Here is a 56,121-nt window from a genome sequence, read left to right as displayed (position 1 = left end):
GAGATAGCCGTCGGGATCGCGATGGTAGGTCGCGATGTTGTGCCCGGGGCCGTGGCGCACCGGTCCCCATAGCAGCGGGATCTTTCGCCGCCCGAGCAGGTCGCAGGCCTGCTGCATGTGGGAAGCATCGCGCAGTTCGAACGCCATGTGATGCAGCCGCGCGTCACTCCCGCGCGCGAAATTGATGGCGTGATGCTCGAAGCCGCAGCGCATAAAGACGAAGTTTTCCTCGATCCGGTCCGAATCGCGGAAACCCAAAACGTCGGCATAGAATTTTGCGGTGCGGTCCGGATCGGGCGCGTACAGCGCCATGTGGCCGAGTTTGCTGACGACGATGCCCCGCACCTGTTCGCTCGGCGGGGTGAATTGCCACTGCGTGAACAGCTCGATCTGCCGGCCGTCGACGTCTGAGAAAACCAGCGTGCGCGGTATTCCCGGCACCGAATCGGAGCGGAGTTCGGACTTGATGCCGAGATCTTTGAGCTGTTTGCCGACATCGGCGAGTTCGACATTGGGGGCGATCTCGAATGCCATGGCCTTGCAGGATGACGCCGTATCCTGCTCCAGAACCAGCGTGAGTTCGCCGGACTCCGAGGCGAACAGCGCGCGGCCGGCCTGCCTTTCGACAATGCCAAGACCGATGATCCCCTGATAATAGTCGATCTGCTGTTCGATATCGGCGGTCGCGAACGTCGCGTGCCTGATGCGTTTGACACCTATCATCGTAACTATCCCCGTCAGTCGCGCGTCATGATGATCTTGCCGAGTGCCTTGCCTGAATCCAGCAGCTCGTGCGCCTGCCGGACTTCGGACAGCTTGAAGCGGGCGAAGATCGCCGGCTTGATGCTGCCGTCAGCCAGATGGCCGATCATGCGCTTCATGATGGCTCGGCGGCCTTCGCGGTCGTGGTCGTAGATGTGAAACGAAAAACAGCGGATGGCCGGGCACACGTCGAGATGCTTGCGCATCTCCTCCATCATGTTCTGCGTCGGCAGGCCGTCGAACGCGTTGTAGGAGACCACCGTTCCCCACTTGGCCAGCGCGCGCAGATGGCTGAAGAAATCAGGACCGCCGACATGGTCGAGCACGAGATCGACGCCGCGCCCGCCGGTCAGTTCGCGCGTGCGCGCGACGACGTCTTCACCACGATAGTAGATGATGCCGTCGGCGCCCATGGCGCCGGCGAAGACCGCCTTCTCCTCCGAGCTGACGGTGCCGATCACGGTCATGCCCGCAAGTTTTGCCAGTTGCACCAGCGATGAGCCGACGCCGCCGGCCGCGCCGATGACGAGCACCGATTTCGGCGGGCGCGACGATCCGCATTCATTCAACAGCGCCCAGGCCACCTGGTAATTGGCAAGGCAAACCGCGGCCTCGAGATCGACCTGCTCGGGCAGCAGATGGACGGCATCCGCAGGTGCTGCGACCATCTCGGCGTAGCAGCCACCGCGCTGCGCCAGATCGCGGGCGCTCAGCAGCACCTTTTGTCCGACCTTGATGTCACGGACGGCGCTGCCGACGGCCTCGATCCGGCCCGCCACGTCGTTGCCGGGGTTGGCCGGCAGCGGCGGCATCCATTTGTAGACGCCGCTGCGGATCAGCTTGTCGGGCTGCCCGACCCCGAAGGTCTCGGCCCGGATCAGCACATCGGTTTCGCCGGGCACAGGCATCGGAACGTCCTGATATTCCAGGGCGTCCGGCCCTCCCGGGCGGTGTACCAAGACAGCCTTCATGCGCGCTCCCACCCGTCCTCAAACTGTATTTTCGAAAATACTACCGCTTACGAAAATTATTGCAACAGCATTCTCGCCTCGATAGACTCGAAAGGCGATCGGAGAGCGATTCCAACATGAACGTCACGGCCTTCAAGCGCCGAAAGGAATTCGGCAAGACGCTGGCGTCCGATATCGCTCACCGGATGCGCAACGAGATCGTGACCTGCCGGCTCAAGCCCGGCGAGGTGCTCAAATTCGATACGCTGCGGCTGGCCTATGGCGCGAGCTTCACGACGCTGCGCGAGGCGCTGACGTGTCTGGCCGCCGAGGGGCTGGTGGTCGCCGAGGAGCAGCGCGGCTTCAAGGTGGCGCCGATCAGCCTCGCGGACCTGATCGATCTCACCCGCGCCCGCATCCTGATCGACGTCGATTTGATCCGACGCTCGATCGAAAATGGCGATGATGACTGGGAAATCGCGGTTATTTCGTCGATTCACCGACTTGGAATCATCGAGGGGCGCGAGGTCGAGGACTACGCCGACAATCCGGAATGGAAGGTGGCGCACCGGGAGTTTCACGAATCCCTGGTGGCGGCATGCGGCTCGCCGACCCTGCTTGGCATCCGGCAATCACTGTTCGAACGCGCCGAGCGCTATCGCAATATTTCGGCAAGGTTCCGGCCACGTCCGCGCGACAAGGCCGGCGAGCACCGCGCGCTGATGAAGGCCGCCGTTGGGCGCGATGCCGACCGCGCCTGCGAGCTGATCGCAAAACACATCCAGAGCACCACCGACAACGTCATCAAATACGCTTCGGAATTGTTCAGCCAGAATTGAACCCGATCAGGCCTTGGCGACCGCGCGGAAATGCGTGCTCCCGAGCCGAAAATGAATTCCCCTTGTTTAATTTTCGAAAATAGTGTCTTTTACGGAAATCTTAAATCAGGTCCGAGGATCGCGTTCATGAAGCTCATCTCTTTCCTGCGGCAGCAGACCGAAAGCTGGGGCGCCGTGCGCGGCGACGAAGTCGTCGATCTCGGCAAGGTGCTCGGCGGCACGCTGGCGGATTTCATCGGCAGCGCAAAATTCGCCGAGCGGGAGCAGATCGCCGCCGCCTACAAGCCGGACGTAGAACTGAGCGAGATCAGTTTTCTGCCTGTGATCCCGCGGCCCGAAAAGATCGTCTGCGCCGTACGCAACTACCTCGATCACCACAACGAGGCTGTCGCATTCGGCATGAAGCGCGAGATCACCGAATTTCCGCCGATCTTCCTGCGGGTGTGGCGCTCGCAGGTCGCGCACAACGCGCCGGTGATCCGGCCAAAAGTTTCCGACAGCCTGGACTGGGAAGGCGAGCTCGCCGTCGTGATCGGCAAGGGCGGCCGTCACATCAGCCAGGCCGACGCCTGGAATCACGTCGCGGGCTATTCGATCTACAACGACGTCAGCGTCCGCGACTGGCAACGGCATGCGCAGCAGATCGCATCCGGCAAGAATTTCGTCGGCACCGGCCCGTTCGGTCCATGGCTGGTGACGCCTGACGAGATTGCCGATCCCACCAATCTGAAGTTAGAGACCCGCGTCAATGGCGAGACGGTGCAATCGAGCAATACGTCAATGCTGATCTTCTCGATCCCGCGGCTGATCGAATATTCCTCGACCATTTTCGACCTCGTGCCGGGCGACGTCATCGCGACAGGCACGCCGGCCGGCGTCGGCTTCACGCGCAAGCCGCCGATTTTCCTCAAGCCCGGCGACGTCGTCGAAGTCGAGATCGAACAGATCGGCGTGCTGCGCAATCCCGTCATCGACGAGTGAACCGATGCCATCGTCCGCAGCCTATGAAATTCGCAAGACGTCGCTGAGCGTCGAGACGATTTGGCACGAGCGTGGTCCCCGCCGCGAACAGCCGCTGCGCGTCGGCACGGCGATCGCGGTGATCCGCAATCCCTTTGCCGGCCGCTACGAACCGGACCTGATGCCGTTCCAGGCGTCACTCCGCGAACTCGGCCGCGAGCTTGCCACGGGACTGATCGCACAGCTCGGCGGCGCCGCCGGCATCGAAGCCTACGGCAAAGGCATCGTCGTCGGCGAGGACGGCGAGCTGGAGCATGGCGCAGTGTGGCACGAGGCCGGCGGCCAGGGCATGCGCGAGGTGCTCGGCCAACCCAAGGCCATCGTTCCCGCGGCGAAGACGATCGGCGGCCCGGGCACGCGCCTGATGGTTCCGCTCGGCCATATCAACGCCGCCTATGTGCGCAGCCACTTCGGCACCGCCGAGATGACGATGTGGGACGCGCCACGCCGCGACGAAATCGCGTTCGGCCTTGTGATGGCAACCGGCGGCCGGCCGCACGCCCGCATCGGCGGCCTGTCCGCCGACGCGATTTCAGTCCATGACGGGCAACGCTGACGTCGCGTACCGCCCGTCCGCCGCTGTCAACCGCCCTGCAGGCCCGTTTCCTTGATCAGCGGACCCCATTTGAGCCGCTCCCGCTTTTCGAACTGGGTCAGCTCGGCGGGCGTTCCGCCGCCGGGATCGAATCCGAGTTCCAGCAGGCGCTTCTTCGTTTCGGGTTCGGCAAGCGCCTTGGCCAGTTCCTTGTTCAGGAGATCGACGATCGGCTGCGGCGTGTCGCGCGGCGCGTAGAACGCGTTCCAGGCGGTCACTTCGAAGTCGGCTACACCCTGCTCGGCGATGGATTTCACACCCGGCATCAGCTCGGTCGATTTCAGCGAGGTGATCCCGAGCGCCTTCAGCTTGCCGCCGGCGACGTGGCCGCGCAGCGCCGTCACCGTGTCGATGATCAGCGGCACCTGGCCGCCGAGGACGTCCGTCGTCGCCGTCGCCGATCCCTTGTAGGGCACGGAAAACAACGACGCACCGCTCCGCCCTTTCAGGAATTCAAAGACGATGCGGGCCGTCGTGCTCGGCAGGGCAATATCGACCTTGTCCGGCGTCGCCTTGGCCGCGGCAATCAGATCGGCCAGCGAATTTCCTGAAAACGACGGATTGGCCGCGAGCACCATCGGCAGCTTGCCGACCAGGATGATCGGCACAAAATCCCTGGCCGGATCGAATCCCGGCGATGCGTACATGAACTCGTTCATGCTCTGGGTGGCATTGGTGCCCATCATCAGCGTATATCCGTCAGCGTCCGAACGCGCGGCCTGCTCGGCGCCGATATTGCCGCCGGCGCCCGGCTTGTTCTCGACATAGAAGCGCTGGCCCATCGTCCGCGACAATTGCTCGGCGAAGTATCTGGCCACCACGTCCGTACCCTGGCCTGCCTGATACGGCACGATGATCCGCACCGGCCTCGTCGGATAAGACTGCGCAACCGCCGCGCAGCTCCATAGCAAAGCCAGCAATCCTGCGGTCCATTTTGCAAAACTCAGCATAACGGTTTCCTCTCCAGATTTTATTTTTTGTTGTCGGTCTTCTTATCGTTTGACGCGACGATGCCGGTCTCGATCAAGCCATCGATATCAGCCTGATCGAAGCCGGCCTCGCCCAGGATTTCGCGGACATGTTCACCGAAGCGCGGTGGCCGCCGTCCGGCGCCGCCGGGCGTCTGCGCGAGTTTTATGGGAATGCCGGGTGCGCGGTGGCCTTCGCCCTCAATCAGCATGTCGCGGTGCGCCACATGCGGCTGCGCGAATGCCTGCGCCACATTGTTGACGGGTCCCGCCGGCACGCCCGCGCGCATCAAATCGCGGCAGAGATCGTCGGACTTGAAGCCGGCCAGCGTGCGCTCGAGTTCGGCGCGAAGGGCGGCGACGTGCTGGAGCCGGTCGGCATTGGTCCGAAAACGCGGATCGTCGAGCAGATCTTCGCGCGCCACCTTCTGGCAGAAACGGCGGAACTGGCCATCGTTGAGGATCCCAAGGAAAATCTCGCCGTCGCTGGCTGCGAATTTGTCGTAAGGCGCGATGTTGGGATGGGCGCTGCCGAGCCGGCCCGGCACGTTGCCCGAGCAGAGCCAGTTGGCTGCGTGCGGGACCAGCAAATTGAGTGCGGTGTCGAACAGCGTCACCTCGACGCGCTGCCCCATTCCGGTGCGCTCGCGCGCCGCCAGCGCCAGCAGCACGCCGGTGAGCGCATTGTATCCCGTGACGTAATCGACGATGGGAACCCCGACGCGGGTGGCGCCGGATTGCTGCGTGCCGTTGATGCTCATCAAGCCGCACATCGCCTGCAGCACCGCATCGTAACCGGGCAGCCCACCCAGCGGCCCGTCGGCGCCGAAGCCCGAAATGGCGCAGTAGATCAGCCGCGGAAAGCGCGTAGACAAAACATCAAAGCCGATGCCCCAGCGCTCCATCGTGCCGGGCAGGAAATTCTCCACCAGCACGTCCGCATCTTTGAGCAGGGCTTCGAGTACGGCGCGCCCCTCGCTGCGCGAAAGGTCGAGCGCCATCCCGCGCTTGCCGCGGTTGACGGCACTGAAATACGCCGCCTGCCCGGCCGCATCGAACGGCGGCCCGAGACCACGGGTCTCGTCGCCCGCCGGCGGCTCGATCTTGACGACGTCGGCGCCATGATCGGCCAGCATCTGCGTGCACAGCGGCCCGGCGAGCACGCGCGACAGATCGACGACCTTGAGGCCGGTCATCGCTCCGCGCGTGAGCTCGTTTGCGGGCATGGTCAATGGACCGTTCGGTTGTCAGGAACGAAGCTTCTTCAGGAACGGCTTGGCAATTCCACGATGCCGGTGCCGAGCACCGATACTTCATTGTCCTGGTTGTAGGCTTCCTGCTCGATCTCGACGAGATGACGTCCGCCCTCGACGAACTTGCGCTTCACCTTGCCCTTGATGAACAGCATGTCGCCCTCGGGATTGTGCCGGCGGATCTTGCAGGTCGCGCGGCGCAGGAAGCCGTCGTCGCCCATCCAGTTGGTGAGGTGGTGGGTCAGCCAGGAGCAGCGTTCCGGACCGTAATCGTAGGCGCCGGGCGCGCCGACTTCGAGCGCGAACTCCTCTTCCCAATGCACGCGCTCGGGACAATCAGGAATATTGAAGCGGTTCGGGATGCCGAGACCGCGATGGGCGTCCTGAAGCTTCCACGCGAGCTTGTTGGCGCGGATGTAGAGGCCGCCCCAACCTTGCGCATAGGCGATGAAGCCGGTGACCGTCATCGGCCCCTTGAACATCACGGGCAGCGCCTCACCCTCGGTGACGTCCTGCCAATAGCGCTTGCGCGAACCCTGAATCCGCTCCTCGGCATAGAGCTTGTAGGCCTCGGCCAGTTCCTGCTCGCTGTAACGGCGCGGCGCGCGGGCCTTGACCTCCTTGTATTTGGTGCCCTGCTCGCGCGCGTGGTCGCGCTCGGTGCGGAAGCACCAGCTATCCGCTTCGGCGACGAGGTCGCCCTGCTGGTTGAAGAAATCGACGTGATAGGTCTGCTGGATCGCCCGGCCGGCAAAACGCGTCTGATGCTCGACAAGATCCTTCAGCTTGGCCTCGGTCGAAATCACGTCGTTGCGACGGACCGCCTTGTGCCAGGTCCAGTCGGCGCCCGACCACATCGCGTGGACGCCGGGCAAACCGCCGACGTAACCCGACACGATGCGGCTGGTCGAGAACAGGAAGCTCGGCAGCGCGATGATGCCGCCATGGTTGGTCTTGGCGGCGTAATCAGGGTCGCACCACAGCGGATTGTCGTCGCCGATGCCGTGCGCGTAGTGGCGGATGTTGTCGCGCGTCGCCTCATAGCACCAGGGCTCGGCGGTGACGCCGATGGAGACGCCGATGCGCTTGCGCAGATCGTCGAGGCCGTCCTCGGTGATTTTCGGAAACCTGGTTTCGACGGTATCAAGCATTGACGTTCCTTCCTTTCAGGCTTTTGCCTCTATCTCGCTTCTGATTTCGTGATGGCCTGCTCGCGGTCGCGCAGCACCTTGCGGTTGACCTTGCCGGCCGGCGTCTTGGGCAGTTCGGTGACAAAACTGACGACGCGCGGATATTCGTGATGGCTGAGGCGCTGGCGCACGACGTCCTGGATCTCGTGCTGGAACGCCTCGTCGCCTGCCCGGTCGGTCACGACGAAGGCCTTTACGACTTGTCCGCGCAGCGGATCGGCGACGCCGATGGCGGCGGCCTCGCGGACCTGCGGATGCTTGAGGATCGCGTCCTCGATTTCGACGGCGCTCATGGTCCAGCCGGCGGAGATGATCACATCGTCAGCGCGGCCACCGTGATAGAAGTAGCCGTCCTCGTCGATGCGGCCGAGATCCTTGGTGGCGATCCACTGTCCGTGGCGCCAGACCTTCAGTTCGCCGGCGACGCCGGGCGGGCATGGCTGGCCTTCGGCATCATGGACCTCGACGCGCCCGCCGGGGATCGGCTTGCCCAATGAACCGGGCTTGACGACGAAATCGCCGGCGCCGGGATAGCTCACCAGGATCACGCCGATCTCGGTGGTGCCATACATGCTGCAGGCCGGCCGGCCAAAAATATGCTCGACGAACGAAGCGGTCTCGCTGTCGATCGGCTCGCCGGTGAAGGACAGTTTCTCGATGGCGTAGCGATAATTCGGCGCCTCGCCGGAATTCCGCATCATGCGGTAATGGGTGGCGGCCGCCGAGATGTTGGTGAACTGGTGCTGCTGCAGCGCCAACAGCAGCCGCTCCGGATTGAACTTGCCGGCATAGGCGCCAATGGTGATGCCGAGCGCCAGCGGCGCCAGCGTGCCGTGCCAGAGACCATGGCCCCACGCCGGCGACGACGGGCAGATGAAGCGATCGCCGGGGCGCAAACCAGTTCCGTAGAGCGCCGCCACCATCAGCGTTACGATCGCACGATGGGTGTGCTTGACCGCCTCGGGAAGCTCGCGCGTCGTCCCAGATGTATATTGGAACAGCGCCAGCGCGTCGGCCGCCGTGTTGGGCGTAAAGTGCGGCGAGAAGCGCTCAAGTCCGTTCAGGAACGCATCGTCGGCGACCACGATTTTCGCTTCGATGCCGTCCAGGCTCGGTGCCTTCTCGGCGTTGGTCACGATCAGCCGCGGCGTGCAATCGTTGACGCGCAGCTTGACGCCATCGGGTCCGAACAGCGTGAACAACGGCACGGCGATCGCGCCCGCCTTCATCGTGCCGAACACCGCTACATAAAAGGCCCGCGACGGCTCCAGCATGATCGCCACGCGATCGCCGGGCTTGACGCCCTCGCTCGCCAGGTAGTGGGCGAAGCGCGACGAGGCTTCCGATATCTCGCGAAAGCTCAACAGTTCATCCGGCCCGTCGGCGTGAACGACAATGACAGCCGGATTGGAACGCCCCGCATGCCGGTCGATGCATTCATGGGCGATGTTGAGACGTTCGCGGTTGCCCGCGAACAATTCCCAGAGTCTGGCGGAAGAGAACTCCGCCTGCGCATCCGCGTAGCTCGTGAAGTAGGTCAGCTTGGTCATGGCGGCAAAATACCGAAGACGAACCAATTGTCAAATAGCGTTTATAATTGTATATGTACAATTAGCTCGCTGCGTTGTTGCGGCGCAATCAATGTTGTACAGAGACAATCATGCCGAATCCCAAAGCCCCACGGGTCCGCGCGGTACCTGCCGTCACCCGCGCCATCGCCATTCTGCGGCTGCTCAGCCGCAGCCGTTCGCCGCAAAGCCTCAAGGCGATTGCGGAGAGTCTTGACCTCGTGCCCAGCACCGCGCTTCACATCGCGCGCGCGCTCGTTGCCGAAGACCTGCTGCAGGTCGATCCCCTGACCAAGCGCTACAGGCTCGGTGTCGGCATGCTGCCGCTGGCGCGCGCCGTGCTCGAGAACAGCGACTTTCCGAACCTGGTGCGGCCGAAGCTGGATGATCTCTCACACCGCTACGGCGTCATGGCGATCGGCGTCGAAGTGCCCGACCTCGACAACATGATCGTCATCGCCCTGGCCCGCAGCCAGGCGCCGGTCCGCCTGCATGTCGATGTCGGGAGCCGGTTTCCCGCGTTGATCAGCGCCACGGGGCGATGCGTCGCCGCGTTTTGCGGGCAGCCGCAGAAGGAGATCGAGAAGCGTTTTCGCCTGCTGCGCTGGCACAACGCGCCGAGCTACGATTCCTGGCGCAAGGAAGTCGAACTGGTACGCCGTCAGGGTTTCAGCATCGATCGCGGCAATTACATTGACGGCGTCACCATCGTGGCGGTGCCGGTTCTGAACAGCCAGGGCACGATCTCGCACACGATCGCGGCCGTCGGCCTCGGCAGCCAGCTCGATCGTGCACGCTCGCTGGCGCTCGCAAACGACATGGGCATCGCCGCGCGCGAGGTCGCCGCGCAGCTGCCGCCGCAGTTCTGACGTTCGATCGTTACTGTTCAGCCTCATTCAGAACCATGGGCCGAGAACGCACCTCCACGCCGGCCCATCGCTCGAATGGACGCACCATGCTGGTGAAATCGGATTCGGGACCGAACATCGCCTGCGTGATGCCGAGAACATGCCGGATCGCGCTGCCGACCGGTGTCGGGACGCCGAGCGCTTCCGCTTCATCGAGGCAGAGCTTCACATCCTTGAACGCCAAGGCCGTCGAGAAGCCGAAATCGAACGTGCCCGGCAATACCGACCGAGGAAACTTGTCCAAGGTTGCGGTATTTCTGCCGCTGCTCGCGTTGAACACCTCGCACATGATCTTTGGATCCAGGCCGCCCTTGACGCCGAATACGAAAGCTTCCGACGAAATCGCGATCGCGCAGGCGGCGAGCAAGTTGTTTGCAAGCTTCATGGTTTGCGCGGCGCCCGGAATTTCGCTGACGAAGATCGGCTTGCCAAATACCCTCAGCAGATCCTGCACCTGTTCGTAAGCCATGGCCGGGCAGGATACCATCAGCGCCAGCGTGCCGTTGCGCGCGCCGGCCAGACCGCCGCTCACCGGGCAATCCACTGCCGTAATGCCCTTGCTGGCGAGGCCTTCGGCGACGATGCGGGCGATCCGGGGTCCTGTCGTCGATAGATCGACAAACAATTTTGTCGTGGCGCTCTCCACAATGCCACCGGGCCCGAGCGCAACCTCGCGCACGACGTCCGGCGTCGGCAGGCTGGCAAATACAACTTCCGACTGCGCGGCGAGATCAGCCAAGGCGTTGGCACGCATGGCGCCGGCCTTCACCAATGGCGCCACTGCACGGTCGTTCGCATCGAACACGATCAGAGGATGGCCTCCTTCGATCAAGCGCGCTGCCATCAACCCGCCCATCTTGCCGACGCCGGCAAAGCCCAATCTTGAAGTAGTCATTATCACTCCTGATCTGTGTCTTGCTCAAACAGCGACGTCGCCGATCACACAAGCCGTCAAATGTCCACGTAGACGGCGCCCTCCCTCACCGTGACCGGATACAGGACGAGCTTCTTGTTGCTGTGGCCGCACAGGGTGCGGCCGGTGTTCAGATCGAACTCCCAGCCGTGCCACGGACATTGCAGGATCCGGTCATCCATGCCGAACACGAAGGTACCGGGATCGCTAGGCAGCATCGTTCCCTTGAACGAACCTCTGCATACCGGTGCACCCTTGTGAGGGCAGACATTCCGCACCGCATGGACCCTGCCGTTTGACTTGATGAGGCCGATCGACCGTCCAGCCACGGTGAAGACCATGGGTGTCGCGTCCTTCAACTGATCCAGTTGCGCGACCAGATGTAAGCTCACCGTACCCTCCGTCGATAGCACTTTTGTTTGACGCGTTTTCTTCGCGCTAGCCGGTACCCACTTCGCTTGAAAACGCTATGGCCGCTCAAGCCAAATTGAAGAGGTCAGCGGCATTCTGAAAGAATATCCGCTGCCGCAGCGCTGTTGGAATTCCCGGTAACGTGAGACGGGGAAAGTCATTATCCCAGTGCGGATAGTCGGTGCTGAACACCAGCGTGCGATCGGCATGGATCATCTCAAGGATGCTGGTCAGGTATTCCGGCTTCTCCGGCTCCTCCATCGGCTGCGACGTGAACCGCACATGGTTGAGCACGGTCTCGCTCGGCTTCACCTTCACCCACGGCACTTCCTTGCGGAACTGATGCCAGTTCTGATCCATCCGCCACAGAAAATGGGGCAACCAACTGAAGCCAAACTCCGCTGCAAGCAACTTCAGCCCCGGAAATCGGTGGAACACGCCTTCGAAGATCATACTGTTGATGCTGGACATGCCGATCTCGGGAAAATTCGTATGGCGCTCGATATACGTGCTCGGCGTTCCCCCCGCGAAGGCGACCGCCGTTGGAAACCCTCCCTCTGTTCCCGTGGGGTGGATCAGGATCGGAAGCCGCAGGCTCTCGGCCGCCTCGTAGATCGGGTAGTAGTGGCGCTGCCCCATCAGGATGTTGAGCAGCGGCATATAGACCGCAACCACGTTCGGCAGATGGCCGATGCGGCGGATTTCGGCCGCTGCGGCCAGCGGATCATGCGCGGCGACGACCATGGCCAGCTTGTAGCGGTCGTCGACGGTAACGAACTCGCTCAGAAAATATTCGTTGAAGGCGGTCGCAAGCGCCACCGCCTCGTTCGCAGTGGGAATCGCCGCAAGCTTGCCAGCCTGTATCGATGACAGCACCGCGTGGCTGATATTGTGCTTGTCGAGATGTTCCTTCTTCATGAACACCGGATCGGAGCCGGGCTCGCCGCCCGACGGCGTGATGGCGTCGATACGGTTGGAAGATGCCCGCGCCAGCGGCGGCCGCAGCCAATGGTTCGGCAGCACGTAACGGCCGTCGAAATGCTCCCACCAGTCGCGTGACAGGTATTTCTTCAGACCCTTGATGTCGCCGTTGATCCAGGGATGCACGTCGGCATCGATGATCTTCTCGCGCACCTTGGCTTCGTCTCTTGTCAACGTTTCGGACATATCAAACCTCAGTCAGGCCGCGTTCGCGACCAACACATCGGGAGCGTGAGCCGCAGGTGAATCGGCCTAGTTCGCCTTGACGCCTGCCGCCTTCACCGTCTTTGCCCATTTCGCGATATCTTTTGCGAGCAGATTGCGAAATTGCTCCGGCGAACTGATCAGCGGCGTTCCTCCCTGCTTGGCGAGCACTTCGAGGACGTCAGGCGCCTTTAATATCTCGGCGAGATCGGCGTTGATCTTGCTGACGACCGACGGTGGAAGACCCGCCGGACCAAAGATCCCCCACCACGGACTGACATCGAAATCCTTGACGCCGCCTTCGGCAATCGTCGGCGTGTCCGGCGAAATAGCTGCACGTTTGCCGCTGCTGATGGCGAGCGCGCGCACCAATCCCTGCTGGACCGAAGCGATAACCGACGGCGCGCTGGCAAAGGCCGAATCGAGGTGACCGCCGATCACGTCCGAGATGGCTTGCGGGGCACCCTTGTACGGCACATGGGTAATACGAATACCAGCCTCGACCTGCAGCATTTCGCCAAGCAGATGATTGACCGAGCCGTTGCCGGCCGAGCCGTAGTTCATCTTGCCGGGATCGGTGCGCGCCAGGGCAAGAAATTCCTGGAATGTCTTCGCCTGCACCTTTTGGCCGACAATCAGGAGAAACGGCGTCGTTGCAATGGTGCCGATCGGCGTGAAGTCCTTGATGGAATCGAACGGCAGGTTCTCGTAAAGACTGGGGTTGATCGCCTGTGAGCCTTCGTAGGTCACCAGCAGCGTGTATCCGTCTGCGGGCGCCTTCGCGACCGACTCGGTGCCGATCACCCCTCCGGCGCCTGCGCGATTTTCGATCACGACCGGCTGCTTCCAGTGCTCGCTGAGCTTCTGTCCGATGGTGCGCGCAAATGTGTCGGTGGCACCGCCGGGGGATTGCGGCACGACGATGCGGACCAGCCTGGTCGGAAAGTCTTCCGCCATGAGGCATGACGGCCAGAGAGCCCATGCAGCGGCGACTCCTGCGATCAGCGAACGAACCACCTTCATGCGTTGCTCCCAATGGTAGCTATCGTCTTGAGTCTTCCGCATGAGCACGTAGGCTCGACGCTTTTTCTTGTTCAGGGTCCACCCACCAGTCACCCGCGACGGCGGCCGAACAGCCTGACTAGCGAAATCATAGACACCGGCCTATGATCAATCTATCGAGATTATCTGATCGATTATTCAGGTTTCTTGATTTAACGTTTCCGCACGGGAACAGCGAATGACAAACGTCAACTTCAAGCTGCTGCACATCTTCATCGCGATCGCCGACAACAAGAGCTTTCGGCAGGCCTCGGAAAAGCTGAACCGGTCGCAATCCGCGGTCAGCATGCAGGTCAAGCAGCTCGAGGAACAGGTCGGTGTGGCCTTGTTTCACCGGACAACCCGACGGGTCGAATTGACTGCTGAAGGGCTGAAGTTACTGACGTTCGCTCGGCGCGCATTGGGCGAATGGGAGAATGGCCTTCGAGAAGTTCGCGAAGCCGTGGACATCCAGCGGGGAACGCTGTCGTTCGCGTGCATCCCCACCATCGCAGCGACAATACTGCCGCACGCGCTGCACGCCTTCCAGGCGAGCTATCCCGGGATAAGTATCAGTCTCCGCGAACTTGCCGCTGCAGATTTGATCGAGTGCATTCGCCGCAGAGAAGTCGACTTCGGAATAGGGGTCGAGATGGAACGCTCGACTGAATTTCGGTTTGATAGCCTGTTCGAAGACCCTATTTATGCGATCGCGACAAAGAGCTTTCGGTTTCGACGGCGTACGTCGGTCGACCTGACCGAACTCTGTGCCTATCCGGTGTTGCTCAACTCCAGGTCGGCGGCCTTGCGCATCATGCTCGACCGGGCCTTGGCCGTTCGCGATCTGCACATGGAGATCAAATTCGAGGTGGCGCACACGCACACCCTGATCGCGCTTGCAGGCGCTGGAATGGGGGTCGGCATCCTGCCGAAAATCGCTTTGCCAAGCCCGCTTAGGAAAAACCTGCAGGCCGCTCCCATAGCGAACCCCGGGTTGACGCGCACCGTGTCTATCGTGACTTTGAGAGGCCAGTCTTTATCACCCGCCGCACGCGCGCTCACAGGCGAAATTCAGAAACTTCTCAAGAGGCAGACCTAGATTTCCGCAAGATCCCGCCGCAGTGAACAGAGGCTGCTCGAACCTTGTCATGCTGCCGGCGCCCAGATCTGCTGCCTGCGCTCAAGTCCGCGCAGGGCAAACGTGCCGACCAGCTGCAGCGGACGGGCGCAGCGTTCAGCGAACGTATCGGAGACCAGCACAGGGCAGCCTGCGTCGTCGCACAGTTCCTCGATACGGCTGGCTTCGTTCACCGCGCGGCCGATCACCGTGAAGTCGAGCCGACGGCTGGTTCCGACATTGCCGTAGACCACCTGACCGAAGTGCAGCGCCATGTGGACTTCCAATTGCGGCAGGCCAACTAAGCGACGTCGCTCGTTCAATGCACGATTGGATGCAAGCGCCCACTCCGCGGCATCGAGGGCAACGCCGCAGGTCGCGCATGGCTGATTTTCCGGATCCGACACCGGAAAGATCGCCAGGAAGCCGTCGCCCATGAATTTCAGGATTTCGCCTCCGCAGCGCGTGACCGGCTCGCCGATGGCATCGAAGTGCTCGTCCAGCCAACCGACCACCTTCACGGGATCGTCCTGGTCGGTGAGGGTCGTGAAGCCGCGGAAATCGGCCAGCAGGATCGCAGCGGCAACCGTCTTGCCTTCACCGCGGCGAATATTGCCTTCGAGGACCCGCGTGCTCGTCTCCAAGCCGAGATAGGTCGCGAGCGCTTCCTGCAATGTCCGCGACAGGCTGAGTTTGCAGATGGCAAGCCCCAGCGCAGGAAGCACTTCGTCCAGGACAGCCATGTCGTCGTCGCTGAAGCCGGACGGAGCGTCGGTCGCGAACGAAATGGCGACGCCTTTCAGCGCGGTTCCCGGCGCGAACCAGATCAGATGCAGGACATAATCGGTGCCGCCTTCCGCGCGCAGGTCGAGCAGTTCGGGAACAGCGCTTGCGGCATTCGGATCAGCTCCTAGACGCCATCGGGCGAAGCTCCGGCCATCGGCCAGCAATGCGTGGAGCGGACTGCGTTCGAAGGCACCAAAATCCTCGTCGTCATAGCTTGCGGAGGCCAGCGATGCGCCGCGGTCGCTGTGCCAGTCGAAGCTGAACCCGCGCACGGACGGATCGAGCGCGTTGGTCACCACGCTCATGCGCCAGAGCGGGAGCCCCTGATCGCGCAAGGCTTTGCAGAAACCATCGAGCAGAGCGACGCCGTCGTCCAGTACCGTCGCCTGCTCGGTGATCCAGCGAACGATCTGCCGGGTGCACGGCTTCTTGCGGCTATGACTTCCAACGATCATCTGAGGATCCGCGGAGCGCCGGGGCTGTTGGGCGAATGAGGGAAGCGCGCCGATACGATTTGGCATCATTGCAATTGCGCCACCAGCGCTTCGGCGCCCTTGTCGATCCCGGCCTCCGCCGCCGTCAGCCGTCCCACGCTGGCCTTGACGTCGTACGGGCTCGGATATTGCTTGGTGACGAAGGCGCTGAGCAGGCGGGACGTCCCCGCATCGAAGATCTCGACGGCGTAGACGACCGAGCCTGTCAGCGATCCCTCGCCGTCACGCGCGGTCTGCACGCCGTTATAGACCAGGCCGGCGACATCGAACCGCGAGAGCGTGCCGAGCACCGGCGTGTTGGCGACGGCCCCCGTCAGCGTCAACCGCACGCGCAACGTGTTTGGGCCGCGCTGACTTGTAAGCGTGAAGCGGCCGCCCAGCTCTTTGGTGAAGCGCGTCCGCATATAGTTCGCCAGCGTGGTCTTGTCGGTTCCGGACAGCTCGCCGAACTGCTGGTCCGGGCCCCGGTAGATCACGACCGGGTCGAGAATCACCTTGTTGTAGGGGCGCCAGTCCACGTCGGCCGAGTAGCGATACGGAATTCGCCCCGACGCATCGGATGGATTTGGCGCGAGATAGGACGACGAAGCCATTTCCGAATAAGGGATCGGTGTCACGCTGGCGCATCCGCTCAAGGCAGCAGCAAGGGTTAGGGCCGCCAGACGGCGGTCCGCTCGCGAGAGGGCAGACATTTCAAACTCCAGGATATGTTGGGAACGGTTGAGCGAAGCAGATCGAAACGGCGCGAATTGACTCGCCGGTTCTATTTCGCGGCTCTTGCCATTGTCGGTGGATTCGCCTGCGCCCACTCCCTGTCCGCCCTGGGTCCGGTGGGATCGCCGGTCATACCGACCAACTGGCCGGGCAAGGCATTCGTGGTCTGGGTCCAGATCTGGGTGGCGCACAGAATAGACAGCATGCAGCCGGTGACGTTGAGGTCGCTGGCGCCGCGCGATAGCGAGATTTCGTAGCTCTTGCCGTTCTCGGCATTGTAGATCTGACCGTTGAAACGTCCTTCCGCGACGGGCTTGAGACCCAGGATCAACTGGTGACCGAGAAGCGGCCGCGGCCGCTTCGCGGGGTCCGGATTGTTCTGATCCTTCAGCGGCTGGCCATTCGCGTCCACCGGCTCCTTCATCCAGACGATAAAGCCGCAAACCTGCTCCAGCCTGGCGCCGCAGCGCTCGATGCGAACGCGCGCGCGGCCGTCTTGCGTAAGCCAGGTGCCGCTCGGGTCGGCCGCGCCCGCGGCGTTGCCGGGCCCCGCGATCAGTATCTGAAAGAGTGCGAGCGCGGTGCGCAGTATCGTCCGGGAAATCAACGTCATCAGCTTCATTTCCAGTTCCTTTCGGGGACGCAGGCGCAGGCTTCCGTTCGCCCCGAAACGGCTGCCGCCGCCCGAAACGCCCCGCGTTAATCAAACGATATCGTACTATTATACACTTCCGTAGCCGGGCGCAAGCCGGTATGAGAAGGATCTGACGATGCGACCGCGCCGCCGGACAGGCCGCGCGGGCAAATGCCCCGGAGAGAACCAGCTAGATGAATGTCACCAAGGCCAAGCCGGCCAAGACCGTGCGACGACACAGCGGACGGCCGACCAAGGAACAGGCCGGACAGATCGCCGGGCAGCTTGTCGACGTGGCGACACGGCTGTTCCTGGAATCGAGTTTTGAGGCGGTCAGCATCGATCTCATCGCGGCGACGGCGCGGGTCTCGAAGCAGACCTTCTACGCCCGCTTCGCTTCCAAGGAAGAGTTGTTTGCGGCCGTCGTCCGCAAGGCGATGAATGATCTTCTGGTACCGGCCGTCTCCGAATCCAATCGGGACGAGCCGATCGAAGCGACCCTGATCCGGATCGGCGTCGAACTCTCGAAACGCGCGCTGGCACCGGCGGCGATCGCGATGGACCGGCTCATCACCTCAGAAGCGCATCAATTCCCGGAACTGGCCCTCACCTATCACGAGAACGCCATCTACGTGCGAGAGCTGATCGCCGACATTTTCTCCAATGCCATGCGCGACGGCCAGATCCGATCAACGACGGATGGGCGTTTCGCCGCAGAGCAATTCCTCTACGCGGTGGTCGATGGCCCCGCCCGCAGCGCGATCCTCAGCGGCAAGACCGTCAGGCCAGAAAAGGAGCTGCGTGAGCGCGTCACGGCCGCGGTCCAGTTGTTTCTGGATGGATGCCGCGACGGGACAACGCGGCGGTAACTCAGCGGCGCCAGATTTTATCCTCGCTCCAGCCAAGCTCTGCAAACTCCGCTGCGCGCAACGGCGCCTCTTCCGCGGCAAAGAACTCGTCGAGCTGCGGCGGCTTGACACCGGTCGCGCTCAACATCGCATGAGCCTGGCCGCGATGATGAATCTGATGCTGGAACAGATGCAGCAGCAGCCGGTCCATCCGCTCATGCTGGATGCGACTGCCGCGGTGGACGTTGACGATGCGATCGAGATCTTCAGCGCCGAGGCGCTCGACAAAGGCAATCAACCGGCGGTCCATCTCGCCTTGCGCGTCGCGGAGAATGCTGACGGTTTCGCACGGCTCCTCGTTGGCCCAGGCCGCCGGCCCCAATGTGCCGCCTTCCAGGGCGTCGATGTAAAAGCGGTCGATGATCAGGATGTGATTGAGCGTGGCGCGCAGGCTTGGAAAGAAGCCGGTGCGCGGCGCGGTGAAATCCGCTTGCGACAGCGTGGCACAGGCGGTCAGCAAACGATGATTGGCCCAGCCATTGTTATAGGCCATGGTACGGAAGGGAAGCACGGCATCCATCGTATCTGCTCCCGCCTGACGGCTCAGACCTTGACGAGGCGCACGCGCGTGCCCCAGGGGTCGGCGGCCTCGAAGCCACCGGCAACAGACGCGACCTGAACGCCGGCCTGACGCAGGCGCTCTTCCTTTGCCGCGAACAGATCCGCCTTCTCGATCTCCAGCGAAAACCAGGCGAGGCCGGTGGCCGCGTCGTCACGGCGGCCGGCACCGGCACTTTGCCAGACGTTGAGACCGAGATGGTGATGGTAGCGCCCCGAGGACAGGAACGCGGCGCCGCTGCGCGCCCGCGTCGGATCGAAGCCGAGCGTGCCGCGGTAGAAGCCGTCGGCCTTGGCGAGATCGCCGACGCGCAGATGCATATGCCCGATGCGCAAGCCGTCGGGCGCCTTGGCATAATCGCTGACGTTGGTATTGGTGAGCGAGACAAGATTGTCGATATCGAGCTGGTCGGTCCCCATCGTCACGGTGCCCTCGCTCCATTGCCAGAGCGAGGGATCGCGATCGGCATAGACCTCGATGCCATTACCTTCGGGGTCATCGAGATAGACGGATTCGCTGACGCGGTGATCGGCAAAGCCCGACAGCGGCACGCGGTGGATCGCGGCATTGACCAGCCAGCGCGCAAGATCCTTGCGCGTCGGCATCAGGAAAGCGGTGTGATAGAGCCCGGCGGCGCCGCGGGCTTCGTTCGCGGCGTCCGGGCGCGCCTCGAGCGCCAGCAGCTTGACCCCGCCGGCGCCGAGCGCGGCGCCGGTGGCCGAGCGTTCCATCACGGCAAGCCCGAGCAGGTCGCGGTAATAATCCGCCACCACATCGAGCTTGCGGACGCGGATCGTCACCATGCCGATCCGCATCGGCGTGCGGTTGGCGAAAGTCGGCCCGCCGCCGCTACCACCCTGCTCGGCGTGCGCCGCGGCCGCGGCGGCCGCCGCGAGTGAGGAGGCGCCGGCGAGATGCAGCAAGGTGCGACGGGTCATATCGAGGTTCATGGTGAGCGTGTTGCCTGTTTTCGGACGGGAATGACGGCGGTCTATCATATTTTCGACCGGCGAACTGCCCGCCATCGCGCCCGTTTCAATCACATCTACGTCGGCGGAATGGCAGTCACCCGGAGGTTACTAGGCCGCCCCGAGCGCGCGATATATCCCGCGCTCGAACTGCCGGTAGGCCAGCAGCGCCTGTTTGTCGACGAAGGGCAGGATCTGCATCATGATCACGCCCGCAATGCGCTTCTTCGGATCGATCCAGTAATAGGTATTGAACAGGCCGGCCCAGGTGAGGCTGCCCGCCGCGCGGCCTTCGCGGACCGGATCGACATTGATCATATGGCCGAGCCCCCAGCGCAGATGGACGCGCGGAAAAAAATCCACGTCGTTCGAAAGCGCCGGATTGGCGGTCTTGAGAATTCCTGCCTCGATATTGCCGATCTGGTTGGTCGACATCATTGCGACGGTATCCGGCCGCAACAGGCTTGTGCCGCGAAAACGTCCGCCGTTCAGCAACGCCTGCAGCAGGACCAGATAGTCCGGCGCGGTCGAATAGATGCCGCCGCCGCCGGAAAAGGCCGATGTCGGGGCCAGCTTCTCGAACGGTTTTGCGACGAGCTTTCCGCTGGCGTCGCGCACATGCAGGCTGGCCTGGCGGGCACGCTGCTGCTCGGTGATGACAAAGCCGGTGTCGTTCATGCCGAGCGGGCCGGTGATGTGTTCACTGAAATAGCGATCGATGGTTTGCCCGCTGGCGATCTCAACCAGCTGGCTGACATTGTCGATACTGCCGCCATAGGCCCATCGTGCGCCCGGCTCGAACATCAGCGGCCGGCGCGGCAGCGCCGGATCCGCCCGCGCCGCTTTCTGGTAGCGAACCACATTCGGATCCCACAGCGGGTAGCTGAAGCCGGATGTGTGCGTCAGCAGGTTTCGCAGCGTGATCGGCTTGTGCGCCGGTCGCAGCTGCGGCGCGCCTTTGGCATCGAAACCCGCAAGCACTTGAGGCGCGGCGAGCGTCGGATCGATGTTGGCGGCCGGCTCATCCAGTTTCAGTTTGCCGCGCTCGACCAGTTGCAAAGCGGCCACCGAGGTCAGCAGTTTGACCATCGAGGCGATGCGAAAAACCGTATCTGGTGACATTGGCATTGTGGCCGCGACGTTGCGGGTGCCGAACGTGCCCTGATACACGACCGAGGTTTCGTTCGCGGCCATCGCGACCACGCCGGGTATTTCCCTGGCCGCAACTTTCGCCTGCAGCGCGGCGTCGATCGCATCGCCGGAAACCGGCTTGCGGACAGGTGCGGCAAAGCCGGCCGTAGAAACCAGGCCTGCCGCCGCAAGCCCCGCGCTCCGCACCAACGCATCACGCCGACTGAGCAATCCTGTCATCGCGTTCCCGAATGCCGCGCCGAGATTCGGGCATTCTAGACGCTTCGAAACCGAAGACGCCAGTGGGCTAAACCGGCGCGGGCGATGCCGCGCCGGGCGCGTTCAGCTCTTGCTACTTCCACTTCGCCAGATAGAAGCGCGGCAGTTCGTCCGAGTACGGCGTGAAATCGAGCTGCTTGGAATAGCCGTAGGTCGTCACATAGGTGTGCAGCGGCGCGAAATAGGCCTGCTGGGTGACGCGCTGGATCACGGCCGAGTAGGCCTTGTTGCGGACTTCCGGGTCGATCGATGAACCGCCTTCGATCAGCCATTTCTGCACGTCCGGATCGCGCGCATAGTCGTCGGCGCCGCCGTCAAGGAAGTTCGGCATGAAAGCCGACACGTCGTTGATCGAATAGCTGCCCCAGCTTCCGATGTAGGTGCGCAGTTCGCCGGCCTTCGCCTTCTGGATCAGTGCCGCCGTCTGCAGCTGGTTGAGCTTGGCGCGAATACCGACGGCAATCAGGTAGTTCTGAACCGCCGAGCCCCACTGCGGCAGCACATAGCTCGCCACTTCGAGGTCGAAGCCATCAGGATAGCCGGCCTCGGCGAGAAGCTGTTTGGCCTTGGCGGGATTGTAGTCGTAGATCGTCGCGGCCTCGCCGTTGCAGCCGAACTGGGTCGGGAAGCAGGGCGCCGCCGGAACACGGCTGCCGCCGGTGACGAGCTTGTCGGCCATCGCCTGCCGGTCGATCGCGTGCCAGATCGCCTGGCGTACCTTGAGCTTGGTGATCGGATTATCAGCGCCGGTGCGGCCGGCCGCGTCGAGCGAGAGATAGCCGACCCGCATCGATTCCTTGCGCACGGCCGCAATGTGCGGAAGCTTGTTCACGTTTTCGAACTGGTCGGGATTCATGTTCCAGATCCAGTCCGCGCGGCTGGCCAGCAACTCCGTCATTTCCGTCGTCGCGTCTGGAACGAAGCGCACGCTCATCTTCTTGATCGCCGGCTTGCCCTTGGGGCTGCCGGCCCAATAATCCTCGAAACGCTCGAAGTCGATGGAGGCGCCCGCCTCAACCTTGGTGATCTTGTAGGGGCCGGTGCCGACCGGCGCCTTGGCGTAGCCTTCCGCGCCAACCTTCTCGCGATAGGCCTTCGGATAGATCGGCACGACCATGGCGAAATAATCCAGCGCCGCGGGCGTCGGCCGCTTCAGCTTGACGCGTACCGACAGGTCGCCGGTCTTCTCGGCCTTTTCAATCCAGTTGTAGTTCGCGGGCGTCGACACCTTGCTCGCGGGATCGGACACCAGATTGAGCGTGTAGACCACATCATCGGCGGTGAACGCGCTGCCGTCGTGGAATTTGACGCCGGGCCGGAGCGTGAATTCGATTGTGGTCGAATCCGGCAGCTTCCACTCGGTGGCGAGCAGCGGTTCGTTCTTGAACGTTTCAGGATTGCGGTAAACCAGCCCGTCCCAGGCCTGGTGGTGCATCACCACGCCGGTGCGCAGATTGTTATAGTAGGGATCGACGTTCGGCAGCGCGTCCCGCATCGTGATCCGCAACGTGTCGGCGGACTTCTGCGCCAGCGCCGGGGATGCGCCGGCACCGACCAGTGCCGCCGCGAGGATCGCCGCACCAAATCTCAATTGCACGCCCATGCCGTCCTCCTTTGGTTCCGATCGCAAGACCGATTTCAAGCACACTCTATGCCAGATGGCACTCTACCATTCCCTGGGGCGCGCGGACCATGGGCGTTGGTGCCACACGGCGGCAGCGTTCGACGGCGATGCCGCAGCGCGGGTTGAACCGGCAGCCCGGGGGAATATTGGCCGGATCCGGCATGGCATCGCCGAGGCCGATGTCGGGCACGCCACGGCCCGGCTCCGGCGTCAGCACGCTTTGCAGCAACGCCTGCGTGTAGGGATGACCGGGCGCACGAAACAGCGCGTCGGTTTCGTTGCGCTCGACGAAACGGCCGAGATACATCACCGCGACCTCGCTCGCGACATGCTCCACGACCGCCAGATTGTGGCTGATGAAAAGATAGGTCAGTCCGAGATCGCGGCGCAGATCGGCGAGCAAATTGAGGATTTGCGCCTGCACGGAAACGTCGAGCGCGCTGGTCGGCTCGTCGCAGATCACGATCCGCGGCTCGAGCACCAGCGCACGGGCAATCGCCGCCCGCTGACGCTGCCCGCCGGAGAGTTGCGAGGGCATGCGCTCGCCCATCGCCGCCGAAAGCCCGACGCGTTCGAGAATTTGAGCGACCCGGCGCTCGATTTCCGCGCGTGAGAAGGTGCCCTGGGCGGTCAATGGCAGCGCAACGATGTCCTTGATGCGGTGCCGCGGATTGAGCGAGGCGAACGGATCCTGGAACACCGGCTGGATCAGCCGCGCCCGCGCCTTGCGGTCGAGGTCGAACAGGCGCTTGCCGTCGACCAGCACGGTCCCCGCCGTCGGTTTCAGCAGCCCGAGGATCAGCCGCGCGAGGGTGGATTTTCCGCAGCCGGATTCGCCGACAATGCCGAGCACGCTGCCCGCCGGCACGCTGAAGGTAACGTCGTCGACCGCGATCACGCGTTTTTCCGCCGCGAACCAGCCGGCGTTGACCCGGAACTCGCACCGCAAATTCTGGACTTCGATCGCGACGCTCATGCGGGCTGCGGCTCCGAAAATTCCGGTGCGAGCCGGCACAGATAGTCGTGCGCGCTACCTGCCTGACGGCGCGGGATTTCGCGTTCGCAGCTGGCGTCGGCATGGGAACAGCGCGAGCGGAACGCGCAGCCTGCAAAGCCCGGTCCGATCGCCGGCACCACACCCGGGATCGAGCCGAGCGGCCGATCACGCTGCACCCGGCCCGGCACCGGCACGCAGGACAGCAATCCGCGCGTATAGGGGTGTTGTGGGCTGCGGAACAATTCCGCGGTCGGCGCGCGCTCCACCACCTCGCCCGCATACATCACCGACACCCGGTCGGCGACGCGGGCGACGATGCCGAGGTCATGGGTGATCAGCAGGATCGCAAGGCCGAGTTCGCGCTTCAAGGTCGCCAGCAGCCGCAAAATCTGCGCCTGCACGGTAACGTCGAGCGCGGTGGTCGGCTCGTCGGCGACCAGCAGTTCGGGATCGCACATCAGCGCCATCGCGATCATGACACGCTGACGCAAGCCGCCGGAAAGCTGGTGCGGGAACTGGCCGAGCCGCATCTCCGGCGCGGTGATACCGACGCGGCCCATCAATTCGACTGCCCGCTCGAGCGCGGCGGTGCGGGAGCCGCCCTTGTGGCGGGTCAGCACCTCAGCCATTTGCGAGCCGATCGTAAAGGCCGGGTTGAGGCTGGTCATCGGCTCCTGGAAGATCATCGAGATCCGATTGCCGCGCAGGCGCGCCATCTCGCGGTCGGACAGCGAAAGAAGGTCCGTGCCGGCGAAGCTCATGCGTTTGGCGGCGCGCCGGCCGCCGCGCGCGAGCAGGTTCATGATCGACAGCGCGGTCACCGATTTGCCGCAGCCGGATTCGCCGACCAGGCAATGGGTCTCGCCCTTCTCAACCTGCAACGAGGCGCCGCGTACCGCCGCGCTGCGGCCGCCGAACATCACTTCGAGATCCTCGATATCAAGCAATGCGCTCATCGCGACCGCTCCGAACCGAGCAGATTGCGCAATCCGTCGCCGACAAGATTGATGCCGAGCACCAGGATGAAGAGCGCGACGCCGGGCACCATGATCACCCAGGCCGAAAAGAACATGTAATCCTTGCCCTCGGCGATCATCAGCCCCCACGACGGCAGCGGCGGCGGCACGCCGAGGCCGAGGAACGACAGCGCCGCCTCGAGCAGGATCGCGAGCGCCATTTCCAACGTTGCCACCACGGCAAGATGGCTCGCGATGTTCGGCAGGATCTCCTTGATCAGCAGATGCGGGGTCGAGGCGCCGGCGCAGCGGGCGGCATTGACGTAATCGAGGCTGCGAATCTGCATCGTGGTCGCGCGCGCCACGACCGCAAAACGATCCCATAACAGAAGCCCGAGGGTTGCGACCACGAGGCCAAGGCCCGAGCCCATCAACCCCACGACCGCGAGCGCGACCAGCACCACCGGGATCGACAGCCGCGTGGTGATAGCGAACAGCACGGCGTCGTCGATGCGGCCGCCGAAGAAGCCGCCGAGCACGCCGAGCGTGATGCCGATCAACCCCGACGTGATAACCGTCATGATGCCGATCAGCAGCGAAATGCGCGCGCCGTACACCAGCCGCGCCAGATAATCGCGGCCGAGCTGATCGGTGCCGAACAGATGCCCGGCCTGGGTGCCCTCCATCCAGAATGGCGGCTTGAGGCGGTTGCCGAGGTCCTGGGTGAAGGGATCATGCGGCACCAGCTGATTGCCGATGATTGCGGCCACCGCGATGATCCCGACGATGACGATCCCGACCGTAAAGCCGGCCACGCCGACCCGCGACGTCAGCGGCGCATGGATTGCAATCGGTTCGCTCATCCGGTCCGGAGCCTCGGATCAAGCAGCGCGTTGAGGATGTCGGAAAGCAGCGTGAGGCCGATATAAATCGCGGCCAGCACCAGGACCACCGCCTGCACCACAGGGAAATCGTTCTTGGCGATGCTCTCCCAGCCAAGATAGCCGACGCCATGCAGCGCAAACACCGTTTCGATGACTATGGAGCCGCCCAGCATGAAGCCGAGCTGCACGGCGGCAATCGACACCACAGGAATCGCGGCATTGCGCAGCGCGTGCTTGAAGATGATGCGCGCGCGCGACAGGCCCTTGGCGCGCGCGGTGCGGATATAGTCGGACGCCATCGCCTCGATCATGCCGGAGCGAGTCAACCGCGTCAGTGCCGGGATTGCCGTAAAAGCGAGCACGATGCCCGGCATTACGAAGTGCTGCCAGGTTCCCGTGCCAGAGATCGGCAGGATGCCGAGATTGAGACCGAGCACGATCATCAGGATCAAGGCGAGCCAGAAGCTCGGGATCGCCTGCCCCACCATCGTGAACATGGTGACACCGCGGTCGAGCCAGGTGTTCTCGCGGACCGCCGCGAGGATGCCGAGCGGGATCGAGATGATCAGAGCCAGGCTCAGCCCCACCAGGCCGAGCGTGAGCGTGATGGGCAAGCGCTTCGCGATCAGGTTGGAGACGCTGTCCTTGAAGAAGTAGCTCTGGCCGAAATCGCCGACCATGGCGCGGCCGACCCAGCTAAAGAACTGGACGTAGAGCGGACGATCGAGGCCGTAGGCCTTGCGGATGATTTCGACGTCGGCCTGCGTCGCGGAAGGCCCGGCGATTGAAATGGCAAGGTCGCCCGACAGCCGCGTCAGCATGAATGCAAGCGTCATCACCGTGAGCGCGACCAGCAGGCCGAGACCGAGACGCCGGGCAATCAGAAGCAGCATCGAGAAGTCCAATACCGAAACGCAACGAGAGTGTTCAGGTCGGTGTCCCCTACCCGAAGCGACCGCACGGTGTCATCAAACAGACCCTCCATGCAAGAGCACGACTTGCCACATGCAAGAGCCGCGCCGCGGCCACGAGCAAGAGCCGCGCCGCGCCGCGCGCCGGTTTCAAGATGCAGGCCGTACCCGAGAGAGCTTCGAGCGTTGCGTACGGCACGTGAGACTTCGGCTTGAGACCTTCAGGCGACCTCCGGGCTCATCAACGTCTCCAGCTTCGCCTTGAAAGCCGCGCCGTCGGCGCACTGGCGCAGCGGTGGACGCACCCGCAGCCAGCCGGCGTCGCCGCTCTGCGCGGCGAGAATTGCCTTCAACGTCGCGGGGAACGACGGCCCGCTGGCCACGACGTCAATGGCGGCCTGCATGCGCGCTTCCGCGCCGGTCCCGTTGATCATGGCCTGAACCAGGCCGGGCACGACGTTGCCCATTCCACAAATCGTGCCGGCGCCGCCGGCTGCGATGGCGCGGGCGATATCGGCCTCGTTGCCGACCGTAATCGCAAGCTCGGGCGCGGCGGCACGAAACGCCTGGAATTGCCTGAAGTCGCCGCTTGAGTCCTTGAGGCCTGCGACGACAGCGCCGTAGCGCTTGCGCAGATTGGCCGCCACCGCGACCGGCACGGCGACGCCGGACACCTGCGGGATATGATAGAGCGTGGCGCGAAGGCGGTCGTCAGCCACGGCATCGAAGATCGCGGCGAACGAATCCTCGATTCCCTCAGGCGTGACGGCACGGTCGAAATAGGGCGGCAGGATCAGCACATGGTTCAATCCGAGGCTCAGCGCCGAACGCGCCAGCGCAATGCTGTCGGTAATGGCGGGAAAGCCGCCGCCAAGCCCGATGCGCGACGACGCCACGCCGGCCTTGAGCAACGCCTCGACGGTCGCGATCCGCTCGGCCATACCGAATGAGGTGCCCTCGCCGGTGGTGCCGAACAGCACGACTCCGTCGACACCCTTTTTGAAGAGGTTGAGGGCGTGTCCCGCGAGCTTCGCGTGATCCACGGTCCCACTGGCCGTCAGCGGTGTGGGCGCAGCCGCCCAAAACCCGCGAATTGCTGCTGTCATGACCTCTCCCATTGCATTTGGACGCCCCAAATGGGCTTCTTGACTTATCTTGTACCTTACATACAAGAAGACCTCAACTCGGTATTGAGCAGGCCGCGCTGCCAAAAACGCATGGACGCGCGACGGACCAACAAAGGCTCCGCCATGGATGCGATGACGCGACCCGAACGACCGCTGGAGCTGCTCAGTGCCTTGCAGCTCAAACTCGGCCCGCAGGCGGTGCTGACCGGCGCCGATATTCCCGCCCGCAACTGCAACGACTGGAGCGCGAGCCTGCCGCAAACACCAATCGCAGTGGTTCGGCCGCTGGACGCGGCCGGCGTATCCGAGGCGATCTCGACATGCCGCAAGGCGCAGCTGCCATTCGTGCCGCAAGGCGGATTGACCGGCCTGTGCGGCGGTGCCGCACCGGAGCCAGGCTGGGTCGCCATATCGCTGGAGCGAATGGTCGGCATCGAGGAGATCGATCGCGCCAGCGCGACCATGACGGTGAAGGCCGGCACGCCGCTGGAGACGATTCAAAAGGCCGCGGATGAAGCCGGCTTCTTCTTTCCGCTCGATCTGGGATCGCGCGGCTCCTGCGCCATCGGCGGCAATCTTTCCACCAATGCCGGCGGCAATCGCGTTATCCGTTACGGCATGACGCGCGAACTGGTGCTTGGTCTCGAAGTGGTGCTGCCGGACGGCACCATCGTGACCAACCTCAACAAGCTGCTGAAGAACAATGCCGGCTACGATCTGAAGCATCTGTTCATCGGCTCGGAAGGCACGCTCGGCATCATCACCCGCGTCGTATTGCGGCTGTTTCCGAAACCGCGCTCCACTATGGCGGCACTCTGCGCCGTAGCTGATTATCCTGCGGTGCTTGATCTGCTCGACGCGGCGCGTGGCGGGCTCGGTCCACTGCTGTCGGCGTTCGAAGTGATGTGGCCGGACTATTGGGAGGTGATCACCGCGCGGGCCGGCGTGCGCTCGCCGGTCGGCACCGGTCATGGTCTCTATGTGCTGGTGGAGGCGCAAGGCACCGATGAGAGCATCGATACGCCGCATTTCGAAGCCTGGCTCGAAGACCTGATGGCGCGGGGACTGCTGCAGGACGCCGCCGTCTCGCAATCGGTGGCGCAGACCAAGGCGTTCTGGGCGGTGCGCGACATCTGTTCGGAATTCGGCCAGGTGCTCGGCCCGCACATTTCCTACGACATCGGGCTTGCGGTGGCGCGGATGGACGAGTTCGTCAGCCGCTGCAAGGCCGCGCTGGCCGCCGGCATCACCGGATGCGAGAGCGTCTATTACGGCCATATCGGCGACGGCAATTTGCATCTGGTGTCCTGGGTCGCGGGCCTGCCGGTCGAGCGCCAGCCAAAGGAGGCAATGGACGCGATCATTTACGGCCTGGTGCGCGAGATGGGCGGCAGCGTCTCCGCCGAACACGGCATCGGCACGATGAAGAAGAAATGGCTCGGCCATGCGCGCAGCGAAGCGGAGATCGCGCTGATGCGCACGCTGAAGGCGGCGCTCGATCCCGATCATTTGCTCAATCCCGGAAAGGTGATCTGATCGAGGCGGAGGCAAGAGGGCCCATGAAATCGCTCAAGCTCGATGCACCGAAGTCGCTGTCGCAGCGGGTCATGCTGCGGCTGCGTCAGGCCATCATCGATGGCGAATTCGGACTGGGTGCGGTCATTTCCGAAGAGATGATCGCGCAATCGTTCGGCGTCAGCCGAACGCCGGTGCGCGAAGCGATGGGTCTGTTGCAATCGCAGGGGCTCGTGGTGATAAGGCCGCAGGTCGGCAGCTTTGTCTTTACCCCGAGCGCGGCCGACATCTCGGCGCTTTGCGCGTTCAGGATCATCATCGAGCCCAAGGCTGCCGAGCTCGCCTATCGTCATGACCGCGCCGGCGCACTCGCGGCGATGCGGTCCGCGATCTCGGAGACGGAGCTGGCGCTGGCGGCCAAGGACAACGTCGCCTATGGGCGAGCGGATACCGCGCTGCATGAGGCCTTCTTCGCGCACTGCGGCAATCGCTATCTCGTGGAGTCCTATCAACTGGTATCGGGACGCGTGGCCGCGCTGCGCACCAATTTGAGCGCACCGGTCGACGTCCAGACACCAGCCTCGTTCGACGAGCACCGCAAGCTGCTCCACCTGTTCGAGCGCGGCGAGCTCGCGGCTTTCGAGACACTGATGACGTCGCACATCGCCAATTCAGGGCTGACCTACGCGCGGGCGCTGGAAGTCGCGTAGGCTATCGCCCCGCCGTTGCGCTTCTCAAGCGATCGGCGGACGCGCGGAGGCCCATGGACGTACGGCCTCGAAAGCGGCGGACATTTGCAGCACGCCGAGATCGTCACAGCGCCGGCCGACGATCTGCAAGCCCACCGGCAGGCCTGATGCGGTGAACCCGCAGGGAAGCGACGCGGCCGGATTCTGCGCCAGGTTGAAGGGATAGGAAAACTCCGCCCACGACATCCAGTCCCACGGATGTTGCGGCCAGTGGTCGGGTTGCAACTGCGTGGCGGGGAATGCCGCAACCGACACCGCCGGTGTCAGGAGGAAATCCCAATCCTCGAAGAAATGGTGGATCTCCGCGCAATAAGCGAGTTTTGCGACTTTCATTTTCAAATAGTCTGACAGCGTGATGTGCTGTCCGGCCTCAAAACATGCAACAAAGCCCGGATCCAGCCGGTCGCGGAATTCGGCGACGCGATCCGCGTAACGGCTGTAATGCGCCGGCCAGAAGAAGCGCGCCAGTTCCGGGCCCTTTGGCCCCCATGGCGTTGCCACCTGTTCGACGCGCCAGCCGAGCTCGGTTTCGAACACCTCCGCGGCCTTGCGCACCAATGCCGCCACATCAGGATCGACGCGGGCATGGCCGAGATCCGGACTGAACGCGATACGCGGCGCGCGCGGCCGGCTCGCGAACTGTGCGGGATAGTCGGCAGGCGGTCCTTCGAGGCTCGATTGATCGTCAGGATGGCGGCCGGCCATCACTTTGAGCATCAGGGCAGCGTCGGCGACCGTGCGCGTCAAAGGGCCGAGATGCACGGTGTTGTCGCTCGGGGTCATCGGCGATTGCGGCACGCGTCCGTAGGTCGGCTTGATTCCGTAGACGCCGCAAAAATGCGCGGGCATGCGGATCGAGCCCGCGCCATCACTGCCTTGATGCAGCGGACCATAGCCCGCCGCAGCGCCTACGCCGGCGCCGGAAGAAGACGCGCCGGCGTTCAAACCGAGCTTCCAGGGATTATGCGTCACCCCGGTCAGCGGGCTGTGGCTGACGCCCTTCCAGCCGAATTCGGGCGTGGTGGTCTTGCCGAGGATGATGGCGCCCGCCTCGCGGAGCCGCGCGACCGCGACGTTATCTGCGGGCGCGACCTCGCCGCGGAACAAATAGGTCCCGCGTTCGAACGGCATGCCGCGCACCGGTTCGAGGTCCTTGATGGTCACGGGGACCCCGTGCAGAGGACCCATAGAGGCTCCCTTGGCAAGGGCGGTGTCGGCAGTTTTCGCGGCGGCCATCGCCTCTTCCGCCGCGAGATGGGCAAAGCCGTTCAGTTTGGGCTCGAGGGCTGTGATGCGCTCCAGCACCGTCGACGTGATTTCGACGGAGGATAGTTTTTTGGCGCGGATCGCGCCCGCCAGCTCCGTTGCCGGCGTGAAGCAGAGATCGACTTTATCCATGACCTAGCTTCCGCGCTTCGCGGTCACGGGCGGATCATAGGCCTGGATCGGCGGCAGATTGCCGGTGAAACGTTCGACCTCGGCGGTCGTCAGTTGTCCGGTGCAGCCCTGCGCCAGAGAGGACGTGCCGACGTCCCGCGTCAGCACGTTCGGATTGCCGTGCACGCAGAGCGAGGCTTCTTCCTGGGGATCGGCGGGATCGTACCACGCGCCGGTAGCCAACTGGATCACGCCCTGCCGGATGTCGTCGGTGACGCGTACGCCTGCAAGACACGCGCCGCGCTCGTTGAACAGGCGAATGATGTCGCCATCGGAAATCCCGCGCGCGGCGGCGTCGATCGGATTCATACATGCCACCTCGCGTCCGCGGTGCTTCGACGCTGCACTGTGGCCACCGAAATCGAGCTGGCTATGCAACCGCGTCGCCGGCTGGTTGGCGACAAGAATCAGCGGCGCCGAAGGCGCCGGCACCTGGACCCGCTCGAGCCAGGCCGGATGACCCGGACAGTCGGCCTCGCCAAAGCCCGCGATGGTCTCCGAGAAAATCTCGAGCTTGCCGCTGGGCGTCGGCAGTTTTGCATTTTCCGGATCGTCGCGGAAACGGCGCAACTGCCCGCCATCGTCGGGATGCTGCGGCATGATCAGGCCGTCGCCCTTCCAGAATTCGTCGAAACTCGGCGCCGCTAATCCGCGCTCCGCCAGCCCTTTCCGCGTCGGCTCGTACAGATGCTCCAGCCATTGACGAACATTGCGGCCTTCGGTGAACTCTTCGCGCTTGCCGAGGCGTTCGGCGAGATCGGAGAAGATGGCGTAATCGTCCCGCGCTTCGCCATAAGGCGGCGCAATCTGCTGCATCGGCACCAGCAAGGGATCGTTGGCGTTGGCGCCGATATCCTCGCGCTCCAGCGTCATGGTGGCGGGCAGCACGAAATCGGCATGCCGCGCCGTCGCGGTCCAGCCCAGTTCATGCACCACCAACGTATCGACCTGCGCAAAAGCCTTCCGCAGGCGATTGATGTCCTGATGATGATGGAAGGGATTGCCGCCGGCCCAATAGACCAGCTTGATGTCGGGATAGGTCTTGGTCTTGCCGTTGTAGCGATAGGTGCCGCCGGGATTGAGCAGCATGTCGGCGATACGGGCGACCGGAATGAATTCGGTGACGCCGTTGCGCGCTTGCGAAAGTGTCGGCGTCGGCACGGAATTGTAGCGCCGTCCGTAATACGCGATGGCCCCGAGCGCGTAGGCGTAGCCCCCGCCCGGCAGGCCGATCTGCCCCAATGCTGCGGCGAGCACGGCGCCCATCCAGACCGGCTGCTCGCCATGTTCGGCGCGTTGCAGCGAATGCGAGACCACGATCAGCGCGCGGCGGCCGTGAAGCTTGCGTGCGAGCGCCACGATGGTGTCGGCGGCAACGCCTGATATCGCGGCGGCCCATGCCGCGTCCTTGGGCTGGCCGTCCGTCTCGCCCAGAACGTAACGCTCGAACACCGGCCAGCCGACCGTGAAGCGATCGAGGAACGCGCGATCGTGCAGGCCCTCGACGACCAGCGTATACACCAGCGCCAGCATCAGGGCGACATCGGTGCCGGGAATGTTGCTGATCCATTGCGAGCGGGCTTCATCCGGCAAATCGCCGCGCAGCGGGCTGACATGGACGAACTGGCAGCCGCGTTCGGCGGCGCGCGCCATCGCGCCACGCTCGACGTGCTTGCTGGTGCCGCCGCCGGCCACCATGCTGTTCTTCAGCGCCATACCGCCGAAGGCGAGCACGACATCGCTGTGCTCGGCGATCTGCTCCCAGGAGACGTTGCGCTTGGTCAAATCCTCATAGTCGCCGATGATGTGCGGCACCACGACGGTGGCAGCGCCGGAACTATATGAATTGACCGACTTGACGTAGCCGCCCATGGCGACGTTCAGGAAGCGATGGACCTGGCTTTGCGCATGGTGAAAGCGGCCCGCGCTCGACCAGCCATAGGATCCGCCGAACACCGCGCCCGGACCGTAATTGTCCCGCACCCGGGCGAGTTCCGCGCCGAGCAGGTCCAGCGCGTCCTTCCACGACATCGGGACAAATTCATCACGTCCGCGGCGCGCGTCCGGGCCGCGTTTTCCTTCGAGCCAGCCGCGGCGCACCATCGGCTGCGCGACCCGCGCGCGGTGGCGCAAGGCGCCGGGAAAATTATCGATGATCTGGTTCGGATCGGGATCGTCAGGATGCGGCCGAACCTCGAGTTCATCGCCCTGCCAGCGCGCCGAAAACACGCCCCAATGGGACGAATGCGGCCGGAAAGCTGCGTCGGCCGGGGAAGCGGGAGGGGTTTTCTCGGTCACATCGGTCATTCGCAATCTCTCATCGCCATTTGGTGCATGCCAGCACAAATCTGCCGCCGACAGTGTAGACCCATCGGGCGCTAAGAGTATTGCGAAATTAGGGAGAGAGGCCTGCTCGACCCGCGCCCCTGGCTATGCGGCCGGCAAGGGCGAGGCTAAGCTCACTGTCTGATCCGATTTAGGACGCTGCGCACGCATTCTACGAGGTTGCCAAGCCGAGCCGATCATTCGCCGTTCCCGCAGGCCTACCTCTACAACCCCGGCAATACCGCAACCGGGATGGCGATACTCGATGACTAGGAGTACGAGACCGGCGAAATTCGGCGCAAAGACTTGCCCTGATCCGGCGCTCGTCATGCGCGATGGCAACTACGACTTATCCTTCAAAAACACCCGGCTGGCGAGCACGTCCGACGCCTGCAGCGACATCACGTCGTCGGCGTCCAGCATGCGGTCGAGATCGGCGACGAGACGATTGGCCTGGCGCAGCCGCATGCGGTCGAGCGCGTTCCGGATCGAGCGCGCGTTGGAGAACAGCGGCTGGGTGACGCGTGCCGCGATGTAGCGGATGAACGCCTGCCGCGCTTCGTCGCTGAACTTGTAGTTCATGTCGTGCAGCATCAGCTCGGCGATGGCAAGCAGCTCATCATTGGAATAGTCCGGAAAATCGATGTGATGGGCGATGCGGGAGCGGAAACCCGGATTGCTGGCGAAGAATTTTTCCATGCGGTCGCCATAGCCGGCAAGGATCACCACCAGATCCTCGCGCTGCGATTCCATCACCTGCAGCAATATCTCGATCGCCTCCTGGCCGTAGTCGCGTTCATTGTCCGGCCGATTGAGATAATAGGCCTCATCGATGAACAGCACGCCGCCCATCGCCTTCTTCAGCACCTCCTTGGTCTTGGGCGCGGTGTGGCCGATATATTGTCCCACCAGCTCATCGCGGGTGACCGAGACGACATGGCCGCGGCGGACGAAACCAAGCCGGTGGAGAATGCCCGCGATCCGCAGCGCCACCGTGGTCTTGCCGGTGCCGGGATTGCCGGTGAACGACATGTGCAGTGTCGGCGTGTCCGTCGTCAGATTCATGCGCTTGCGGATACGTTCGATCAATAGCAGCGACGCGATCTCGCGAATGCGGGTCTTGACCGGCTTCAGCCCGATCAGCTCGCGGTCGAGCTGCGTCAGGATCTCCTCGCTGCCGACGGCCTCGAGCTCTTCGCGGAGATTGACCCGGTCTGTCATTGGTGAGGCATCCAAATCCATCTGCGAACCGCCTTTCGAGAAAAAAACTCCGTCGCCACCCTTATGGCGACGGAGCAGTACTTCCGGCTGGGGTCGATGAGGGAGCACCGCCGGCCGGCAGGAGAAACGAGCGAGCTAACCGTAGCGACCGCCTTCGGGGCGATCGACCGCGTAGGACTTCGTGGTGTAGCGGATGTTGCGGCCGGCCATCTCGTGCCGCTCGAGGCGGAAGCCGGGTTCGTCCTTTGGCCGGTTGACGATGAAGGACAGCCGCACCGATTCCCAGCCGTGGCTGTTATCGAACGCCGACAGGCGGATGTAGCTGTTGCCATACACCTTGCGGCATTGACCGAGCTCCATCATCACGCCGGCAGCGTCGCGGAGATCGAACATCGGCAATCCCCACATCTCCCAGAAACTGTTGCGAGGATGCGGATCGTCGGTGAACTCGATGTTCACCGCCCATCCCTTCTCCAGGCAATACTGGACCTGGCGGGAAATCTGCTCGTCGGTAAGGTCCGGCAGGAACGAGAAGCAGCCCTGGGTAATACGCATGATTTCGCTCCTTACATTGCGACGCTGGGTGTGGGGACGTAGTCGGGCATGTCGGTCGATTCGTAGTTGAAGGTGACGTTCTTCCAGACCTCGAGCGCCGACTTCAGCGGCGTGCAGGTCTCTGCCGCCTTGGCCAGAATTTCCGGCCCTTCGCGCAGATAGTCGCGGCCCTCGTTGCGGGCGAGGATCATCGCTTCCAGCGCCACGCGATTGGCGGTCGCACCGGCCTGAATGCCCATCGGGTGACCGATGGTGCCGCCGCCGAACTGCAGGATCACGTCTTCGCCGAGATGATCGAGCAATTGGTGCATCTGCCCGGCGTGAATGCCGCCGGATGCGACCGGCATCATCCGGTTGAGGCTGGCCCAGTTCTGGTCGAAGAACACGCCGTGCTCGAGCCGCACCGGATTGTAGTCCTCGCGGCAGATGTCGTAATAGCCGCGCGTGGTCGCCGGATCGCCTTCGAGCTTGCCGACCACGGTGCCGGCATGGATATGATCGACCCCGGCGAGCCGCATCCATTTCGCGATGACGCGGAACGAGACGCCATGACTGCGCTGCCGTGTGTAGGTCGAATGCCCTGCCCGATGCAGATGCAGGATCATGTCGTTGCGGCGCGCCCACTTCGCCATCGACTGGATCGCGGTGTAGCCGATGACGAGGTCGATCATGATGATGACCGAACCGAGCTCCTTGGCGAATTCGGCCCGCTCGTACATGTCCTCCATGGTTCCGGCGGTGACGTTGAGATAGGTACCCTTGATCTCGCCGGACGCGGCCTGCGCCTTGTTGACCGCCTCCATGCAGTAGAGGAAGCGCTCGCGCCAATGCATGAACGGCTGCGAGTTGATGTTCTCGTCGTCCTTGGTGAAGTCGAGCCCGCCCTTCAGCGCTTCATAGACCACGCGTCCGTAGTTGCGGCCTGAGAGCCCGAGCTTCGGCTTCACGGTGGCCCCGAGCAGCGGGCGGCCGAACTTGTCCATGCGCTCGCGCTCGACCACGATGCCGGTCGCGGGGCCCTGGAACGTCTTCACATAGGCCACCGGCAGCCGCATGTCCTCCAGCCGCAACGCCTTCAGCGGCTTGAAGCCGAACACGTTGCCGATGATCGACGCCGACAGGTTGGCGATCGATCCGTTCTCGAACAGATCGAGATCGTAGGCGATATAGGCGAAGTATTGCCCCGGTGAATTCGGAACCGGATCGACGCGATAGCACTTCGCACGGTATTTTTCCGCCGCCGTGAGCCGGTCGGTCCACACCACGGTCCAGGTTGCGGTCGAGGATTCGCCGGCCACGGCCGCCGCGGCCTCGATCGGATCGACGCCATCCTGCGGCGTGACCCGGAACAGCGCGATGATGTCGGTGTCCTTTGGCACATAGTCGGGCTCCCAATAGCCCATCTTCTTGTATTCCATGACGCCGGACTTGTAGCGTTCCTTGCCGCGAATGGTCATCGAGTGCTGGTTCATCTTGGTTTCCTCTTGTTGCGTGCGGCGGCTGGTCGGAAGCGTGGGGATCAAAAGATCAGGCGGCATGGGTCATCTCCCCGATGCGTGGGTCGAGCGCGCCGGAGCGATAGCGCCTCGCCATCTCGGCCAATGGAACGACCTTGATCTTCGAGGCGTGGCCGGCGGTGCCGAATTGCTCGAAGCGCTCACGGCAAAGGTCGCGCAGCGCGTCCATCGCCGGTTTGAGGAATTTGCGCGGATCGAATTCGCTGCGGCTTTGGGTCGCGACCTTGCGGAACGCCGCGGCCATCGCCAGCCGGCAGTCGGTGTCGATGTTGACCTTGCGGACGCCATGCTTGATGCCGCGGACGATCTCCTCGACCGGCACGCCCCAGGTTTGCGGCATCTCGCCGCCGAACTGGTTGAACATGTCCTGCAGCGGCTGCGGCACCGAGGAGGAACCGTGCATCACCAGATGCGTATTCGGCAGCCGGCGATGGATCTCCTCGACCACCCGCATCGCAAGGATGTCGCCGTCCGGCTTGCGCGAGAATTTGTAGGCGCCGTGCGAAGTGCCCATCGCGATCGCCAGCGCATCGACCTTGGTGGCGCGGACGAAATCGACCGCCTGGTCCGGATCGGTCAGCAGCTGGTCATGACTGACCTCTCCTTCGACGCCGTGGCCGTCCTCCTGCTCGCCGCCGCCATGCTCCAGCGAGCCGAGCACGCCCAGTTCGCCTTCGACCGAAGCGCCGATCCAGTGCGCCATGTCGACGACCCGGCGGGTGATATCGACGTTGTAGTCATAATCCGCCGCGGTCTTGGCATCGGCCTTGAGCGAGCCGTCCATCATGACGGACGTGAAGCCATGCTTGATCGCGGTGGCGCAGGTTGCTTCCTCATTGCCGTGGTCCTGGTGCAGGCACAGCGGAATCTGCGGATACATCTCCTCCAGCGCGTCGATCATCTTCGAGAGCATGATGTCGTTGGCGTAGGAGCGTGCGCCGCGCGAGGCCTGGATGATAACAGGCGCATCGACGGCGGCCGCCGCCTCCATGATCGCAAGGCCCTGCTCCATATTGTTGATGTTGAATGCCGGCACGCCGTAGCCGCGCTCGGCGGCATGATCCAGCAATTGCCTCAGTGTGATCCTGGCCATTGGCGCCTCCGTGTCGTTGCTTGTTTGCAGCCGGTCATGTGTCGCTTGCCGCCATCCTTGCCCGTGCGATACAGCGCAGGGCGGCCTTCGCTACCCCGTCCGCGGTGATGCCGAACTCGCGGTAGAGCGTTTCGGCCGGTGCGGACGCGCCAAAGCCGGTCATGCCGACGAATTCGCCGTCATCGCCGAGCCAGCGCGCCCAGTCGCCCTCGACCGCGGCTTCGACACCGATCCGTGGCACGCGTCCGAGCACCGCGGTTCGATATTCGCGCGATTGCTGGCGAAACAATTCGAAGCACGGCGCCGAGACCACGGCCGCGCGGACGCCGACGCTTGCCAGCAGTTCGGCCGCGTGCATGGCGATCGATACTTCCGAGCCCGTCGCGATCAGGGTGACGTCACGGCCTTCCTCCGGATCGACCACGACGTAGGCGCCAAACGCGACCAGATTCTGCTCGCCGGCTTCGCGGAACGTCGGCATCGCCTGCCGCGACAGGCACAGCAGCGACGGGCTATTTTGGGCGCGTAACGCGCAGTCCCAGGCCTCCGCGGTTTCAACGGCATCGCCGGGGCGAAACACCAGCAAATTGGGGATCGCCCGCAGCGATGCCAGATGCTCGACCGGCTGGTGAGTGGGGCCATCTTCGCCCAGTCCGATCGAGTCGTGCGTCATCACATGGATGACGCGGATACCCATCAATGCCGCCAGCCTGATCGCGGGGCGGCTGTAGTCGGCGAAGCTGAGAAAGGTGCCGCCATAGGGAATGAAGCCGCCATGCAACGCGATGCCGTTCATCGCCGCCGCCATCGCGTGCTCGCGGACGCCGTAGTGAATGTAGCTGCCGTTGAGGCAATCGGCCTGCACCGGCCGATGCGTCTTGGCGCGCGTCAGGTTGGAATGGGTCAGATCGGCGGAGCCGCCGAGCAGATTCGGCAGCGCCTCGGCGATCCCGTCGATCACCAGCTGCGATGCCTGCCGGGTCGCAATGTTCGGCCGCTCGGCAGAGAAGCGATCGCGCAACCCCGCTATCGTGTCAACGTAGCCGCACGGCAGATTGCGATTGAGGGCATCGTGAAACGGCGAGCGCGCCGCGGCACAGCGCTTGGTCCGCTCGATCCAGCTGCGGCGGGCGGCATGCCCGCGTGCGCCGGCATTGCGCCATTGCGCCACGATATGCTCCGGAATCTGGAATGGCGGGTGCGGCCAGTTCAGCGCATCGCGGGTCTTTGCAACCTCATCGGCGCCGAGTGGCGCGCCATGGGCTTTTTCACTGCCCTGGCGGTTCGGCGCCCCGAAACCGATCAGCGTGCGGCAGGCAATCAACGACGGCCGGTCGCTGGTGCGGGCCCGTTCGATGGCGGAGGCGATGGCTTCGGGGTCGTGGCCGTCGATCCGGCAGGCCGACCATCCGGAGGCCTTGAACCGCGCGAGCTGGTCATCCGAACACGACAGCGAGGTCGCGCCATCGATCGAAATCTCATTGTCGTCGAACAGCACGATCAGCCGGTTGAGCCTGAGATGACCGGCCAGCGAGATCGCCTCATGGCTGAGGCCTTCCATCAGGCAGCCATCGCCTGATATCACATAGGTGAAGTGATCGACGTAGTCGTCGCCGAAGCGCGCATTCATCAGTCGTTCGGCGAGTGCCATGCCGACGGCGGTGGCGATGCCCTGCCCGAGCGGCCCGGTGGTGGTCTCGACGCCAGGCGTGTGGCCATACTCCGGATGTCCCGGCGTCTTCGATCCCCATTGCCGGAAGGCCCTGAGTTCGTCCGACGTCACGCCCTCATAGCCCGTCAGGTGCAACAGCGCATACAGCAGCATCGAGCCGTGACCGGCGGAGAGCACAAAGCGATCGCGGTCGGGCCATGCCGGGTCGGCCGGATCGAATTTGAGGAACCGCGAGAACAGGACAGTCGCTACGTCGGCCATGCCCATCGGCATGCCGGGATGACCGGATTTCGCCTGCTCGACCGCATCGATCGCCAGAAAACGGATCGCGTTGGCCATTTCCGCGTGCGAAGCATCCGGACGGGTGACAGTGCGGGACAGGGGAGCGTTCATGTCGTGCGCCTCTTGCGTTCCATCAGTTGCAGGATCAGCGGGGTGAGGATGAGCTGCATCGCCAGATCGAGTTTCGCGCCATGGATCACGATCGAATTGGCGCGCGACATGAAGCTGTGCGGGATCATCGACAGCAGATACGGAAAATCGATGCCGCGCGGATTCTTAAGGCGGATCACCACCATCGATTCATCCGGCGTCGGAATCCAGCGCGCGATGAACGGGTTCGAGGTATCGACGGTCGGCACGCGCTGGAAATTGATGTCGGTCTCGGCGAATTGCGGGCAGATATAGTTCACGTAGTCGGGCATGCGCCGCAGGATGGTGTCGGTCACCACCTCCGCGGTATAGCCGCGGGCGCTGCGGTCACGGTGCAGCTTCTGGATCCATTCCAGGTTGATGACAGGCACGACGCCGATCTTGAGATCGGCATGCTGCGCGACGTTGACCTTGTCGGTCACGACGGCGCCGTGCAGTCCTTCGTAGAACAGCAGGTCGGAATTCTCAGGCAATTTGCGCCAGTCGGTGAACGTGCCCGGTTCGGCGCCGTACAGCTTCGCCTCTTCGTCGTCGTGGATGTAATGACGCGTCGTTCCGGTGCCGGATTCGCCGTAGTCCCGGAACACCCGTTCGAGCTCCACGAACAGGTTGGTTTCCGGGCTGAAATGGCTGAAATGCCTGTTGCCGCGCTCAGCCTCCTCCAGCATTTTCGTGCGCATCTCGAACCGATTGTAGCGGTGGAAGGCGTCGCCTTCGATATAGGCCGCAACCACCTTTTCGCGGCGGAAGATCTGCTCGAACGTCTTCTTCACCGACGTCGTGCCGGCGCCCGACGAACCCGTGATCGATATGATGGGATGAGCCCGTGACATGTCGATCGCCCCGTCAGAGAAACAGACCGCGCCGCGCAAACAGCGGTGCGTCGCTATTGTCGAACATCGGTTCGATCCTGTCGTGAATGGCGGTTACGTCGCGCACGTGGTGCACCGATCCCATGATCAGTGGCACCCGCTGATGCGGGGTTTTTGCAGCCAGTTCCAGAATTCGCCGGCGCCCGGTCGACGCCGCGCCTCCAGCCCATTCCATGATCAGCGCCATTGGATGGGCTTCGTACAGCAGGCGAAGCCGCCCTTCCCGATAGCTCGGGCGGGCATCGGCCGGATAAAGAAACACGCCGCCACGCACCAGGATGCGAAGCGCTTCGGCCACCAGCGAACCGATCCAGCGCATGTTGAAATCCGCCTCGCCGCCGCCGCTGGTGCCGGAGAGACACTCGTCGATATAGGTGCGGACCGGCCCGTGCCAGTGGCGGTGATTGGACGCGTTGATGGCGAACTCCGGCATATTGCGTGCGATCTGCACGCCCTGCCGGGTCTGCACAAACTCCTGCGCGTGGCGATCGAGCATGAAGACATCGACGCGCGCGTTGAGCGCGAGGACGAACGTGGTCTGCGGACCGTAGACAATGAAACCCGCGGCACACTGCGCCGTGCCGGGCTCGAAGAAGGTCGAAAGCAGGTCGTTGCCCCTGGGGCGGATCGAAAAGATGGTGCCGACCGAGATATTGTTGTCGAGGTTGGCCGATCCATCGAGCGGGTCGATCGCAACACAGAACGGCGCCGAAGGACGCAAGGTTTCCGGCAGCGCCGCTTCCTCGGAAAGAACCGCCGCCACCGGGGTGCCGCGCAAGGCGCGCCGTATCATTTCATCGGCGGCGACATCGATATCCTTTTGCTGATCGCCGTCCGGATTGATGCCGCCGTTCCGCCCGGTGATGCCTGCGAACGGCCCATCCGCGATTAACCCGGCAAGCTCGATGGAAGCGGCGGCAATCGCCTTGATCACGTCGGCAAGCGCAGCGCCATGCAGCGGCGTCTGCAACGCGGACCGATCGAGATGTGAACGCAGCGTCACGCGCTCGTCCATGGCCGTCTCCCATGTGCCCTCTTTCGGGGGCTCTCAAGCGTCTCGCCGGTTTGGCAATCCGCAATGTCAAAGGAAACGCAGTTTGCCGAATTAGTAAAATTTTGTTATCTTTGGTCTGGGCAAAGTTTTTGTTATAAAGGGTGCGGCAATGGCAGGCCGGTTATTGCGGGAAGTGACGATCCGCCAGTTGCGCGCACTGGCCGCTGTTCAAAAAAGCCGATCGGTCACATCAGCGGCCAAACAGCTCCATCTCACCCAGCCCGCGGTCACGCTGCAGCTTCGCAATTTGCAGGCACTCGCCGGGCTGCCGCTGATCCAGCGCACCGGCGACGGCATGCTGCTGACGGATGCCGGGCGCGAAGTGCTGGCGCTGACTGAGCGGATCGAGGCGGCGATATCAGATTGCGAAACCACGATGGCGATGATGGCGGGCAAGACCGCCGGCCGCATCTCGATCGGCGCCGTCAGCACCGCGAAATATTTCGTGCCGTTCATGATTTCAGGATTTTCAAAGCGGCACCCGGACGTCGAAGTCACGCTCTCGATCGGAAACCGGCAGGAGATCGGCACGGCATTGCGCGGCTACGATCTCGACTTTGCGATCATGGGCCGCCCGCCGGCCGACATCGACATGAACGTTCACCTGATCGGCGACCACCCCCACGTCATCATCGCGCCGACCGGACATCGGCTGGCGCGAAAAACCCGCATCGCGCCGGGCGAGCTTGCGAGCGAGACTTTCCTGACGCGCGAACCCGGATCCGGAACGCGCGGCCTGATGGAGCAGCTGTTCGAATCCGCCGGCATTCGCCCCAAGATCGGCCTTGCCATGAGCAGCAACGAGACCATCAAGCAGGCCGTGATTGCGGGTCTCGGCATTGCATTCATTTCCGCGCACACGGTGGCTACCGAGCTGGACGAACGGCGATTGACGACCCTCGACGTGGTCGGCCTTCCCGTGGTCCGGCAATGGTTCGTGCTGGCCCGCAAGGACAAGGTCTTGCTGCCGCCGGCGCAGGCGATGCTCGATTTTCTCTCTACCAGGGGCAAGCAGTTTCTGCCGCGCACCAATGGCCGCCTGCGTCTTACCCGGTCATCAACCCGCAAAAAGCGCGGCTGAAATGCCCCGCAAGTTCTGCTCACGCTGCTACCTTTGGCCAAGGAACCCGGTACTCTGGAAGGCGCAATGCTCTCTCGTATCAAATCGTGGGCGAAGGGTCTGAAACGCGACGCTCACGCGATCTATCTCGCGTCCCGCGATCCGCGCGTGCCGTGGTACGCGAAGGCGCTCGCCATCGCAGTTGCCGGATATGCGCTGTCACCGATCGACTTCATTCCAGACTTCATCCCCATCATCGGCTATCTCGACGAGTTGATCCTGCTCCCCTTGGGCATCTGGCTCGTGGTGACGTTGATTCCCGATGAGATCATGGTCGAATGCCGCGCCAAGGCGAACGCGGCCGCGCAGCGTCCGACCAGCCGAGCGGGAATGGCTGTTATCATCCTGTTGTGGATTGCAGGCGCATTGACGCTGGCATGGATCGGTCATGCCTGGTGGAACCGGCCGTGAAGGTTCGCCTCAGAAAGTCGCCTTCAGGCCCGCGTAGAAGGCGCGTGGCCGCGCCGGGCTGAGCGATCGCGCGTCGGTGAAGGGTGCGCCGCCATTGGCGAAATTGGGCACGTCCCCTGTATCGAAGAAGGTGCCAAAGGTCGCATAGCGGTTGTCGAAGATGTTATCCACGCGCCCATAGATCTGAAGCGTCTTGTTGATCTGATACGAGGTGTGCAGGTTGAACACCGCATAAGACGGCAGTCTCGGCGCCTGATTGGATTCGTCGCCAGCAAAATACTGGTTGTCGACAAACAGCGCATCGCCTCCAACCTTGAAGGCATCCGTGATCGCGTAGTCGATGCCGAACTTGATCCGGTTGCGGGGGATCGCCGGAATTCGATTTCCCGGCAGAATCTGGACATTGCCGTTGTCATCGGCGAACGGGCTGTTGGAGCCGACCTGCAGCGTGTCGAGGAAGCGCGCATCCACGAGGGCGTAGCTGGCATATAGTTGCAGTGTCTTCGACGTCAGATTGACCTGGGCCTCGATGCCCTGGCGCTGGGTCCGGCCTACGTTCTGGAAATAGCCAAATCCCTGCAGCTCCGGGCTCGGAATCGCGAGGATGTCATCGGCATTGGTGGCACGGAACGCACCAACTTTCCAACTCAAGGTTCCGATATTGAGCTCCGACGTTCCGCGGAAGCCTGCCTCGATGGTGCGGGACACGACTTGTTTCAGCGGCGGGTCGGCGATGAGGAATGCTGCAATGAGACAGGGGCGCAAGGGGTCGGCGCATGCGAGTTCCAGCGGGGTCGGCGCACGATTGGCTTCGGAATACCCGGCATAAGCCGTCAAGGCGGGCGTGATCTTGTAGGTGCCGCCGATCATCGGGTTGAAGCGGGTAAACGTGTGCTCGCCGTTGAGCGCCGTACCGATCTGATCCTCCAGCTTAATATGCGCATGGTTGAACCGGCCGCCGCCCGTGATCGAAAATCTATCGGTCACGTCGAGCGTGTCTGACGCGTAGAGCCCGGTGTACCGGTTGGTGGCGCGAAGCGAAACCGGGCCGATCGAGATCGGCTCGCCGGATGGCCCGAGATAGATGCCGCTGCCATTGACGACGTAATTTGAACCGATGGTTCCGAGTTCCGCGCTGGCCCCGAAGCGGGTGACACCGGAGTCGATACTGGCGCCAACCATGAACTGGTTGTTGTGCCCGAACAGCTGGTCGGTATTGGTTGCCTGCAGGGTTGCCCCGGTCGTGACCGAACGTGTTGTGGTTCGGTCGATCTGTCCCAGCACGGCATTGTCGGGGAAGGGATTGGCGAGCTGGACGCCGTTCAGGCCATTCGCCGGCACGTCGTCATCGTTAAAGCAAAGCAGCCCCGGATCGGCACCGCATCGCTCCGTCTCGGTCGGATTGCCATCGACCGTCTTTTGCCTGAAAGCGCGGACGCGCGCCGAACCTTCGATCGTCCAGGTCGGCGTGGCCTCGACCTTTCCGGTCAGATTGGCATAGGCAACCTGGTTGGACGTCGTCTGCGGCGTGGTGTAGGTGGCGCCCCAGTAATTCTGCAGCAGTTCAACCGGCACCGTCGCAGCCGCGCCGAAATTGTTCTTGGCTAAGCCGACGTTGAGGTGAAATTCACTGCTATCGGTCCGGTAGCCGACATCGCCGTAGAACCGGCGAATGGCCGACTCCGAAAAATTGCGAAAGCCGTTGTCACGCACGCCTTCGAGCGCGCCATAGACGGAAAAATTGTCGACCTGCTTGCCATACTGCGCCGAACTCTGGATGCGTCCGAACGAACCGCCCATCGTGTTGATTTCGGCGCCGCGATAGTTGAAGCCATCCTTCATCTGGACGTTGACGGCGCCGCCAAGCGCATTGAGACCAAAGGCGGGATTGTTGGTGACGACGGTGACCGACCTGATCGCGGCCGTCGGGATCAAATCCCAGTTGACGGTGTCGCCGAACGCTTCGTTGACGCGCACGCCGTTCTGGTAAACCGCCAGTCCCTGAGGCGTTCCGGCGACTGGAGATGCGACGAAACCCCGAAACTGTATGTCAGGCATAAACGGATTTCCGGTCGTATCACTGATGATGATACCCGGCACCTGTTGCTGTAATGCGTCCGCGATGTTCAGCGAGCCGGTGCGCGCAATCTGCCCGGCCCCCACCGCGTTGACGCTTGCCGCCACCTTGTCGACATCCATTCCGGAACCGGCCGTCGGCGTGGGCGCGGTCGGATAGACGAAAACCCTGCGGACGTTCCTGGTCGCCCGCGGCGCATTTCTGTTGCGTGCGGGCCTGGCAGCTGTCCCCGGCGAAACCACCTCGATGGCGGGTAAGACCTCGGTCGCACCGGGCGCGTCCTGGGCTTGAGCACAGTCACTCCCGGGAACCAGACACAGTGATATTGTCCCGATAAACAGGAATCGCGCGCCCATTTTACTTCGTCCCATCCCAATCCGGCTGCATTGGTGTCTGCCGGTACGCCGCGGACGATCTTACGGGCGTCAAAAAAGTTGCGCACCATTCAAAACGTCCCGAACGGGTTCGGGAAAAATTCCCGAACTCGAGCGTTTTCCAGAGAAGTGGACACGGTTCGCGTGAAGAAAACGCGTCCAAAAAGAAGCTAGCGCCCCACGTCCCGGGGAACCAGGGCCTCGACTGTTACGCCGCTATCCCCTGATGCAATCGTAAGCGAGCCGCCCAGCGCCAGAATGCGCTCCCGCATGCCGGTTAGCCCGAAGCCGAGCTTGTGATCGGGCCCCAGTCCGTTGCCATTGTCACGAACCCGCACCAGGGCGCCGCCGCGGCCGGTACGCGCAAGCCCCACAGGAAGTTCGGCCGGTTCAACGCTTACCTTGATGCTGGTGGCGCCGGCATGGCGAAAGGCATTGGTCAGCGCTTCCTGGATGGTGCGGTAGATCGTCAGATCAGCCGTCTCGCCGGTGTCGCCCAAGGACGGCGAGATCGCCGTTTCGATAGCGACTTCGGGATGCGACTCCCCCCACAGGCGCAGCAGCGCCCCGAGCGCCTCGCGTAGGCCGAGTTCCGTCAGTCCCACCGGGCGCAATTTTTCAAGAACCCGGCGATTGGACGCCTGCAAGGCATTCAGATGTTCCAATATGGCACTGCCGTGCCTTCGGGTGGCCTCCCCGTTCGGGTCCCCCGCATCCGCAATCCGCGTCAGCGCGCTGGCATGTACCCGCAAAGCAAAGAGATAGGGTCCAAATTCATCGTGCAGTTCGCGGGCAATTTCCTTGCGTTCGACATCCTGCAGCGAGACGACGCGCTCGGCGAGGCGCCGCTTGTCCTCAACCGCATCGCCCAGAGTGGCCGCAAGGTGATTCAACTTGTCGCAAATGGCAACGAGTTCCGGCGGCCCGTCCGGTTTCACGCGCGTGTCGTAACCGCCGGCCTCGATCTTCGCCATCGCTCCGGAAAGCGTCTGGATCGGCGCGAGTGCTTTGCCAACGACCCTGCTGGTAATGAGGAAAAGAACGATCGCAATCGTGGCGCCGACCAGGAGTTGGGTGAATATCCCGTCCCAGATCTCGGCTACCTCGTCGTTTGGATGCGACGTGATCAGCAGCGCGTCCGGTTTTCCCCTGATCGAAATCGGCACCTTCACGGTGGTTTGTTCGGGGTGAACAAGCCGGACGAACCATGCCGGCGGCGAGCGTGCGTCGGGATTGTCGTCCGGCTTGTCCGCGATCCCGGATCTAGCGATGGCTTCGCTCTGTCGTGTGATGCTGACGTGGCGCAGCTTGTTGAGGTCGTGAACGATCTGGTTCAGTCGCGCCTCTGGATCCGGCGCCTCTTTTAGTCCTGCAACGATCGTATCGATGAACTCGCGCGCCAACCGTATGACACTTTGGTCTTCAGCCTGAACCCGGGGCCCGGCCTCGAGCACAAGCCGCGCAACATTGATGGCCAGACCAAGCGTGAGGACGAGCGCGAGCAACAGGTTGATCCGGGCGCGCAAGGAAAGCTTTTGCCACATATCATTTGTCCAGGAGTGAAGTCGCTTAGTCCGAGAGCGAAATCGCCTTCGATTTCCTATTGATGGGAGCGTTGACAGATAAAACACGCGTCTATCTAATCGAAACGTATAGCAACATCGCCCGGGTTGCATGACCATCGACGGCAGGTATCGCCCCGAAGTCTGCGCCGGTGTTTCACCTGATGCGGTGCACAACGGGATTGACGGGGCTATTCGGGACCAATGCCAATGCGCGTTCTGATCGTAGATGATCATCGCATCGTAGCTTCAGGCTGTCGTGCCCTGTTCGCGGACGAGCCGGAGATCGATGTCGTGGAAGCCTCCGACGCGGAGAGCGGCGAGCGCGTGTTCGGCGAGCTGCATCCGGATATCTGCGTGCTCGACATCAACCTGCCGACGGTGTCCGGTTTCGAACTGGCGCGACGCCTGCTCGGGCGCGATGCGTCGGCGCGCATCATCATGTTCAGCATGAACGATGACCCGGTATTCGCCGCGCGCGCCATCGACGTCGGCGCCAAGGGTTTTGTCTCCAAGACCGGGGATCCCCAGGATCTTGTTGACGCCATCCGCGAAGTAGCAAAGGGCGGCGTCTATTTGCCGCCGGCGATTGCGCAAAGCATTGCATTCGCCGGCCCCTCATACGCAAAGAGCCCGCTTTCAAAACTGACGGCGCGCGAGATGGAGATACTGCGCCTGCTCAGCGCAGGAAAATGCCTGTCCGAAATCGCGTGGCTGGTCCATTCCTCCTACAAGACCGTCGCCAATACATCCTCGATCATGCGCCACAAACTCGGCGTGCGCACATCCGCCGAACTGGTGCGGTTGGCCATCGACAACGGCGTGGCCTAAAGACGGCGCGACGCGGCACGGCAACGGAGAGTTCATGACAGTTCAGACGGTTTCGCTCAACAAATCGCATGGCGGCACGCAAGGCGTTTACAAGCACGCCAGCGCCGAGACCGGCACCGACATGACATTTTCGGTCTACGTCCCTCCCCATCAGAATGGCGCAAGGCTGCCGGTGGTCTGGTATCTGTCGGGACTGACCTGCACGCACGCCAACGTCACGGAAAAGGGTGAGTTCCGCAGTGCCTGCGCTGACCTCGGACTGGTGTTCGTCGCACCGGACACCAGCCCGCGTGGCGACAAGGTGCCCGGCGATCCCGCCGGTGCGTATGATTTCGGGCTCGGCGCCGGCTTTTATGTCGACGCAACGCAGGCGCCATTCGCGCGTAACTACCGGATGTGGAGCTATGTCACCGAAGAACTGCCGAAACTGGTCGCCGCGAATTTCCCGGTCGATGCCGGGCGGCAATCCATCCTCGGCCATTCCATGGGCGGCCACGGCGCCCTGACCGTCGCACTGCGCCATCCCGACCGATACCGCGCCGCCAGCGCTTTTGCGCCGATCGTCGCACCCTCACAGGTACCGTGGGGCATCAAGGCGCTGGGAGGCTATCTCGGCGGCGACAGGCAGGCCTGGCGTAAACATGATGCGGTGGCGTTGATCGAGGACGGCGCCAGATTCTCCGATCTACTGGTGGATTATGGCGACGCCGATTCATTTCTCGCCGAGCAACTTCGCCCCGAACTGCTGAAAAGCGCCTGCGAGAAGGCGAACATTCCGCTCACGTTGCGCCGCCAGGGCGGTTACGACCACAGCTATTTCTTCATCTCCAGCTTCATGGGCGATCATCTGCGCTGGCACGCCGCGCGCCTGAAAGCCTGAAAATTTTGCGCAGTTCATCAGGGCTGGGGCCTGCCGTAATTGGGCGCCAGCAACCGGTTGCGCACGAGATAGTTGGTCGCACGCGTCCAGGATTCATCGGTGTTGCCGCGAAAATCGGCATTCATCGCCGTGATGAGCTGTCCGGTGTGGGCGTCGCGCACGAAGATGGTCAGGTTGAGGATAAGGGTCGAGATCTTCTTCATGACACCGGTGATGACGAGATCCGCGCCGATGCGCTGCGCATACTGGACGTCGCAACCGCCGCATGCCTGCAGATTGCTGCCCTCAGCCGCAGCTTTCACCGGCGAGATGTCCAGAAGCTCGAACCTGCTGGATTTCGTCAACTGCCGGCGTACCAGATCGCTGATGCGGATCAGTCGATCATGCTCGTCGGCCTGAGGTCCCCTCATCTCGCCTTCGAGGCTGGTATCGAGCAGCTCGAAATCGAAAATCGCGAGCTTCGGCGGATCGGCACGTGCCGGCACCGACACCAGCAGCATCAGCGCGGCAAAGACAAACTGCGCTCTCATGATCGTGATCCCTCACGTCGACGTCCAAGCAACGACAAAATGCGGACTTGCAAGCTAGAACAATTCAGTCAAGTTTCAAGCCGCGTGTGCTTGCGGGACAAGTATCCCTCCATCGTCGTCAAGTCGAGGAGGAGAATTCAGGGAGCGTCCATGATCCGATGGTTGATCGGCGCAATCGGACTAAGTTTCGTGGCCAGTTCCGCGCTCGCGGCCGACCCGATCGACATCCGCGTCGGCTATCTCGGTCAGGCCGGCATCAAATCGAAACTGTCCCTTGTCGAGCAACCGTCGGAAAATGACGGCATCGCCGGTGCGCGGCTGGCGATCGAGGACAACAACACCACCGGAAAATTCCTCAACCAGCGTTTCTTCCTCGAGGAAATTCGCCTGAAAGATGGCGAGGACGTCGCCAAGGCGGCGACGGCCCTCGCCGACCGCAATGGCATCATCATCGCCGATCTGCCTGCCGACGCGCTGCTAAAGGCGGCCGATGCACTGCGCGATCGCAAAACCGTGCTGCTCAACGCCGGAGCGATCGACGACCGGCTACGCGAGCAGGATTGCCGCGCCAACGTGATCCATGTGGCCCCGACCCGCTCGATGCTCGCCGACGCGCTGGCGCAGTATCTGGTGTGGAAGCAGTGGAAGCGCTGGCTGCTGGTGGTCGGCTCACATGAAGCCGACAAGCTTTACGCCGATGCGCTGCGGCGCGCAGCGGCCCGCTTTGGCGCCAAGATCGTTCAGGAAAAGGTCTTCGAGGATACCGGCGGCGCGCGGCGCACCGACAGCGGTGTAACCCTGATCCAGCGTCAAATGCCTGTGTTTACGCAAGGTGCGCCGGCCTATGACGTCCTCGTCGCGGCGGACGAAAGCGAAGTGTTTGCATCCTATCTGCCCTACCGGACCTGGGACCCGCGGCCGATCGCCGGCTCGGCAGGCCTTGTGCCGACAAGCTGGGACGCGGCGCACGATCAGTGGGGTGCGATCCAGATCCAGAACCGCTTCGTCAAATTGAATTCGCGGCGCATGACGGCGCGGGACATGCAGGCCTGGACCGCCGCGCGCATGATCGGCGAAGCCACGTCGCGCACCAACTCCGGCGACCCGAAAACGGTGTTTGAATTTCTCAAGAAACCGGATTTTTCGGTTGCCGCGTTCAAGGGACAGCGGCTGACGCTGCGGGATTGGAACCTGCAGCTTCGCCAGCCCATCCTGCTGGTCGACGGCCGCATGGTCGTCTCGGTTTCGCCGCAGGAGGGTTTCTTGCATCAATACTCCGAACTCGACACACTCGGCGTCGACCGGCCCGAAACCAAATGCAAACTGAACTGAAAACGGGGGAATAGCGGATGTGGCGTCGGTGTCTGCTCTCCGGAATGGCGGTGTGGCTCGCGGCCACCAGCCCCGCCTTGGCCTTCGTCGCCTATGTATCGAATGAGAAAAGCAACACGGTATCGGTGATCGATACCGACAAATGGATCGTCACCCATACCATCAAGGTCGGTCAGCGCCCGCGCGGTATCGAATTCACCAAGAACGGCAAATTCGTGCTGGTCGCAGTCGGCGATGACGACAAGATCGAAGTGATCGACACCGCGACCCATCAGGTGGTGGACAGCCTGCCCTCCGGTCCCGATCCGGAACTGTTCACCCAGGATGCCGCCGGCAAACTCCTCTATGTCGCCAACGAGAACGACAACACGGTAACCATCATCGACCTCGAAAAGCGCGTCCGCCTGGGTGACATCCAGGTCGGCGTCGAGCCCGAGGGCATGGCCCTCAGCCCGGACGGCAAGATCCTGATCAATACGTCCGAAACCACCAACATGGCGCATTTCATCGACACCGCGACGCGCGAGATCGTCGCCAACGTGCTGGTCGATGCGCGGCCACGCTATGCCGAGTTCAAGCGCGACAGCTCCGAATTGTGGGTATCGTCGGAGATCGGCGGCACCGTTTCCATCCTCGACCCCGCCAAGCGCACCATCACGGGCAAGATCGAGTTTAACATTCCCGGCCTGCGGCGCGAGGCGATCCAGCCGGTCGGCATCGGCATCACCAAGGACGGCAAGACCGGCTTCATTGCGCTCGGCCCCGCCAACCGCGTTGCCGTCGTCGATGCCACCACGCACAAGGTCACGAAATATCTTCTGGTCGGCCAGCGGGTCTGGCACATGGCCTTCACCCCGGACGAAAAATATCTGCTGGTGACCAACGGTGTTTCAAACGACGTCTCTGTCATCGACGTGTCGGCGCAAAAGGTGATCAAGACAATCCAGGTCGGCGAGCTGCCCTGGGGGATTACGTTTGCTCAACCATGACAGCGATCGACGCACACAGCACAGGACCCGCACCGCCGGCCCCTCGTCCCCGGGGCGATCCCGCGGCAACGCCCGCATTGTCGATCGAGGGCATCAGCCATTCCTACGGCACAAGGCGCGCTTTGATCGACGTCAGCTTCGCGGTTGCACCGGCAAGCTTCACGGCGCTGCTTGGCCTCAATGGCGCCGGCAAGAGCACGTTGTTCGCGCTGATCACGCGGCTGTTCGGAACCCAGGCCGGACGCATCGGCATTTTCGGCCACGACATCAGCCTTGCGCCAGGCGAAGCGCTGCGGCTGCTCGGCGTGGTGTTCCAGTCACGGACGCTCGATCTCGATCTCTCGGTGACGCAAAACCTGCTCTATCACGCCGCCCTGCATGGCATCGCCAAGCGCGAGGCACGGCTGCGCAGCGACGAAGTGCTGACGCGCATCGCCCTTGCGGACCGCGCCGGCAGCAAGGTTCGCGACCTCTCGGGCGGCCAGATGCGGCGGCTGGAAATCGCGCGCGCCCTGCTGCATCGTCCGCGCTTGCTGCTGCTTGATGAGGCGACCGTCGGGCTCGACGTCAAGGCCCGCGCCGACATTCTCGGCCACGTCCGGCAGCTCGTGATCGAGCAGGATATCGGCGTGCTATGGGCCACCCATTTGTTTGACGAGATCGCGCCCGGCGACGACCTCGTGGTCCTGCACCAGGGCCGGGTTCTTGCGCATGGCCCGGTCGACAATATCATCGCCGACGCCGGCGCCCGCGACATCAATTCCGCATTCATGCGCTTGACCGGCGCTGCGGTGGATCCCGGGAGCCCCGCGCCATGAGCTCCGTGACCGTCAACCGACACCACAGCGGCTTCTCGCTCGGCCAATATGTCACCTGCCTGAACGGCATCGTGTGGCGCGAGGCGCTGCGCTTCGTGCACCAGCGCGAACGTTTCGTTTCGGCGCTGGTCAGGCCGCTGGTGTGGCTGTTCATCTTCGCCGCGGGCTTTCGTCAGGTCCTCGGCATTTCCATCATCCCGCCATACGAAACCTACATTCTCTATGAGGTCTATATCGCGCCGGGATTGATGGCGATGATCCAGCTCTTCAACGGCATGCAGTCGTCGCTCTCGATGGTCTACGACCGCGAGATGGGCAATATGCGCACCCTGCTGGTGAGCCCGTTGCCGCGCTGGTATCTGTTGTTCTGCAAGCTGGTTGCGGGAACCGCGGTCTCGTTGCTCCAGGTCTACGCCTTCCTGTTGATCGCGTGGTTCTGGGATATCGCGCCGCCGCCGATCGGCTATCTCACGGTGCTGCCGGCGCTGGTCGTTTCGGGCCTGATGCTCGGTGCGCTCGGCATGCTGATCTCCTCCGGCATCAAGCAGCTCGAGAATTTTGCCGGCGTGATGAACTTCGTGATTTTCCCGATGTTCTTTGCTTCATCGGCGCTCTACCCGCTGTGGCGGGTGCAGGAAGGAAGCCCCTTGCTCTATTATGTCTGCCTGTTCAATCCGTTTACGCACGCCGTCGAACTGATACGCTTTGCGCTGTATGGACAGATGAACTGGATTTCGCTAGCCGTCGTGGTTTGCTGCACAACGGCTTTCATGATCGGTGCGATATACGCCTATGATCCATCACGCGGCCTGGTTCGCCGCGGGCCCGCCGGAGGCGAAGCATGATCTGCCGGAGGCAAAACATGAGATGGCAGATCGCAATCGGAACGCTCTTCCTTGTCGCGGCATCGACCGAGGCCGGCTTGGCCGCCGATCCGCGCTATCCGGACTGGCCGTGCACCCAGGCCAAGGTGCCGGAAATTTCGCTCACCGCGGTGTGGGCCGGTCCGCCGCTCGACGACGTCAAGGACAAATGGAAGGACGATGCCAAGGTCAGCGCGCAGGTAGCGAGGCTGGCCGCAAGACGGACTTCGCTCGACGAAGCCCAGAAGCTGATCACGGAGTTTCTTGGCAGCCCGGCGACCGACAAGGCCACGACAGGCAAGCTCCTGTTCGCCGGCCTGTTCGACAGCCTCAACGCGCAGCGCGCGTCGGTCATGAACGGATTGGAACGGATCACCCGCAAGCAGCGCGAGGCCGCGGACAAGATCCGGTCCGACGTGTCCGCACTGCATGCCCTGCAGAGTGCGTCCCCGCCCGATCAAGCCAAGATCGACGAACTCAGCAATCAAATGGTCTGGCAAACCCGGATCTTCGAAGACCGGCAGCGCGTGGTCAAATTCGTCTGCGAGGTGCCCACCGCGATCGACCAGCGGTTGTTCGCGCTTGGCCGCATGATCCAGCAGGAGATCGAGTAGCGATGGCTGCTACCCTAATCGCGTCATCCTGAGGTGCGCGCTCTTGCGCGCCTCGAAGGATGAGCAGCGCCCGGGGCCCATCCTTCGAGGCTCGCTACGCTCGCACCTCAGGATGACGTATTGCGCTATCGCTGCGGTCGCCCTTCCTCATCCGTTCTGGGTTCAGGCTGTGATTCAACGACCGGCAGGTTGGCGTGCTCCCATCCTTCGGTTCCGTCCGGGTACCAGGCCACATTGGGATAGCCGTAGGACAGCACCCGTTTCGCCGCGTTCCACGACATCCAGCAATTTTCCTGACAATAGATCACCAGCAACGCGGCCTTGTTGCCATGAGACACCCGCTCGAGCCCGCGCCGCAGATAGGCCTCGGTTGGCTCTGCCAGTTTGCCGTACCCCGTATCGGGCAACCAGATGCTGCCGGGGATGTTGAAGCGCGGCTTGTCGCGCCAGACCGTGCCGCCGGGAAGATTTGGCGGCTTCGGCGCACGCGGCAGCACGTCGATAAAAACACCGCTGCCTGCGCGCCAGATCGCTTCGGCCTCTGCCGTCGTAAGGACGCGTACGCCGGCGAGGGTCGCAGGAACAGCCGCGCGATAATTATCCGTGCGATATCCGTCCGGCTCCGGCACGTTCTGCTGCGCGAACACGCTCGCTGCGAGGGCAAAGGTCGCAACGACCACGCACGCCAGCGTTCGTATCACGGCGACTTCTTCGCCGTCTCCGCGCCGATCGGCCGGTCATTCTCGTCGAGCAAGGGAACGCCGAAGTCGAGCAGTATCCTGTTGATGGCCGGCTGGTTCTCCTGGATCAGACGGTTGAGCATCCGCTTCCAGTTCTGGTCGGCCGGCCGGACGCCCATGCCGATGCGATAGACGAGCCGAGGCCCCGTGGTTTCCTTGACAAGCGGCGTGACATGAAGCGGCGGGTTTGCCTTTTTGGCGTAAAAGCCCGCGAGCGGTCCCCACAGAATGGCGGCGTCGATCTTCCCCGACGTAAGATCCTTGATCATGACTTCTGCCGATGAATCGATCCGCGTATCGACCATCAGCGGATAGGACTTGGCTTCGGCCATCAGACCATTGGCGGTCATGTTGGTGGCGGGCGGCGTGCCGGCAACAATGCCGATATGCTTGCCCTTCAGGCGTGCGTCGCCCAGCGCCGCGACATCGTCAAGGCCGCTGCCTTGCTTGACCACCAGCGCGTAGGCGGTCCGGTAGTAGGGATTGGTGCTCTGCACCAGGTCGTCGCCTTGCGGATAGCCCAAGATGACGTCGCAACGATGCGCGGCAAGCGTCATCCGGACAAAGCCGGCCGCCTGCGGATAGTAAGCATAGTCCAGCTTCTTCTGCAGCTTTTCGGCGAACAGCTCACCGAGCTTGTTTTCGATTCCCTCGCCCTTGTCGTTCGAGAACGGCAAATTGCGCGGGTCGGCGCAAACCCTTAGCACCTTGGGATCGATGAGCTCGATGGACAGGTCGGTGCTGTCGTTGGTCTGCGCTCCGGCGATATCGCGACCGGCGAATATTGCTGTGATCGCGAGCAGCGAGACCAGCAAGCGGCGGCGTTGTCCCCAATCTGTCATCATG

General features: G+C 63.1%; 53 protein-coding genes (1 of these 53 only partly in view). 17 read left to right on the top strand and 36 right to left on the bottom strand.

The annotated features are described in order from the left end of the window. Positions 1–723, bottom strand: the 5' portion of a protein-coding gene (locus tag JQ575_RS08435) for a VOC family protein (RefSeq protein WP_212032751.1). It extends 186 nt beyond the left edge of the window; 723 of the gene's 909 nt are visible here — the first part of the coding sequence; it begins with the start codon at positions 721–723; the stop codon falls past the left edge of the window. A gap of 14 nt (positions 724–737) precedes the next feature. Beyond that, positions 738–1,733 carry a zinc-dependent alcohol dehydrogenase family protein gene (locus JQ575_RS08430; protein WP_212032750.1) on the bottom strand — a complete coding sequence of 332 codons (996 nt, stop codon included), beginning with the start codon at positions 1,731–1,733 and terminating at the stop codon, positions 738–740. Between the two features lie 116 nt (positions 1,734–1,849). Here JQ575_RS08430 and JQ575_RS08425 point away from each other — a divergent pair, with 116 nt between their 5' ends. From JQ575_RS08425 to JQ575_RS08415, 3 genes are all read left to right on the top strand, one after another. Next, positions 1,850–2,551, top strand: a complete 702-nt coding sequence (locus JQ575_RS08425) for a GntR family transcriptional regulator (protein ID WP_212032749.1) — start codon at positions 1,850–1,852, stop codon at positions 2,549–2,551. A gap of 126 nt (positions 2,552–2,677) precedes the next feature. Then, the gene (locus JQ575_RS08420; RefSeq protein ID WP_212032748.1) at positions 2,678–3,532 is read left to right on the top strand and encodes a fumarylacetoacetate hydrolase family protein; all 855 of its coding nucleotides are present in this window, start codon (positions 2,678–2,680) and stop codon (positions 3,530–3,532) included. A 4-nt stretch (positions 3,533–3,536) separates the two neighbouring features. Further along, complete coding sequence (locus JQ575_RS08415; RefSeq protein WP_212032747.1) at positions 3,537–4,127, top strand: amino acid synthesis family protein; 591 nt, start codon at positions 3,537–3,539, stop codon at positions 4,125–4,127. Positions 4,128–4,153: 26 nt separating this feature from the next. On the opposite strand, the gene JQ575_RS08410 is transcribed toward JQ575_RS08415, so the two are convergent. The 4 genes from JQ575_RS08410 to JQ575_RS08395 are packed head-to-tail and all read right to left on the bottom strand — an operon-like array spanning position 4,154 to position 9,127. Then, entirely contained in the window at positions 4,154–5,116 is a 963-nt protein-coding gene (locus JQ575_RS08410; RefSeq protein WP_212032746.1) for a tripartite tricarboxylate transporter substrate binding protein, read from the bottom strand. Positions 5,117–5,136: 20 nt separating this feature from the next. Further along, positions 5,137–6,360 (bottom strand): CaiB/BaiF CoA-transferase family protein, encoded by a 1,224-nt coding sequence (locus JQ575_RS08405; protein WP_212032836.1) that lies wholly within the window; start codon positions 6,358–6,360, stop codon positions 5,137–5,139. Between the two features lie 38 nt (positions 6,361–6,398). Next, positions 6,399–7,538, bottom strand: coding sequence for a MaoC family dehydratase N-terminal domain-containing protein (locus JQ575_RS08400; RefSeq protein ID WP_212032745.1), 1,140 nt, complete (start codon positions 7,536–7,538; stop codon positions 6,399–6,401). A gap of 29 nt (positions 7,539–7,567) precedes the next feature. Further along, entirely contained in the window at positions 7,568–9,127 is a 1,560-nt protein-coding gene (locus tag JQ575_RS08395; RefSeq protein ID WP_212032744.1) for an acyl-CoA synthetase, read from the bottom strand. Positions 9,128–9,237: 110 nt separating this feature from the next. Between JQ575_RS08395 and JQ575_RS08390 the strand changes: the two genes are divergently transcribed. Then, complete coding sequence (locus JQ575_RS08390; RefSeq protein ID WP_212032743.1) at positions 9,238–10,014, top strand: IclR family transcriptional regulator; 777 nt, start codon at positions 9,238–9,240, stop codon at positions 10,012–10,014. A gap of 10 nt (positions 10,015–10,024) precedes the next feature. Here JQ575_RS08390 and JQ575_RS08385 read toward each other — a convergent pair whose 3' ends face one another. The 4 genes from JQ575_RS08385 to JQ575_RS08370 form a co-directional block, all read right to left on the bottom strand. Beyond that, the gene (locus tag JQ575_RS08385; protein ID WP_212032742.1) at positions 10,025–10,948 is read right to left on the bottom strand and encodes an NAD(P)-dependent oxidoreductase; all 924 of its coding nucleotides are present in this window, start codon (positions 10,946–10,948) and stop codon (positions 10,025–10,027) included. 56 nt (positions 10,949–11,004) lie between these two features. After that, a complete protein-coding gene (locus JQ575_RS08380; protein WP_212032741.1) occupies positions 11,005–11,358 on the bottom strand; it encodes a Rieske (2Fe-2S) protein in 354 nt (117 codons plus the stop codon). Between the two features lie 85 nt (positions 11,359–11,443). Further along, a complete protein-coding gene (locus JQ575_RS08375) occupies positions 11,444–12,544 on the bottom strand; it encodes an amidohydrolase family protein (RefSeq protein ID WP_212032740.1) in 1,101 nt (366 codons plus the stop codon). A 66-nt stretch (positions 12,545–12,610) separates the two neighbouring features. Beyond that, entirely contained in the window at positions 12,611–13,585 is a 975-nt protein-coding gene (locus JQ575_RS08370) for a tripartite tricarboxylate transporter substrate binding protein (protein ID WP_212032739.1), read from the bottom strand. A 217-nt stretch (positions 13,586–13,802) separates the two neighbouring features. On the opposite strand from JQ575_RS08370, the gene JQ575_RS08365 reads away from it, so the two are divergent. Further along, positions 13,803–14,702: a LysR family transcriptional regulator gene (locus JQ575_RS08365; RefSeq protein WP_212032738.1), complete on the top strand. Its 900-nt coding sequence runs from the start codon at positions 13,803–13,805 to the stop codon at positions 14,700–14,702. Positions 14,703–14,749: 47 nt separating this feature from the next. On the opposite strand, the gene JQ575_RS08360 is transcribed toward JQ575_RS08365, so the two are convergent. The 3 genes from JQ575_RS08360 to JQ575_RS08350 all read right to left on the bottom strand — a co-directional run bounded on the left by JQ575_RS08360 (position 14,750) and on the right by JQ575_RS08350 (position 17,336). Then, a complete protein-coding gene (locus tag JQ575_RS08360; RefSeq protein WP_212032737.1) occupies positions 14,750–15,961 on the bottom strand; it encodes an adenylate/guanylate cyclase domain-containing protein in 1,212 nt (403 codons plus the stop codon). Between the two features lie 65 nt (positions 15,962–16,026). Beyond that, positions 16,027–16,692 carry a DUF3313 domain-containing protein gene (locus JQ575_RS08355; RefSeq protein WP_212032736.1) on the bottom strand — a complete coding sequence of 222 codons (666 nt, stop codon included), beginning with the start codon at positions 16,690–16,692 and terminating at the stop codon, positions 16,027–16,029. 71 nt (positions 16,693–16,763) lie between these two features. Beyond that, entirely contained in the window at positions 16,764–17,336 is a 573-nt protein-coding gene (locus JQ575_RS08350; RefSeq protein ID WP_312015903.1) for a DUF2147 domain-containing protein, read from the bottom strand. 206 nt (positions 17,337–17,542) lie between these two features. Between JQ575_RS08350 and JQ575_RS08345 the strand changes: the two genes are divergently transcribed. Further along, on the top strand, positions 17,543–18,217 hold the full coding sequence (locus JQ575_RS08345) for a TetR/AcrR family transcriptional regulator (RefSeq protein WP_212032735.1): 675 nt from the start codon (positions 17,543–17,545) through the stop codon (positions 18,215–18,217). Between the two features lies 1 nt (position 18,218). Here JQ575_RS08345 and JQ575_RS08340 read toward each other — a convergent pair whose 3' ends face one another. From JQ575_RS08340 to JQ575_RS08300, 9 genes are all read right to left on the bottom strand, one after another. Beyond that, a complete protein-coding gene (locus tag JQ575_RS08340) occupies positions 18,219–18,776 on the bottom strand; it encodes a DinB family protein (RefSeq protein WP_212032734.1) in 558 nt (185 codons plus the stop codon). 23 nt (positions 18,777–18,799) lie between these two features. Beyond that, on the bottom strand, positions 18,800–19,765 hold the full coding sequence (locus tag JQ575_RS08335; protein ID WP_212032733.1) for a VOC family protein: 966 nt from the start codon (positions 19,763–19,765) through the stop codon (positions 18,800–18,802). Positions 19,766–19,894: 129 nt separating this feature from the next. Continuing rightward, positions 19,895–21,154 (bottom strand): serine hydrolase, encoded by a 1,260-nt coding sequence (locus tag JQ575_RS08330; protein WP_212032732.1) that lies wholly within the window; start codon positions 21,152–21,154, stop codon positions 19,895–19,897. A 112-nt stretch (positions 21,155–21,266) separates the two neighbouring features. Beyond that, positions 21,267–22,796, bottom strand: a complete 1,530-nt coding sequence (locus JQ575_RS08325) for an ABC transporter substrate-binding protein (protein ID WP_212032731.1) — start codon at positions 22,794–22,796, stop codon at positions 21,267–21,269. A 46-nt stretch (positions 22,797–22,842) separates the two neighbouring features. Further along, a complete protein-coding gene (locus JQ575_RS08320; protein WP_212032730.1) occupies positions 22,843–23,793 on the bottom strand; it encodes an ABC transporter ATP-binding protein in 951 nt (316 codons plus the stop codon). After that, the gene (locus JQ575_RS08315) at positions 23,790–24,770 is read right to left on the bottom strand and encodes an ABC transporter ATP-binding protein (RefSeq protein WP_212032729.1); all 981 of its coding nucleotides are present in this window, start codon (positions 24,768–24,770) and stop codon (positions 23,790–23,792) included. Before JQ575_RS08315 ends, JQ575_RS08320 begins: the two co-directional genes overlap by 4 nt. Then, positions 24,767–25,633 carry an ABC transporter permease gene (locus JQ575_RS08310; protein ID WP_212032728.1) on the bottom strand — a complete coding sequence of 289 codons (867 nt, stop codon included), beginning with the start codon at positions 25,631–25,633 and terminating at the stop codon, positions 24,767–24,769. The genes JQ575_RS08315 and JQ575_RS08310 overlap by 4 nt, the downstream gene beginning before the upstream one ends. After that, positions 25,630–26,547, bottom strand: a complete 918-nt coding sequence (locus tag JQ575_RS08305; protein ID WP_192736646.1) for an ABC transporter permease — start codon at positions 26,545–26,547, stop codon at positions 25,630–25,632. Before JQ575_RS08305 ends, JQ575_RS08310 begins: the two co-directional genes overlap by 4 nt. A 239-nt stretch (positions 26,548–26,786) precedes the next feature. After that, complete coding sequence (locus tag JQ575_RS08300) at positions 26,787–27,671, bottom strand: dihydrodipicolinate synthase family protein (protein WP_212032727.1); 885 nt, start codon at positions 27,669–27,671, stop codon at positions 26,787–26,789. A gap of 144 nt (positions 27,672–27,815) precedes the next feature. On the opposite strand from JQ575_RS08300, the gene JQ575_RS08295 reads away from it, so the two are divergent. Both JQ575_RS08295 and JQ575_RS08290 read left to right on the top strand, forming a co-directional pair. After that, the gene (locus tag JQ575_RS08295) at positions 27,816–29,228 is read left to right on the top strand and encodes an FAD-binding oxidoreductase (protein WP_212032834.1); all 1,413 of its coding nucleotides are present in this window, start codon (positions 27,816–27,818) and stop codon (positions 29,226–29,228) included. 23 nt (positions 29,229–29,251) lie between these two features. Next, positions 29,252–29,917 (top strand): GntR family transcriptional regulator, encoded by a 666-nt coding sequence (locus JQ575_RS08290; protein WP_212032726.1) that lies wholly within the window; start codon positions 29,252–29,254, stop codon positions 29,915–29,917. Between the two features lie 24 nt (positions 29,918–29,941). On the opposite strand, the gene JQ575_RS08285 is transcribed toward JQ575_RS08290, so the two are convergent. The 9 genes from JQ575_RS08285 to JQ575_RS08245 all read right to left on the bottom strand — a co-directional run bounded on the left by JQ575_RS08285 (position 29,942) and on the right by JQ575_RS08245 (position 42,095). After that, complete coding sequence (locus JQ575_RS08285) at positions 29,942–31,354, bottom strand: amidase (RefSeq protein WP_212032725.1); 1,413 nt, start codon at positions 31,352–31,354, stop codon at positions 29,942–29,944. Between the two features lie 3 nt (positions 31,355–31,357). Further along, positions 31,358–33,700, bottom strand: a complete 2,343-nt coding sequence (locus JQ575_RS08280; RefSeq protein WP_212032724.1) for a molybdopterin guanine dinucleotide-containing S/N-oxide reductase — start codon at positions 33,698–33,700, stop codon at positions 31,358–31,360. A 360-nt stretch (positions 33,701–34,060) separates the two neighbouring features. Further along, positions 34,061–34,939 carry a CbbX protein gene (gene cbbX / locus JQ575_RS08275; RefSeq protein ID WP_212032723.1) on the bottom strand — a complete coding sequence of 293 codons (879 nt, stop codon included), beginning with the start codon at positions 34,937–34,939 and terminating at the stop codon, positions 34,061–34,063. A gap of 135 nt (positions 34,940–35,074) precedes the next feature. After that, on the bottom strand, positions 35,075–35,494 hold the full coding sequence (locus JQ575_RS08270; protein ID WP_212032722.1) for a ribulose bisphosphate carboxylase small subunit: 420 nt from the start codon (positions 35,492–35,494) through the stop codon (positions 35,075–35,077). Positions 35,495–35,505: 11 nt separating this feature from the next. Beyond that, positions 35,506–36,966, bottom strand: coding sequence for a form I ribulose bisphosphate carboxylase large subunit (locus JQ575_RS08265; protein WP_192736926.1), 1,461 nt, complete (start codon positions 36,964–36,966; stop codon positions 35,506–35,508). A 55-nt stretch (positions 36,967–37,021) separates the two neighbouring features. Next, positions 37,022–38,104 carry a class II fructose-bisphosphate aldolase gene (fba, locus tag JQ575_RS08260; protein ID WP_212032721.1) on the bottom strand — a complete coding sequence of 361 codons (1,083 nt, stop codon included), beginning with the start codon at positions 38,102–38,104 and terminating at the stop codon, positions 37,022–37,024. 34 nt (positions 38,105–38,138) lie between these two features. Then, complete coding sequence (tkt, locus tag JQ575_RS08255) at positions 38,139–40,169, bottom strand: transketolase (RefSeq protein ID WP_212032720.1); 2,031 nt, start codon at positions 40,167–40,169, stop codon at positions 38,139–38,141. Beyond that, entirely contained in the window at positions 40,166–41,041 is an 876-nt protein-coding gene (locus tag JQ575_RS08250) for a phosphoribulokinase (protein ID WP_212032719.1), read from the bottom strand. Before JQ575_RS08250 ends, tkt begins: the two co-directional genes overlap by 4 nt. Positions 41,042–41,054: 13 nt before the next feature. Beyond that, the gene (locus tag JQ575_RS08245) at positions 41,055–42,095 is read right to left on the bottom strand and encodes a class 1 fructose-bisphosphatase (protein ID WP_212032718.1); all 1,041 of its coding nucleotides are present in this window, start codon (positions 42,093–42,095) and stop codon (positions 41,055–41,057) included. Between the two features lie 148 nt (positions 42,096–42,243). On the opposite strand from JQ575_RS08245, the gene JQ575_RS08240 reads away from it, so the two are divergent. Both JQ575_RS08240 and JQ575_RS08235 read left to right on the top strand, forming a co-directional pair. Next, positions 42,244–43,215: a LysR substrate-binding domain-containing protein gene (locus JQ575_RS08240; RefSeq protein ID WP_212032717.1), complete on the top strand. Its 972-nt coding sequence runs from the start codon at positions 42,244–42,246 to the stop codon at positions 43,213–43,215. 66 nt (positions 43,216–43,281) lie between these two features. After that, a complete protein-coding gene (locus tag JQ575_RS08235; protein ID WP_212032833.1) occupies positions 43,282–43,665 on the top strand; it encodes a YkvA family protein in 384 nt (127 codons plus the stop codon). 9 nt (positions 43,666–43,674) lie between these two features. On the opposite strand, the gene JQ575_RS08230 is transcribed toward JQ575_RS08235, so the two are convergent. Together JQ575_RS08230 and JQ575_RS08225 are read right to left on the bottom strand one after the other, a co-directional pair. Then, positions 43,675–46,113 (bottom strand): TonB-dependent receptor domain-containing protein, encoded by a 2,439-nt coding sequence (locus JQ575_RS08230; protein WP_212032716.1) that lies wholly within the window; start codon positions 46,111–46,113, stop codon positions 43,675–43,677. Positions 46,114–46,286: 173 nt separating this feature from the next. Continuing rightward, entirely contained in the window at positions 46,287–47,660 is a 1,374-nt protein-coding gene (locus tag JQ575_RS08225; protein WP_212032715.1) for a histidine kinase, read from the bottom strand. 228 nt (positions 47,661–47,888) lie between these two features. Here JQ575_RS08225 and JQ575_RS08220 point away from each other — a divergent pair, with 228 nt between their 5' ends. After that, the gene (locus tag JQ575_RS08220) at positions 47,889–48,509 is read left to right on the top strand and encodes a response regulator transcription factor (protein WP_211998824.1); all 621 of its coding nucleotides are present in this window, start codon (positions 47,889–47,891) and stop codon (positions 48,507–48,509) included. A gap of 34 nt (positions 48,510–48,543) precedes the next feature. Then, positions 48,544–49,389 (top strand): S-formylglutathione hydrolase, encoded by an 846-nt coding sequence (gene fghA / locus JQ575_RS08215; RefSeq protein ID WP_212032714.1) that lies wholly within the window; start codon positions 48,544–48,546, stop codon positions 49,387–49,389. 17 nt (positions 49,390–49,406) lie between these two features. On the opposite strand, the gene JQ575_RS08210 is transcribed toward fghA, so the two are convergent. Next, complete coding sequence (locus JQ575_RS08210) at positions 49,407–49,919, bottom strand: DUF3280 domain-containing protein (protein WP_212032713.1); 513 nt, start codon at positions 49,917–49,919, stop codon at positions 49,407–49,409. A 150-nt stretch (positions 49,920–50,069) separates the two neighbouring features. On the opposite strand from JQ575_RS08210, the gene JQ575_RS08205 reads away from it, so the two are divergent. The 5 genes from JQ575_RS08205 to JQ575_RS08185 are packed head-to-tail and all read left to right on the top strand — an operon-like array spanning position 50,070 to position 54,535. Further along, on the top strand, positions 50,070–51,251 hold the full coding sequence (locus JQ575_RS08205) for an ABC transporter substrate-binding protein (protein WP_212032712.1): 1,182 nt from the start codon (positions 50,070–50,072) through the stop codon (positions 51,249–51,251). A gap of 17 nt (positions 51,252–51,268) precedes the next feature. Further along, positions 51,269–52,240 carry a YVTN family beta-propeller repeat protein gene (locus tag JQ575_RS08200; protein WP_212032711.1) on the top strand — a complete coding sequence of 324 codons (972 nt, stop codon included), beginning with the start codon at positions 51,269–51,271 and terminating at the stop codon, positions 52,238–52,240. Continuing rightward, positions 52,237–53,058 (top strand): ABC transporter ATP-binding protein, encoded by an 822-nt coding sequence (locus JQ575_RS08195; RefSeq protein ID WP_212032710.1) that lies wholly within the window; start codon positions 52,237–52,239, stop codon positions 53,056–53,058. Before JQ575_RS08200 ends, JQ575_RS08195 begins: the two co-directional genes overlap by 4 nt. Continuing rightward, positions 53,055–53,903: an ABC transporter permease gene (locus JQ575_RS08190; protein WP_212032709.1), complete on the top strand. Its 849-nt coding sequence runs from the start codon at positions 53,055–53,057 to the stop codon at positions 53,901–53,903. Before JQ575_RS08195 ends, JQ575_RS08190 begins: the two co-directional genes overlap by 4 nt. 17 nt (positions 53,904–53,920) lie before the next feature. Further along, on the top strand, positions 53,921–54,535 hold the full coding sequence (locus tag JQ575_RS08185) for a hypothetical protein (protein ID WP_212032708.1): 615 nt from the start codon (positions 53,921–53,923) through the stop codon (positions 54,533–54,535). Positions 54,536–54,660: 125 nt separating this feature from the next. Here JQ575_RS08185 and JQ575_RS08180 read toward each other — a convergent pair whose 3' ends face one another. Next, positions 54,661–55,236 (bottom strand): PQQ-dependent catabolism-associated CXXCW motif protein, encoded by a 576-nt coding sequence (locus JQ575_RS08180; RefSeq protein ID WP_212032707.1) that lies wholly within the window; start codon positions 55,234–55,236, stop codon positions 54,661–54,663. Continuing rightward, positions 55,233–56,117 (bottom strand): substrate-binding domain-containing protein, encoded by an 885-nt coding sequence (locus tag JQ575_RS08175; protein ID WP_212032832.1) that lies wholly within the window; start codon positions 56,115–56,117, stop codon positions 55,233–55,235. The genes JQ575_RS08180 and JQ575_RS08175 overlap by 4 nt, the downstream gene beginning before the upstream one ends. Between the last annotated feature and the right edge of the window lie 4 nt (positions 56,118–56,121).

The organism is Bradyrhizobium sp. JYMT SZCCT0428 (genome assembly GCF_018131075.1).
Classification (GTDB): domain Bacteria; phylum Pseudomonadota; class Alphaproteobacteria; order Rhizobiales; family Xanthobacteraceae; genus Bradyrhizobium.
The sequence above is the reverse complement of the archived record's forward strand: the minus strand, read 5'-3'. Positions and strand labels throughout refer to the sequence as shown.

Excerpts from the sequence above, each read along its gene's own strand:
- JQ575_RS08430 (WP_212032750.1), bottom strand. The coding sequence starts at position 1,733 with ATGAAGGCTGTCTTGGTACACCGCCCGGGAGGGCCGGACGCCCTGGAA.
- JQ575_RS08425 (WP_212032749.1), top strand. The coding sequence starts at position 1,850 with ATGAACGTCACGGCCTTCAAGCGCCGAAAGGAATTCGGCAAGACGCTG.
- JQ575_RS08420 (WP_212032748.1), top strand. The coding sequence starts at position 2,678 with ATGAAGCTCATCTCTTTCCTGCGGCAGCAGACCGAAAGCTGGGGCGCC.
- JQ575_RS08415 (WP_212032747.1), top strand. The coding sequence starts at position 3,537 with ATGCCATCGTCCGCAGCCTATGAAATTCGCAAGACGTCGCTGAGCGTC.
- JQ575_RS08410 (WP_212032746.1), bottom strand. The coding sequence starts at position 5,116 with ATGCTGAGTTTTGCAAAATGGACCGCAGGATTGCTGGCTTTGCTATGG.
- JQ575_RS08405 (WP_212032836.1), bottom strand. The coding sequence starts at position 6,360 with ATGCCCGCAAACGAGCTCACGCGCGGAGCGATGACCGGCCTCAAGGTC.
- JQ575_RS08400 (WP_212032745.1), bottom strand. The coding sequence starts at position 7,538 with ATGCTTGATACCGTCGAAACCAGGTTTCCGAAAATCACCGAGGACGGC.
- JQ575_RS08395 (WP_212032744.1), bottom strand. The coding sequence starts at position 9,127 with ATGACCAAGCTGACCTACTTCACGAGCTACGCGGATGCGCAGGCGGAG.
- JQ575_RS08390 (WP_212032743.1), top strand. The coding sequence starts at position 9,238 with ATGCCGAATCCCAAAGCCCCACGGGTCCGCGCGGTACCTGCCGTCACC.
- JQ575_RS08385 (WP_212032742.1), bottom strand. The coding sequence starts at position 10,948 with ATGACTACTTCAAGATTGGGCTTTGCCGGCGTCGGCAAGATGGGCGGG.
- JQ575_RS08375 (WP_212032740.1), bottom strand. The coding sequence starts at position 12,544 with ATGTCCGAAACGTTGACAAGAGACGAAGCCAAGGTGCGCGAGAAGATC.
- JQ575_RS08370 (WP_212032739.1), bottom strand. The coding sequence starts at position 13,585 with ATGAAGGTGGTTCGTTCGCTGATCGCAGGAGTCGCCGCTGCATGGGCT.
- JQ575_RS08365 (WP_212032738.1), top strand. The coding sequence starts at position 13,803 with ATGACAAACGTCAACTTCAAGCTGCTGCACATCTTCATCGCGATCGCC.
- JQ575_RS08360 (WP_212032737.1), bottom strand. The coding sequence starts at position 15,961 with ATGATCGTTGGAAGTCATAGCCGCAAGAAGCCGTGCACCCGGCAGATC.
- JQ575_RS08355 (WP_212032736.1), bottom strand. The coding sequence starts at position 16,692 with ATGTCTGCCCTCTCGCGAGCGGACCGCCGTCTGGCGGCCCTAACCCTT.
- JQ575_RS08350 (WP_312015903.1), bottom strand. The coding sequence starts at position 17,336 with ATGAAGCTGATGACGTTGATTTCCCGGACGATACTGCGCACCGCGCTC.
- JQ575_RS08345 (WP_212032735.1), top strand. The coding sequence starts at position 17,543 with ATGAATGTCACCAAGGCCAAGCCGGCCAAGACCGTGCGACGACACAGC.
- JQ575_RS08340 (WP_212032734.1), bottom strand. The coding sequence starts at position 18,776 with ATGGATGCCGTGCTTCCCTTCCGTACCATGGCCTATAACAATGGCTGG.
- JQ575_RS08335 (WP_212032733.1), bottom strand. The coding sequence starts at position 19,765 with ATGAACCTCGATATGACCCGTCGCACCTTGCTGCATCTCGCCGGCGCC.
- JQ575_RS08330 (WP_212032732.1), bottom strand. The coding sequence starts at position 21,154 with ATGACAGGATTGCTCAGTCGGCGTGATGCGTTGGTGCGGAGCGCGGGG.
- JQ575_RS08325 (WP_212032731.1), bottom strand. The coding sequence starts at position 22,796 with ATGGGCGTGCAATTGAGATTTGGTGCGGCGATCCTCGCGGCGGCACTG.
- JQ575_RS08320 (WP_212032730.1), bottom strand. The coding sequence starts at position 23,793 with ATGAGCGTCGCGATCGAAGTCCAGAATTTGCGGTGCGAGTTCCGGGTC.
- JQ575_RS08315 (WP_212032729.1), bottom strand. The coding sequence starts at position 24,770 with ATGAGCGCATTGCTTGATATCGAGGATCTCGAAGTGATGTTCGGCGGC.
- JQ575_RS08310 (WP_212032728.1), bottom strand. The coding sequence starts at position 25,633 with ATGAGCGAACCGATTGCAATCCATGCGCCGCTGACGTCGCGGGTCGGC.
- JQ575_RS08305 (WP_192736646.1), bottom strand. The coding sequence starts at position 26,547 with ATGCTGCTTCTGATTGCCCGGCGTCTCGGTCTCGGCCTGCTGGTCGCG.
- JQ575_RS08300 (WP_212032727.1), bottom strand. The coding sequence starts at position 27,671 with ATGACAGCAGCAATTCGCGGGTTTTGGGCGGCTGCGCCCACACCGCTG.
- JQ575_RS08295 (WP_212032834.1), top strand. The coding sequence starts at position 27,816 with ATGGATGCGATGACGCGACCCGAACGACCGCTGGAGCTGCTCAGTGCC.
- JQ575_RS08290 (WP_212032726.1), top strand. The coding sequence starts at position 29,252 with ATGAAATCGCTCAAGCTCGATGCACCGAAGTCGCTGTCGCAGCGGGTC.
- JQ575_RS08285 (WP_212032725.1), bottom strand. The coding sequence starts at position 31,354 with ATGGATAAAGTCGATCTCTGCTTCACGCCGGCAACGGAGCTGGCGGGC.
- JQ575_RS08280 (WP_212032724.1), bottom strand. The coding sequence starts at position 33,700 with ATGACCGATGTGACCGAGAAAACCCCTCCCGCTTCCCCGGCCGACGCA.
- cbbX (WP_212032723.1), bottom strand. The coding sequence starts at position 34,939 with ATGACAGACCGGGTCAATCTCCGCGAAGAGCTCGAGGCCGTCGGCAGC.
- JQ575_RS08270 (WP_212032722.1), bottom strand. The coding sequence starts at position 35,494 with ATGCGTATTACCCAGGGCTGCTTCTCGTTCCTGCCGGACCTTACCGAC.
- JQ575_RS08265 (WP_192736926.1), bottom strand. The coding sequence starts at position 36,966 with ATGAACCAGCACTCGATGACCATTCGCGGCAAGGAACGCTACAAGTCC.
- fba (WP_212032721.1), bottom strand. The coding sequence starts at position 38,104 with ATGGCCAGGATCACACTGAGGCAATTGCTGGATCATGCCGCCGAGCGC.
- tkt (WP_212032720.1), bottom strand. The coding sequence starts at position 40,169 with ATGAACGCTCCCCTGTCCCGCACTGTCACCCGTCCGGATGCTTCGCAC.
- JQ575_RS08250 (WP_212032719.1), bottom strand. The coding sequence starts at position 41,041 with ATGTCACGGGCTCATCCCATCATATCGATCACGGGTTCGTCGGGCGCC.
- JQ575_RS08245 (WP_212032718.1), bottom strand. The coding sequence starts at position 42,095 with ATGGACGAGCGCGTGACGCTGCGTTCACATCTCGATCGGTCCGCGTTG.
- JQ575_RS08240 (WP_212032717.1), top strand. The coding sequence starts at position 42,244 with ATGGCAGGCCGGTTATTGCGGGAAGTGACGATCCGCCAGTTGCGCGCA.
- JQ575_RS08235 (WP_212032833.1), top strand. The coding sequence starts at position 43,282 with ATGCTCTCTCGTATCAAATCGTGGGCGAAGGGTCTGAAACGCGACGCT.
- JQ575_RS08230 (WP_212032716.1), bottom strand. The coding sequence starts at position 46,113 with ATGGGACGAAGTAAAATGGGCGCGCGATTCCTGTTTATCGGGACAATA.
- JQ575_RS08225 (WP_212032715.1), bottom strand. The coding sequence starts at position 47,660 with ATGTGGCAAAAGCTTTCCTTGCGCGCCCGGATCAACCTGTTGCTCGCG.
- JQ575_RS08220 (WP_211998824.1), top strand. The coding sequence starts at position 47,889 with ATGCGCGTTCTGATCGTAGATGATCATCGCATCGTAGCTTCAGGCTGT.
- fghA (WP_212032714.1), top strand. The coding sequence starts at position 48,544 with ATGACAGTTCAGACGGTTTCGCTCAACAAATCGCATGGCGGCACGCAA.
- JQ575_RS08210 (WP_212032713.1), bottom strand. The coding sequence starts at position 49,919 with ATGAGAGCGCAGTTTGTCTTTGCCGCGCTGATGCTGCTGGTGTCGGTG.
- JQ575_RS08205 (WP_212032712.1), top strand. The coding sequence starts at position 50,070 with ATGATCCGATGGTTGATCGGCGCAATCGGACTAAGTTTCGTGGCCAGT.
- JQ575_RS08200 (WP_212032711.1), top strand. The coding sequence starts at position 51,269 with ATGTGGCGTCGGTGTCTGCTCTCCGGAATGGCGGTGTGGCTCGCGGCC.
- JQ575_RS08195 (WP_212032710.1), top strand. The coding sequence starts at position 52,237 with ATGACAGCGATCGACGCACACAGCACAGGACCCGCACCGCCGGCCCCT.
- JQ575_RS08190 (WP_212032709.1), top strand. The coding sequence starts at position 53,055 with ATGAGCTCCGTGACCGTCAACCGACACCACAGCGGCTTCTCGCTCGGC.
- JQ575_RS08185 (WP_212032708.1), top strand. The coding sequence starts at position 53,921 with ATGAGATGGCAGATCGCAATCGGAACGCTCTTCCTTGTCGCGGCATCG.
- JQ575_RS08175 (WP_212032832.1), bottom strand. The coding sequence starts at position 56,117 with ATGACAGATTGGGGACAACGCCGCCGCTTGCTGGTCTCGCTGCTCGCG.